The organism is Natronobacterium texcoconense (genome assembly GCF_900104065.1).
Classification (GTDB): domain Archaea; phylum Halobacteriota; class Halobacteria; order Halobacteriales; family Natrialbaceae; genus Natronobacterium; species Natronobacterium texcoconense.
This window is the reverse complement of record NZ_FNLC01000007.1, coordinates 1-55,566: the sequence shown is the minus strand read 5'-3', so window position 1 is coordinate 55,566 and position 55,566 is coordinate 1. Positions and strand designations below refer to the sequence as shown.

At 63.1% G+C, this 55,566-nt stretch carries 59 protein-coding genes (1 of these 59 only partly in view); 34 read left to right on the top strand and 25 right to left on the bottom strand.

All coding sequences use genetic code 11. The annotated features are described in order from the left end of the window. Both BLR35_RS19405 and BLR35_RS19400 read left to right on the top strand, forming a co-directional pair. A protein-coding gene (locus BLR35_RS19405) for a hypothetical protein (RefSeq protein ID WP_090385864.1) crosses the window boundary here: on the top strand, positions 1–173 show its 3' portion. 106 nt of this gene lie to the left of the window's left edge; 173 of the gene's 279 nt are visible here — the last part of the coding sequence; the start codon falls outside the window, past its left edge; it ends in the stop codon at positions 171–173. After that, positions 170–607, top strand: a complete 438-nt coding sequence (locus BLR35_RS19400) for a type II toxin-antitoxin system VapC family toxin (protein ID WP_090385861.1) — start codon at positions 170–172, stop codon at positions 605–607. The genes BLR35_RS19405 and BLR35_RS19400 overlap by 4 nt, the downstream gene beginning before the upstream one ends. Positions 608–1,624: 1,017 nt before the next feature. Here the strand turns inward: BLR35_RS19400 and BLR35_RS19395 are convergent. Then, on the bottom strand, positions 1,625–3,811 hold the full coding sequence (locus tag BLR35_RS19395) for a heterodisulfide reductase-related iron-sulfur binding cluster (RefSeq protein WP_090385858.1): 2,187 nt from the start codon (positions 3,809–3,811) through the stop codon (positions 1,625–1,627). A gap of 176 nt (positions 3,812–3,987) precedes the next feature. On the opposite strand from BLR35_RS19395, the gene BLR35_RS19390 reads away from it, so the two are divergent. The 3 genes from BLR35_RS19390 (at position 3,988) to BLR35_RS19380 (ending at position 5,826) form a co-directional block, all read left to right on the top strand. Then, the gene (locus BLR35_RS19390; protein WP_090385855.1) at positions 3,988–4,578 is read left to right on the top strand and encodes a conditioned medium-induced protein 4; all 591 of its coding nucleotides are present in this window, start codon (positions 3,988–3,990) and stop codon (positions 4,576–4,578) included. 47 nt (positions 4,579–4,625) lie between these two features. After that, entirely contained in the window at positions 4,626–5,309 is a 684-nt protein-coding gene (locus BLR35_RS19385; protein ID WP_090385852.1) for a CRISPR-associated protein Cas4, read from the top strand. A gap of 154 nt (positions 5,310–5,463) precedes the next feature. Next, the gene (locus tag BLR35_RS19380) at positions 5,464–5,826 is read left to right on the top strand and encodes a hypothetical protein (RefSeq protein ID WP_090385849.1); all 363 of its coding nucleotides are present in this window, start codon (positions 5,464–5,466) and stop codon (positions 5,824–5,826) included. Between the two features lie 51 nt (positions 5,827–5,877). Here the strand turns inward: BLR35_RS19380 and BLR35_RS19375 are convergent, their stop codons facing one another. Genes BLR35_RS19375 through BLR35_RS19365 form a run of 3 tightly spaced genes read right to left on the bottom strand, consistent with a single transcriptional unit; the run spans position 5,878 to position 7,322 of the window. Continuing rightward, positions 5,878–6,462: an L-threonylcarbamoyladenylate synthase gene (locus BLR35_RS19375; protein WP_090385846.1), complete on the bottom strand. Its 585-nt coding sequence runs from the start codon at positions 6,460–6,462 to the stop codon at positions 5,878–5,880. 48 nt (positions 6,463–6,510) lie between these two features. Then, a complete protein-coding gene (locus BLR35_RS19370; RefSeq protein WP_090385843.1) occupies positions 6,511–7,023 on the bottom strand; it encodes a redoxin domain-containing protein in 513 nt (170 codons plus the stop codon). Further along, complete coding sequence (locus BLR35_RS19365) at positions 7,023–7,322, bottom strand: glutaredoxin family protein (protein WP_090385840.1); 300 nt, start codon at positions 7,320–7,322, stop codon at positions 7,023–7,025. Before BLR35_RS19365 ends, BLR35_RS19370 begins: the two co-directional genes overlap by 1 nt. A 108-nt stretch (positions 7,323–7,430) precedes the next feature. Between BLR35_RS19365 and BLR35_RS19360 the strand changes: the two genes are divergently transcribed. Continuing rightward, positions 7,431–8,888 (top strand): hemolysin family protein, encoded by a 1,458-nt coding sequence (locus BLR35_RS19360; protein WP_090385837.1) that lies wholly within the window; start codon positions 7,431–7,433, stop codon positions 8,886–8,888. A gap of 3 nt (positions 8,889–8,891) precedes the next feature. Here BLR35_RS19360 and BLR35_RS19355 read toward each other — a convergent pair whose 3' ends face one another. Beyond that, positions 8,892–9,647 (bottom strand): hypothetical protein, encoded by a 756-nt coding sequence (locus BLR35_RS19355; RefSeq protein ID WP_090385834.1) that lies wholly within the window; start codon positions 9,645–9,647, stop codon positions 8,892–8,894. A 546-nt stretch (positions 9,648–10,193) separates the two neighbouring features. Between BLR35_RS19355 and BLR35_RS20430 the strand changes: the two genes are divergently transcribed. Next, on the top strand, positions 10,194–10,541 hold the full coding sequence (locus BLR35_RS20430) for a hypothetical protein (RefSeq protein WP_139169331.1): 348 nt from the start codon (positions 10,194–10,196) through the stop codon (positions 10,539–10,541). A gap of 120 nt (positions 10,542–10,661) precedes the next feature. On the opposite strand, the gene BLR35_RS19345 is transcribed toward BLR35_RS20430, so the two are convergent. After that, entirely contained in the window at positions 10,662–11,852 is a 1,191-nt protein-coding gene (locus BLR35_RS19345; RefSeq protein ID WP_090385831.1) for an inorganic phosphate transporter, read from the bottom strand. Positions 11,853–12,119: 267 nt separating this feature from the next. On the opposite strand from BLR35_RS19345, the gene BLR35_RS19340 reads away from it, so the two are divergent. The 4 genes from BLR35_RS19340 to BLR35_RS19325 are packed head-to-tail and all read left to right on the top strand — an operon-like array spanning position 12,120 to position 15,651. Next, positions 12,120–12,971: a basic amino acid ABC transporter substrate-binding protein gene (locus BLR35_RS19340; protein WP_090385828.1), complete on the top strand. Its 852-nt coding sequence runs from the start codon at positions 12,120–12,122 to the stop codon at positions 12,969–12,971. Positions 12,972–12,982: 11 nt separating this feature from the next. After that, positions 12,983–13,834: an amino acid ABC transporter permease gene (locus BLR35_RS19335; RefSeq protein ID WP_090385825.1), complete on the top strand. Its 852-nt coding sequence runs from the start codon at positions 12,983–12,985 to the stop codon at positions 13,832–13,834. Beyond that, a complete protein-coding gene (locus BLR35_RS19330; RefSeq protein ID WP_090385822.1) occupies positions 13,831–14,610 on the top strand; it encodes an amino acid ABC transporter ATP-binding protein in 780 nt (259 codons plus the stop codon). The genes BLR35_RS19335 and BLR35_RS19330 overlap by 4 nt, the downstream gene beginning before the upstream one ends. A 42-nt stretch (positions 14,611–14,652) precedes the next feature. Further along, positions 14,653–15,651, top strand: coding sequence for an amino acid ABC transporter permease (locus BLR35_RS19325; RefSeq protein WP_090385819.1), 999 nt, complete (start codon positions 14,653–14,655; stop codon positions 15,649–15,651). A 67-nt stretch (positions 15,652–15,718) separates the two neighbouring features. Here BLR35_RS19325 and BLR35_RS19320 read toward each other — a convergent pair whose 3' ends face one another. Further along, the gene (locus BLR35_RS19320; RefSeq protein ID WP_090385817.1) at positions 15,719–16,456 is read right to left on the bottom strand and encodes a DUF5828 family protein; all 738 of its coding nucleotides are present in this window, start codon (positions 16,454–16,456) and stop codon (positions 15,719–15,721) included. Positions 16,457–16,601: 145 nt separating this feature from the next. Here BLR35_RS19320 and upp point away from each other — a divergent pair, with 145 nt between their 5' ends. Then, positions 16,602–17,279: a uracil phosphoribosyltransferase gene (gene upp, locus BLR35_RS19315; protein ID WP_090385813.1), complete on the top strand. Its 678-nt coding sequence runs from the start codon at positions 16,602–16,604 to the stop codon at positions 17,277–17,279. A gap of 61 nt (positions 17,280–17,340) precedes the next feature. Here upp and BLR35_RS19310 read toward each other — a convergent pair whose 3' ends face one another. From BLR35_RS19310 to BLR35_RS19300, 3 genes are all read right to left on the bottom strand, one after another. Then, a complete protein-coding gene (locus BLR35_RS19310) occupies positions 17,341–17,667 on the bottom strand; it encodes a DUF4234 domain-containing protein (RefSeq protein ID WP_090385810.1) in 327 nt (108 codons plus the stop codon). A gap of 115 nt (positions 17,668–17,782) precedes the next feature. Beyond that, positions 17,783–17,983, bottom strand: a complete 201-nt coding sequence (locus tag BLR35_RS19305) for a YgaP family membrane protein (RefSeq protein ID WP_090385807.1) — start codon at positions 17,981–17,983, stop codon at positions 17,783–17,785. Positions 17,984–18,057: 74 nt separating this feature from the next. Further along, positions 18,058–20,205: a S9 family peptidase gene (locus BLR35_RS19300; RefSeq protein ID WP_090385805.1), complete on the bottom strand. Its 2,148-nt coding sequence runs from the start codon at positions 20,203–20,205 to the stop codon at positions 18,058–18,060. Positions 20,206–20,425: 220 nt separating this feature from the next. Between BLR35_RS19300 and BLR35_RS19295 the strand changes: the two genes are divergently transcribed. The 4 genes from BLR35_RS19295 (at position 20,426) to BLR35_RS19280 (ending at position 25,851) form a co-directional block, all read left to right on the top strand. After that, positions 20,426–21,466, top strand: coding sequence for a TAXI family TRAP transporter solute-binding subunit (locus BLR35_RS19295; protein ID WP_090385802.1), 1,041 nt, complete (start codon positions 20,426–20,428; stop codon positions 21,464–21,466). A 202-nt stretch (positions 21,467–21,668) separates the two neighbouring features. After that, a complete protein-coding gene (locus BLR35_RS19290; protein ID WP_090385799.1) occupies positions 21,669–22,193 on the top strand; it encodes a DUF1850 domain-containing protein in 525 nt (174 codons plus the stop codon). A gap of 13 nt (positions 22,194–22,206) precedes the next feature. Beyond that, positions 22,207–24,939 carry a TRAP transporter permease gene (locus BLR35_RS19285; protein WP_090385796.1) on the top strand — a complete coding sequence of 911 codons (2,733 nt, stop codon included), beginning with the start codon at positions 22,207–22,209 and terminating at the stop codon, positions 24,937–24,939. 162 nt (positions 24,940–25,101) lie between these two features. After that, positions 25,102–25,851 carry a PH domain-containing protein gene (locus tag BLR35_RS19280; RefSeq protein ID WP_244510290.1) on the top strand — a complete coding sequence of 250 codons (750 nt, stop codon included), beginning with the start codon at positions 25,102–25,104 and terminating at the stop codon, positions 25,849–25,851. 6 nt (positions 25,852–25,857) lie between these two features. Here BLR35_RS19280 and BLR35_RS19275 read toward each other — a convergent pair whose 3' ends face one another. After that, the gene (locus BLR35_RS19275) at positions 25,858–26,466 is read right to left on the bottom strand and encodes an IMPACT family protein (protein ID WP_090385790.1); all 609 of its coding nucleotides are present in this window, start codon (positions 26,464–26,466) and stop codon (positions 25,858–25,860) included. A 135-nt stretch (positions 26,467–26,601) separates the two neighbouring features. Between BLR35_RS19275 and BLR35_RS19270 the strand changes: the two genes are divergently transcribed. Then, the gene (locus BLR35_RS19270) at positions 26,602–26,979 is read left to right on the top strand and encodes a DUF7522 family protein (RefSeq protein WP_090385787.1); all 378 of its coding nucleotides are present in this window, start codon (positions 26,602–26,604) and stop codon (positions 26,977–26,979) included. A gap of 83 nt (positions 26,980–27,062) precedes the next feature. Here BLR35_RS19270 and BLR35_RS19265 read toward each other — a convergent pair whose 3' ends face one another. Then, positions 27,063–27,566 carry a TrpY family transcription regulator gene (locus BLR35_RS19265; RefSeq protein WP_090385784.1) on the bottom strand — a complete coding sequence of 168 codons (504 nt, stop codon included), beginning with the start codon at positions 27,564–27,566 and terminating at the stop codon, positions 27,063–27,065. 150 nt (positions 27,567–27,716) lie between these two features. Here BLR35_RS19265 and BLR35_RS19260 point away from each other — a divergent pair, with 150 nt between their 5' ends. Next, positions 27,717–28,484, top strand: a complete 768-nt coding sequence (locus BLR35_RS19260; RefSeq protein ID WP_090386034.1) for a hypothetical protein — start codon at positions 27,717–27,719, stop codon at positions 28,482–28,484. Here BLR35_RS19260 and hisB read toward each other — a convergent pair whose 3' ends face one another. Beyond that, positions 28,485–29,072 carry an imidazoleglycerol-phosphate dehydratase HisB gene (gene hisB / locus BLR35_RS19255; RefSeq protein WP_090385781.1) on the bottom strand — a complete coding sequence of 196 codons (588 nt, stop codon included), beginning with the start codon at positions 29,070–29,072 and terminating at the stop codon, positions 28,485–28,487. A gap of 267 nt (positions 29,073–29,339) precedes the next feature. Here hisB and BLR35_RS19250 point away from each other — a divergent pair, with 267 nt between their 5' ends. Continuing rightward, positions 29,340–29,609 (top strand): DUF8028 family protein, encoded by a 270-nt coding sequence (locus BLR35_RS19250; protein WP_090385778.1) that lies wholly within the window; start codon positions 29,340–29,342, stop codon positions 29,607–29,609. A gap of 46 nt (positions 29,610–29,655) precedes the next feature. On the opposite strand, the gene BLR35_RS19245 is transcribed toward BLR35_RS19250, so the two are convergent. Continuing rightward, complete coding sequence (locus BLR35_RS19245) at positions 29,656–30,906, bottom strand: glycosyltransferase family 87 protein (RefSeq protein WP_244510289.1); 1,251 nt, start codon at positions 30,904–30,906, stop codon at positions 29,656–29,658. A 131-nt stretch (positions 30,907–31,037) separates the two neighbouring features. On the opposite strand from BLR35_RS19245, the gene BLR35_RS19240 reads away from it, so the two are divergent. Further along, the gene (locus BLR35_RS19240) at positions 31,038–32,402 is read left to right on the top strand and encodes an O-acetylhomoserine aminocarboxypropyltransferase/cysteine synthase family protein (RefSeq protein WP_090385774.1); all 1,365 of its coding nucleotides are present in this window, start codon (positions 31,038–31,040) and stop codon (positions 32,400–32,402) included. Positions 32,403–32,408: 6 nt separating this feature from the next. After that, the gene (metX, locus tag BLR35_RS19235; protein ID WP_090385771.1) at positions 32,409–33,614 is read left to right on the top strand and encodes a homoserine O-acetyltransferase MetX; all 1,206 of its coding nucleotides are present in this window, start codon (positions 32,409–32,411) and stop codon (positions 33,612–33,614) included. A gap of 80 nt (positions 33,615–33,694) precedes the next feature. On the opposite strand, the gene BLR35_RS19230 is transcribed toward metX, so the two are convergent. The 4 genes from BLR35_RS19230 to serB form a co-directional block, all read right to left on the bottom strand. Continuing rightward, positions 33,695–34,060, bottom strand: coding sequence for a hypothetical protein (locus BLR35_RS19230; RefSeq protein ID WP_090385769.1), 366 nt, complete (start codon positions 34,058–34,060; stop codon positions 33,695–33,697). Positions 34,061–34,156: 96 nt separating this feature from the next. Further along, entirely contained in the window at positions 34,157–35,629 is a 1,473-nt protein-coding gene (locus BLR35_RS19225; protein ID WP_090385766.1) for an amidohydrolase family protein, read from the bottom strand. A 213-nt stretch (positions 35,630–35,842) separates the two neighbouring features. Further along, positions 35,843–36,604 (bottom strand): helix-turn-helix domain-containing protein, encoded by a 762-nt coding sequence (locus BLR35_RS19220; protein ID WP_090385763.1) that lies wholly within the window; start codon positions 36,602–36,604, stop codon positions 35,843–35,845. Between the two features lie 121 nt (positions 36,605–36,725). Further along, positions 36,726–37,418 (bottom strand): phosphoserine phosphatase SerB, encoded by a 693-nt coding sequence (gene serB / locus BLR35_RS19215; protein ID WP_090385760.1) that lies wholly within the window; start codon positions 37,416–37,418, stop codon positions 36,726–36,728. 68 nt (positions 37,419–37,486) lie between these two features. Between serB and BLR35_RS19210 the strand changes: the two genes are divergently transcribed. Beyond that, positions 37,487–38,131 (top strand): cyclase family protein, encoded by a 645-nt coding sequence (locus BLR35_RS19210; RefSeq protein ID WP_090385757.1) that lies wholly within the window; start codon positions 37,487–37,489, stop codon positions 38,129–38,131. Positions 38,132–38,162: 31 nt separating this feature from the next. On the opposite strand, the gene BLR35_RS19205 is transcribed toward BLR35_RS19210, so the two are convergent. Continuing rightward, positions 38,163–38,612: a universal stress protein gene (locus BLR35_RS19205; protein WP_090385755.1), complete on the bottom strand. Its 450-nt coding sequence runs from the start codon at positions 38,610–38,612 to the stop codon at positions 38,163–38,165. Positions 38,613–38,708: 96 nt separating this feature from the next. Next, positions 38,709–39,851, bottom strand: a complete 1,143-nt coding sequence (locus BLR35_RS19200) for a mechanosensitive ion channel family protein (protein ID WP_090385751.1) — start codon at positions 39,849–39,851, stop codon at positions 38,709–38,711. Positions 39,852–40,058: 207 nt separating this feature from the next. Here BLR35_RS19200 and BLR35_RS19195 point away from each other — a divergent pair, with 207 nt between their 5' ends. From BLR35_RS19195 to BLR35_RS19160, 8 genes are all read left to right on the top strand, one after another. Continuing rightward, positions 40,059–40,955: an EamA family transporter gene (locus tag BLR35_RS19195; RefSeq protein WP_090385748.1), complete on the top strand. Its 897-nt coding sequence runs from the start codon at positions 40,059–40,061 to the stop codon at positions 40,953–40,955. Positions 40,956–41,130: 175 nt separating this feature from the next. Beyond that, complete coding sequence (locus tag BLR35_RS19190) at positions 41,131–41,433, top strand: hypothetical protein (RefSeq protein ID WP_090385745.1); 303 nt, start codon at positions 41,131–41,133, stop codon at positions 41,431–41,433. A 316-nt stretch (positions 41,434–41,749) separates the two neighbouring features. Further along, on the top strand, positions 41,750–43,297 hold the full coding sequence (locus BLR35_RS19185) for an ABC transporter substrate-binding protein (RefSeq protein ID WP_090385742.1): 1,548 nt from the start codon (positions 41,750–41,752) through the stop codon (positions 43,295–43,297). A gap of 8 nt (positions 43,298–43,305) precedes the next feature. Continuing rightward, the gene (gene nikB, locus BLR35_RS19180) at positions 43,306–44,256 is read left to right on the top strand and encodes a nickel ABC transporter permease (RefSeq protein ID WP_090385740.1); all 951 of its coding nucleotides are present in this window, start codon (positions 43,306–43,308) and stop codon (positions 44,254–44,256) included. After that, positions 44,253–45,161, top strand: coding sequence for a nickel transporter permease (nikC, locus tag BLR35_RS19175; RefSeq protein WP_090385737.1), 909 nt, complete (start codon positions 44,253–44,255; stop codon positions 45,159–45,161). Before nikB ends, nikC begins: the two co-directional genes overlap by 4 nt. Before the next feature lie 8 nt (positions 45,162–45,169). Beyond that, positions 45,170–47,365: a dipeptide ABC transporter ATP-binding protein gene (locus tag BLR35_RS19170; protein ID WP_090385734.1), complete on the top strand. Its 2,196-nt coding sequence runs from the start codon at positions 45,170–45,172 to the stop codon at positions 47,363–47,365. A gap of 90 nt (positions 47,366–47,455) precedes the next feature. Beyond that, entirely contained in the window at positions 47,456–49,039 is a 1,584-nt protein-coding gene (gene serA / locus BLR35_RS19165; protein WP_090385731.1) for a phosphoglycerate dehydrogenase, read from the top strand. 106 nt (positions 49,040–49,145) lie between these two features. Then, complete coding sequence (locus tag BLR35_RS19160) at positions 49,146–49,931, top strand: CPBP family intramembrane glutamic endopeptidase (protein WP_090385728.1); 786 nt, start codon at positions 49,146–49,148, stop codon at positions 49,929–49,931. Between the two features lie 17 nt (positions 49,932–49,948). Here the strand turns inward: BLR35_RS19160 and BLR35_RS19155 are convergent, their stop codons facing one another. Both BLR35_RS19155 and BLR35_RS19150 read right to left on the bottom strand, forming a co-directional pair. Further along, complete coding sequence (locus BLR35_RS19155; protein ID WP_090385724.1) at positions 49,949–50,815, bottom strand: hypothetical protein; 867 nt, start codon at positions 50,813–50,815, stop codon at positions 49,949–49,951. An 82-nt stretch (positions 50,816–50,897) separates the two neighbouring features. After that, positions 50,898–51,416, bottom strand: a complete 519-nt coding sequence (locus tag BLR35_RS19150; protein ID WP_090386028.1) for a GNAT family N-acetyltransferase — start codon at positions 51,414–51,416, stop codon at positions 50,898–50,900. 84 nt (positions 51,417–51,500) lie between these two features. On the opposite strand from BLR35_RS19150, the gene BLR35_RS19145 reads away from it, so the two are divergent. Continuing rightward, the gene (locus tag BLR35_RS19145) at positions 51,501–51,773 is read left to right on the top strand and encodes an AbrB/MazE/SpoVT family DNA-binding domain-containing protein (protein ID WP_090385721.1); all 273 of its coding nucleotides are present in this window, start codon (positions 51,501–51,503) and stop codon (positions 51,771–51,773) included. Between the two features lie 45 nt (positions 51,774–51,818). Here the strand turns inward: BLR35_RS19145 and BLR35_RS19140 are convergent, their stop codons facing one another. After that, the gene (locus BLR35_RS19140) at positions 51,819–52,049 is read right to left on the bottom strand and encodes a hypothetical protein (protein WP_090385718.1); all 231 of its coding nucleotides are present in this window, start codon (positions 52,047–52,049) and stop codon (positions 51,819–51,821) included. A 158-nt stretch (positions 52,050–52,207) separates the two neighbouring features. Here BLR35_RS19140 and hisI point away from each other — a divergent pair, with 158 nt between their 5' ends. Together hisI and BLR35_RS19130 are read left to right on the top strand one after the other, a co-directional pair. Then, positions 52,208–52,576 carry a phosphoribosyl-AMP cyclohydrolase gene (gene hisI, locus BLR35_RS19135; RefSeq protein ID WP_090385715.1) on the top strand — a complete coding sequence of 123 codons (369 nt, stop codon included), beginning with the start codon at positions 52,208–52,210 and terminating at the stop codon, positions 52,574–52,576. After that, entirely contained in the window at positions 52,573–53,736 is a 1,164-nt protein-coding gene (locus BLR35_RS19130; RefSeq protein WP_090385712.1) for a DUF7118 family protein, read from the top strand. The genes hisI and BLR35_RS19130 overlap by 4 nt, the downstream gene beginning before the upstream one ends. A gap of 36 nt (positions 53,737–53,772) precedes the next feature. Here BLR35_RS19130 and BLR35_RS19125 read toward each other — a convergent pair whose 3' ends face one another. Next, positions 53,773–55,050 carry an RNA-guided endonuclease TnpB family protein gene (locus tag BLR35_RS19125; protein WP_090382829.1) on the bottom strand — a complete coding sequence of 426 codons (1,278 nt, stop codon included), beginning with the start codon at positions 55,048–55,050 and terminating at the stop codon, positions 53,773–53,775. After that, positions 55,047–55,202, bottom strand: a complete 156-nt coding sequence (locus BLR35_RS19120) for a DUF2080 family transposase-associated protein (protein WP_090382832.1) — start codon at positions 55,200–55,202, stop codon at positions 55,047–55,049. The genes BLR35_RS19125 and BLR35_RS19120 overlap by 4 nt, the downstream gene beginning before the upstream one ends. Positions 55,203–55,255: 53 nt before the next feature. On the opposite strand from BLR35_RS19120, the gene tnpA reads away from it, so the two are divergent. Then, a partial coding sequence (gene tnpA, locus BLR35_RS19115) for an IS200/IS605 family transposase (RefSeq protein WP_090385709.1) occupies positions 55,256–55,566 on the top strand: 311 nt, incomplete at its 3' end.

Here is a 55,566-nt window from a genome sequence, read left to right as displayed (position 1 = left end):
TCGAGCGGATCGTAACGGACAGCTACGGGTCGAAAGACGAATTGATCGACTCGTTCCGCGACGAGTTCGAACCGTTGTCGGAGAACGAGATCGAGCGCTGGTTGTCAGGGAGTTCCGACTGGGGAGTCGAAACGAGCGAGGGCGAAATCGACGACGTGCTGTACGGGAAATGAGCGTCCTCATCGATACGGGTGTCTTTGTTGCGGCACAGAACGAACGTGACGAACATCACGGTGCAGCGACTCGAGCGCTAACTGCCGCGTTCGACGGCGAATTCGGAGCACTGTACACGACTGATTACGTGTACGACGAAGCCGTAACGCTCGCACGGATGCGAACCGAGAGCCATCGCGAAGCCCGTCTCATCGGGGACCGTATCGCAGGTCGTGGTTCGTTTCCGGACGGAATCGAACTACTATTCATCACCAGTGACCGATTCGAAAAAATGATCGAGACGTTCGAACGGTACGACGATCACGAACTGAGTTTTACGGATGCGAGTCTCATCACACTCGTCGAGAACGAGGGGATAGACGCAGTCCTCAGTTTCGACGACGACTTCGATGGAGTCGTCGATCGAATCGATCCGAGAACCGTTTCGTCGTAATTGAAGAAGGACTGTTCTTTTATCGGAAGTCGGCCAACGACGGCGATGCACGGTTGACCTCCCGAAGGCGGTCGGATCGTAAGCAAGGCACTCCCCGAGTGCAGCGTGGTTCGCTGCGTCGTCGACCCTGGTCGTCGTGCCGACCGCGTCTGCCAGTTGGCTGCTGATTAGGTCGACGAATACGAACTATCGCTGGTCGAAATCGCACGCAAATTGCGCGACATAGAGAATCGAACCCGTCTATCGCTGCCAGTTGCCGACTGGCTCGAACCCAGAACTAGTATGGTACGAGCGCGTCGTCATTGGTCAGATTAACGGTACTGACTTCGCTGGACGATAGCAATCCAGATAATGAAACCATGTTATCCTGAATCCTCGTCGCGGTGGAGATCAAATTCGACAGCGATCGAATCAGTTACGCCAAAATATACAAATCGATATCGTCCAGGTTGAAGGGCGGGACAAACTTCGAGTTCGGCATTATCATCAACAAGTCCGTTATCAGTTAATTCGAGCGTCCATTCGTATACGTTACCAGGTCTATGACTACGTTCGACATCCGTATAGTCCATATACCCTTCGGTTATACCACGCACTTCCTCCCATCCGGCGTCTGTGTAAACAAGAATATTGTAATGATCTCGAGTCGCGGTGTATTCTGAAGTGAGAGATGTATTTCTGAGAGTTATCTTTGCAGTGTCACCGTATCTAAAAGAGGTATCATTTATGCGTAGTGAAAAGGGTCCAGCATCACCTACCTCTCCTGGCCCTCGGTTTGAGAGTCTATCAAATTCGTTGTCATCACAATTGAGTGGGGAGGGTACCGTTTCCGGTTCACGGCTGGGTGAGATTTCGCCACTGGCCAATATGCTTTGACAGCCACTGAGACAGACAATGGTTGCACTCGCAAGAAATTGCCGTCGGTTCATACATAACAAAATGATCCCAAACGATAAACACCTTATCCTATCTACACTTCGGCCGAATGAAAACGTCTCGTCGTAGAGACAGTCGGATTTAGTCCGCCGCGACCTCGAGGTCGGCTTCTTCTTCCTTGCCGATGGCCTCGACGATCAGTTCGGCGACGTCGACGATTTCGATTTCGTCCTCGTAGCCGCCTGTCTTGCGGCCGTCCTCGTACATCGTCATGCACATCGGACAGGCGACGACGAACTTTTCGATGCCGGCACCGGCGTCGGTGTCCTCGAGTGCCTCTCGAATCCGTTCTTCGCTCGGCTTGGGTTCTTCTTCGAAGTCCATCCAGAGGCCGCCACCGCCGCCACCGCAACAGAAGGAGTTGTCGCGGTTGCGGGGCATCTCGTCGAGTTCACAGCCCGTGGCGCGGATGAGTTCACGCGGGGCCTCGTACTCGTCGTTGTACCGGCCGAGGTGACATGGGTCGTGGTAGGTGACGGTGTAGTCGAGTTCGTCGCCGTTCAGGTCGAGTTTGCCCTCGGTGACGAGTTCCTCGACGGCCTGGGTCCAGTGGAGGACGTCGATCTCGCCGTCTTCGTTCCACTGCTCGTCGTACTCGAACGGCATCATCGGGTCGTCCGCGAATTCGTCGAAGTTGAGTTCCGGATACTCGTTCTCGAACGTGTTGTAGGAGTGGGGGTCCGTACAGACGATCTTGTCGAACTCGCAGTCCTCCCAGGTCTCGACGTGGTGGCCGGCGAGTTCGACGTACAGCAGTTCCTCGCCGACGCGGCGGATGTCGTTGCCGTCGTACTTCTCGTCGTCGAAGAGGATGCCGAAGCTGACGTCGGCCTCCTTCAGGATGGTCGCGAGCGAGCGGGCGACCTGCTTGTTGCGCTCGTCGTAGCTCGGGAAGTCGCCGACGTACCAGAGGTAGTCGACTTCCTCTTCGCGGGCGTCGGGGACGTCGAACTCGAGGTCGTCGGCCCAGTCGCCGCGGTCGCGTGGGGAGTCGCCGAAGGTGTTGCCGTTCTGCATGACGTTCTGGAAGACGTCCTGCATGCTCGGCGGGACGTCGCCCTGGTCGGTCATCTGGCGGTTGAGCCGGGTAAAGGACTGGAGGTGTTCGATCTCGACCGGGCAGGCGTCCATGCAGGCCATACAGGCCATACAGGACTCCATCGTCTCGGTGTTGATCACCGAGGTGCCGCCGTCGGCGATGATCGGCTTCTCCTCGCCGCCGGCGTCGAGTTCCTCGCGGTACTTCTTCAGATCGAGGATGACGTTACGCGGGTCGAGCGGCCGGTCGGATGCTTTCGCGGGACAGACCGACGAACAGCGACCACACTTGGTACAGGCGTCCTGGTCGAGGATTTCCTTCCAGGTGAAGTCGTCGATGGATTCGGCGTTGGTTGCGTCCAGGTCGGAGGGGACGTTCGGCAGACGTGCACCTGCTTTCTCGTCGCGAACGACGACGTTCGCGAACGACGAGAGCATGTGGAACGGCTTGGCGTAGGGGATCCACGCGATGAAGAAGAACGCGATCAGCGAGTGAGACCACCACGCCAGCCAGTGGAGGTTCTCGGCGTTCAGACCGCCGCCGTTGAGTCCGGCCTGCTCCGGTCCGAGGACGGCCAGTCCGGTGGCATCGAAAACCATCGCGAGCCCGTAGCCGACGAAGCTGACGATTTCGTGGTCGGGCATGCCGGCGCTGTAGATACGAAGGCCCTCGAGCAGGAAGCCGCCGACGCCGAGCAGGAACAGCGTCCAGATGAAAATGTCGTCCTCGTTAGACGTGTGGCGATCCCAGAGGCGCTCGTTACGAACCCAGTAGCGCCGGTACATCGCCATCCCGATTCCGACGACGAACAGCAGCCCCATGGCGTCGACCATGAACTGGTAGGAGAGATAGAAGTCTCCGTCCCAGAACTGCAGGCCGAGCAGCATGTCGGTGGCGTACTGTTCGAAGCCGATGATCAGCGTCGCGATAAACAGCGTCAGGAATCCCCAGAGGATGAAAGCGTGCATCAGGCCGCCGTAGAGATCCCTGTTGAACTGTTTCTCGTTCGAGAGGACGATCTTGGCCGCGCTGACGATGCGACTGGGAAGGTCGTTCAGCCGGGCGAACGGGTCGTCATCCCCCTGTGTGTACCGGCTGAATCGCAGGTAAACCCCGTAGGCGAACACGGCGAGCGTGATCACCGTCAGGAGATAGAACACCGCGTATCCGGTGTCGCTAATCCCCCAGTAGGTCTCCCGTGCGATGTCCGACTGGGCTACGACGTTCATGTTCAATCACGGGCGGGGGCGTGACTTAATTCTTGCCCCACCGAGCAGATACGTACCCCAACGCCGTCTTGCGGAAATAATAAACTATTCTTTCGTTTATTCCGATTGTCGACCGGTAACGCGCCCACGTTATCTGGCAACAGGCTTATATAGCCACCCGTCGGGAGTGTCCACCCATGAACGAAAAAACCGAGGAACTCCGGGATATCTTCACGGACGTCACCGACGGCGAAGAGACGGTCACCCAGTCCCAGGAGAACAACCGGGGCTCCCTCGAGCGAGACGAGCGAACCGACGACGAGCGACTCGAGAGCGTCGTAACCCAGATGCGAGAGCGATACGAGTTCGAGACGGAGCTCTCGGACGAACAGCTCGTAGCGGTCGCTAAAGCGTTCTACGAGGACGAAAGCGACGAGGAGATCGCTACGGATCTCGGCGTCGATACGGAGGAAATCTTCGAAGCACGCATGTCGTTGCACCTGATCGGCGACGACGACGCCGACGACGTCGACCTCGCGGCGATCCGCGGTCGTGAGGAAGACGACGAGACGCTGGCCGAAGAGTACGACGTCAGCGCCGACGATATCGGACGGTACAGACGCGTCGCCAAAGCCGAAGACCAGTCCCGGACGGCAAACGACCGCTACCGCGACGAGTTCGACAGCATCCTCGCCGACGCGGAACTCTCCGCCCAGATGACCTCGGACGTCCGCGAGGACGGCCTCGAGGACGCTACCGAGGGGATGGAGACCGACGTCGACTTCTGAACGCGCCTGTCCGCGGGTTTTTGTGGGAAGCCACGGCCAGGAGAGGCGTGTCTCGATCGCACGTTTCGTTCAGCGACCTCCGGACCGCTGCCTACTGTGCACGGAAGTGTTACTACCGGCAGACTCGAGACGACGATCCGGACCCCCCACCGAAAGTCGAGCAGATCAGGGCACTTTCGGCGAGGTACGAGGAACTGCTCGCGTTACCGGCCGGCCATCTGGAGGCGGAACCGATCGCTATCTCGCCCGTCGAGTATCGCGACCGTCTCGAAACGACTCGGGATCGACTCGTCGCGAACGAGCAGTGGGTACGCCTCCGAAATCCTGAGGACAGAAACGTCGTCGCCACGGGCCGTGACTGTCGCGGCGTCGTCCACAAAGTACTCTCGGGGCCGGTCGAACCGGCACTGATCTCGGCCGGCAAGCCACCGGAGCGAGGCGTCTGGGGCTCCCAGTCGGTTCAGGCCGTCGCCGCGGCGAAGGCCCTCTCCTGGGAGCACGAGACGTCGATCGACCGGGTCTGGCTCGAGTACCCGGCCTACGGGGAGATCCGCTCGCTCGAGTTGACGACGCGCCGGAAGGCCCGTTACCGGCGGGCCCTGAGAACGGTACGAGAACTGGACGGGCCGCCGCCTCGCACCGACAACCGTTCGAAGTGTGACTCCTGTGAGTTCGCCGGCGAGTGTGGAGTTCGGACGCGGACGTTGCGATCGTTGCTGGGGCTGGGCTGAGTATTTGTATCGGTCGGCACATCGATCAGACGATGAACTGGTAATAGTTAGATACCGTTATCAGGCCCTGAAAGACAGGAATACGGTCGTTTTGGTGTCGATCCGCCCTGATACCGAGAGACTTTTACTCGGGACTGAGTAAGAAGATCCACTGATGATGTGGCAAGATTTCGTCTTCCTCGCTGGAAGCGTCCTCTCGATCACGTTCCTCGCACCGACGGTCCGGGACACGAACGCACGAGTGCCACTCGGCTCGAGCGTTCCCTCGATGACGATCGGGAGCGTCTACTCGTTTACCTACGCGACGATGGGAATGACGTTCTCGGCGCTGGGGTCGCTCGGCGTAGCGGTGATGTGGTCGCTGATCGCCTTCTACCGGGCGCCGGGACCACAGACCGGTCCGAAGAACATCCTGCAATTCGTCCGTTCCCTGGCGCGGCAGGGCCACGATCTCGTGACGACTGCAATCGACAGTTCGGGACCGTCCACGACGGACCGTGAGCAGGCGGCAGACTGAAAATTTTCGTCGGTAGAGGGTACGTCGTCCGGATGTCGCAATTTCTCGTTCTCAGTGGGCCGCGAGCCACTCCTCGATCTCGTCGGCCATCGCTCCACGGCGGTGGATCGTCTCCGTCGAGACGTCGACGACGGTGCTCTCTGTACCCTCGGTCCGTCCGCCGTCTAGCGCGACTGTGGCTTCCTCGCGGATTTCGGGGTCGACTTCCTCGAGCGTCCGGGCGCTCTCCCGGCCGCTGACGTTCGCGCTGGTCGACGTGATCGGCGTGCCGGCCCGCTCACAGAGTGCCAGCGCGAGGTCGTGATCGGGGACGCGGACGCCAACCCGGTCGTTTCCAGCGGTGAGAACGTCCGGAACGGCATCGCGTCGACGACACAGCACCGTCACGGGACCGGGGAGAAACGTCGCCATGAACTGGCGCTCGCGTTCGGTCGCGCGGACGTGCTGGAGCGCCGAAGGAACCGACGGCACTGCAAAGGAGATCGGGTTCGACCGATCTCGCTCTTTCGCCTCGAACACCCGTTCGACCGCGTCGGCCTCGAGCGCGTCGGCTGCGAGCCCGTAGACGGTCTCGGTTGGGTAGACGACCAGGTCTCCCGATTCGATCGCCGACGCCGCACGGTCTATCTCGCTCATTCGGGTCGAACTCGGCCCAACGCGAGGAAAAAGGTATCGTCTGTACGGTTACGCGAGACCGAGTTCCGACTCCAGGTCGTCGTAGTCGGGAAACTCGGGCCACTCCGCGGCGACCCACGTCGTTTCGACGGTCAGGTCCGCATCGAGTGCGACGAACGCGAGTCGAGGTTCGCTGACGCCGGCCATCCCGTCCAGGTCGTGGGCGAAACCGTACTTCTCTGCGACCTCGTTACCCGGATCCGCGAAGAACTCGAACGGAACGTCGTTGTCCTCGAGGAATCGCTTGACTCCGTAGGGGTTGGCGGCAGTGATACCGACGACGCGGGCGTCGGCCTCGTCCCAGCCGCGTTCGGTGAGTTCGTCCCAGACGTACTTCGCGAGGAACGAGCCCGCCATGGGGGTAAAGACGAGGATCGTTTTCCCGGTGTCAGCGACGAGGTCGGACACAGAGACGTCCTCCCAGTACTCGTCGGTGACCAGCGGACGGGTGAACTCGAGAGCCTCATCGCCAGCTTCGGGATGCTCCGTCGACTCGAGCGAGACGACCTCGAACTCCGGCATCAGGCGTCACCTCCGGCGGCGGCGGTTTCGGCTGCGGGAGCCTCCGAGCCGTACGTCGACTCGAGGTAGTCGACGATATTGGCGCTCTCGGCCATCGTCACGCCAGTGTCGTGGTCGACGATCACCGGCACCGTCCGGACGCCGGCGACGCGTTTGACGACGTTTCGATCCGAGTGCATCGGCTCGACGAACCGCGACTGGTAGTCGAGGTCGTACTCCTGGAGCAGCCGAGCGACGCGTTCGCAGTACGGACAGCCCTGCAGTCGGTAGAACGTGATCTGTTGGTCGTGGTCGCTCATACACGGTGATAGTGAAGACAGCCGGGTAAGCGTGTGGGTCCTCGTCTCGGGCCATACATCGGGAAAATGGTAAACTGTTAACCGGTCGGGCGCCAAGAGCAGACATCGATGTCTCTCTCCCTCGAGTTCGTGCTCGCCGCGTACGAGGTGTCGGCCGTCCTCACGGCCGACCCGTATCAGGTGCCGGTTGTCGACTACATGATCGACCAGTCGACGGTGGCGATCCTCGGAACCCTCGCGGTAGTCGTACTCATCGTGCTCTCCGGTTTCTTCTCTTCCTCGGAGATCGCCATGTTCAACCTGCCGAAACACCGCCTCGAGGGGATGGTCGAGGACGACCTCGAGGGAGCCGAACTCGCGAAGGAGCTGAAAGACGACCCCCACAGATTGCTGGTGACGATCCTCGTCGGGAACAACATCGTCAACATCGCGATGTCTTCGATCGCGACCGCGTTGCTCGGGCTCTACTTCGGCGGACTGGTCGCCGTCTTCCTCGCGACCATCGGGATCACGGCGGTCGTTCTCCTGTTCGGTGAGAGCGTCCCGAAGTCCTACGCGGTCGAGAACACGGAATCGTGGGCGCGCCGAATCGCGAAACCGCTGAAGGCCACGGAGTACTTCCTGTTCCCGCTGATCGTCCTCTTCGACTACCTGACCCGGCAGGTCAACAGACTCACCGGCTCGACCGGTGCGATCGAGTCGCCGTACGTCACCCGCGACGAACTCCAGGAGATGATCGAATCCGGCGAGCGCGAGGGCGTCCTGAAAGAGGAAGAACACGAGATGCTGAAGCGAATCCTCCAGTTCAACAACACGATCGTCAAGGAGGTGATGACGCCACGTCTCGACATGACGGCGATGTCGAAAGAAGCCGACATCGACGAGGCGATCGAGACCTGCATCCAGAGCGGCCACGCCCGACTGCCCGTCTACGAAGGGAGTCTCGACAACGTCCTCGGCACCGTCCACATCCGCGACCTCGTCCGAGATCTCAACTACGGCGAAACCGAAGACGACGAACTTGAACTCGCCGATCTCATCCAGCCGACCCTGCACGTCCCCGAGTCGAAGAACGTCGACGAACTGTTGACCGAGATGCGGGAAAACCGGATGCACATGGCGATCGTCATCGACGAGTTCGGTACCACCGAAGGGTTAGTGACTGTCGAGGACATGATCGAAGAGATCGTCGGCGAGATCCTCAAGTCCGGCGAGGACGAGCCGATCGAAGAGCTCGACGAGCGAACCGTGATGGTCCGTGGCGAGGTCAACATCGAGGAAGTCAACGAGGCACTCGAGATCGAACTCCCCGAGGGCGAGGAGTTCGAGACCATCGCTGGCTTCATCTTCAACCGCGCGGGCCGACTGGTCGAAGAGGGCGAGGAGATCACCTACGACGGCGTCCGGATCACCGTCGAAGACGTCGAGAATACCCGGATCATGAAAGCACGGCTGCGAAAACTGGAAAAAGCGGAGGCGGCCGAAGATACCGACCCCGACGACGAAGGAAACGGAACCGACGAAGAAGCAAACACCGGCAACGTCGCCGACAGGACGTCGGAGTAGCAGTTACGGCCGAGTCTCGAGCAACTGGAGAATTTCGTCGGCCACCGACGGTGGGACGGCGATCCGTCGCGGACCGGCGACGTACTGGCCGTCCGGCTGACGGTAACTGAGTTTCAGAACGGCAGCGTCGCCGACTTCTCGGACCGAGATGTCGTCGATTACCTCGAGGTCGACCCGGTGGTCGGGATCGTAGAGGTAGATCGTGCCGTCGTCTCGATCGACCGCACCGACGGAGCGAAGGAACGAGGCCAGCACGAGCGCGACGAGTGCGATCGGGATCGTCAGTGCGGCCAGACCCGTAAAGAGGCCGACACCGATCCCACCACCGAACTCGATACCGCTCTGGGCGACGAACCGACCGGTCCCCATCAGGATCACGATGACGGCACCCATCACGACCGTTCCCACGGCAGCGTCGATCGCTCGCGACAGCCCACGATCGGACGGCGAACCCACGGGCAGTGGGAGTAACTCGACGAGTCGCTCGAGTCGCCGTTCGGAGTTGCTGGAAACCGCGAGTACGAGGACGGTCACGACGAGGGCGGCGATCGATGCAAGAACGATCGACTCCGCGAGACCGCTGATCTGACCGGCGAAATCGTACAGTCGCCAGAAGACGATGGTGGTGATCGCAGCGAAGAAGGTGCCGACGCCGAGCGACCAGAGGAGACGAACGGTTCGAGACGTCGATGCGTCGCGTCGCCACTGGATCGTTTCGGGGTCGTCGGGATCGACGGGTGGAGCCGCGTCCTCGTCCATACGTAAAATCGCTACCCGTCGAATAAAGTCCGTTCGGTCTCGCACGGTCTGCTGAACGGTTTGGCGGGGTCTCCTCGAGCAGTTCTGTCGGTGCGCCGAAAACGGTCACAGTAGGCCTGGTCCCTCGAGGCTCCACGACCCGTATATACTGCTCAGCGGATTGCTGCCAGTTTCGGGTGATGACCTTGTTAGCAAGCGGATTGAAAAGCGACTGAGTCCCCAAGAGTTGAAGATGCTATGGATAGCCAGTAGTTGTATCTTTATGGACACGGTCGCAGAACTCGTTCTCGTTGTGAGTTCTCTCCTCATTATCGGGGTCCCCGCATGGTACATCTGGAGGTGGAACCTCGAACAGTCTGGCGGAAAAGATGATACATGACGGTCTGATACTGCAGTGGTCACGGAAATTTCCCGGCTGGCCGGTCACTATCGTCGTAAATGAGGATTGTAAAAGTATGTAAAATGTTTATAATATGCTTACCACAATACCTGAATAGCTGGATGAAATTATTACAATTGACATCCATATCAGGCCCGCTCCGTAGGATGAAAAGCGTTCTCAATAATCCTGTGAAAGTGGTCTCAGTAGTCGGCCTTGGAATCGTTCTGTTGTTGCAGGCCCATTCACATTATAGGATTTTCCTTGAGGAAGGTATTGAGGCCGTCGTAGCAACCCCTGCGTTTGCAGTATATATAATAGTCCCAATCGTTATATTAGCTATTGCTACTAATTATTTAGATCAACTGCAACTAGCGAGTGTCCTCTTTGCATCCACAGCAGCTGTGATCGGTGTTGGATACCTATTAGAGCCAACAGGCGTTCAGCTCATTCTAAGTATCTTTTTTGGCCTCAGCGCAGTGTACAGTGGCTTCAAAGCATATGCCGATAATTAGAAGTTGTAAATCCCTTCTCTTCTGGAGTAGGCTCAATCGAGCCGGATCTCGTCCATCGTTCGCGCTCTCTATTCAGTATGCCACCAGAAACCTACATGAGTATAGAGCCAGCAGTCCGGCTCAAAACACGAAGTCGAACGCACTGAAGCCGACGTAGGAGATGACGACCGACCCGACCAGCGACGCAATCCAGGCGAGGACGGTAAACAGCATCTTGCGGCCGCTGACGCCACCGGAACCGGAGGCCGCGGCGTAGCCGCTCCCGATGATCGCGCTGACGATAATTTCGTTGAACGAGACCGGAATGCCGTAGAGGACGGCCGTCTGTGCGATGATGAACGAGGGGATGAGCGCCGCGATCGAGCGGCGCGGACCGAGCGAGGAGTAGTCCTGCGAGATCGCCTTGATCATCCGCGGTGCGCCCGTCCAGGAGCCAAGTAGGAGACCGAAGCCGCCACCGACGAGCAACGCGAGCAGCGGGAGGCCAACGTCACCCGACAGCGGGATCAGCGGGCCGATCGCGAGACCGACCTGACTGCCACCCGCGGAGAAGGCGACGAGTCCGCCGAGCACGAGCAAGAAGTGTCGTTCGCCGTGTTCGATGCCATTTCGCAGGTCGTAGCCGACCACGAGCGCCCAGAGCAGCGCCATCACGATCGTCGCGACGACGACGCCGACGATCTCCGGCCCCGGAATCGGGCCGCTCGAGGCCTGGGCGATCGACGCGCCGTCGGCCTCGCCCTGTCCGAGGACGGCGAACTCGATGTTGGCGACGATGGTGCCGACGAATGCGGCAAGCAGGACGATCAGTGATTCTTCGGCGATCGGTTCGGCACGCAGCAGGCGGGCGATCCCGTACGCGAGGCCGCCGCCGACGAACGGCGTCAGAATCCACAGCGTCGCGATCTCGATGTACTTCGGCCAGGCGGGATCGCCACCCATGGCGAGCCCGACGCCGATGACCGCGCCTGTCACGGTAAACGCCGTCGCGATGGGATACCCCGCGAAGACGCCGATCGCGACCAGTCCGGCAGCGATAATCAGCGCGATCGTCGCGGCGCTCGGCGAAAGGACGACGCCGCCGATCAGTTCGGTACCGACTGCCTCGGAGACGTTCGCACCCTGCAGGACTGCACCGGCGAAACCGAGAATCCCGACGAGGAAGCCGGCACGCATCACCGAAATCGCGTTCGCACCGACGGCAGGTGCAAACGGCGTCGATCCGCTCGAGCCAGCCCCGATCGCCCAGGCCATAAAGAGGCTGGCGAGTGCAGCAATCAGGAACGTCGCGATCGTCGCGATCTCGACCATCTACGAGGGGGCTACTGGCGGGTGGTACAAGTGTGTGCCGGCCTGCGATCGCGGTCAGTCGGGGCCGGTGGCGGTCCAAGCCTGAACTGCTAGGTCGAATCCAGCGGTGTGGGTCGATTCGACTCAGCAGTCGACGCTTGGAACGGTACCAGTTACCATTCGGAAGGAGTCGAACAGTGTACGCGACCGGGCGAGGATGCCTGAAATTGCGCCTCGGTGTAAAACCTTAACATCTAAGCCGGGCCCGGGGTACTACTACGTAGAGCTATGGTGGAGAAACGCGAATCGTTCGATCGGAGATCGTATCTGAAAGCGACGGGCGCGGGGATCGCTGGCATCTCCCTCACTGGATTTGCCGGCTGTCTCGAGGACGCCGACGACGGCGACGATGACGACGAGACCGGAGCCGACGACGATGATGGGGCTGGTGACGACGAAAACGAGATCGTCGCGGGAACGGCACCCGGCTTCGAGCCGTTCGAGATGGTCATCGACGGCGAACTCGTCGGGTTCGACATCGACCTCCTCGAGGCAGTCGTCGACGAGACCGAGTACGAACTCGCCGACTGGCAGGAGATCGAGTTCGACGGCCTGATCCCGTCTCTCGAGAACGAGAACATCGACGTCATCGCTGCGGCGATGACGATCACCGAGGACCGACAGGAGACGATCGCGTTCAGCGATCCCTACTACAGCGCCGACCAGACGGTGCTCGTCCAGGAGGGCGGCGACGTCCAGCCCGACGAACTCGAGGATCTCGAGGGTCACAACGTCGGTGCGCAGTCGGGGACGACTGGCGAGGGGATCGTCGAGGACGAACTGATCGCGGAGGGGCTGATCGACGACGGCGACTACGACTCCTACGACAACTACGTGCTCGCGGTCGAAGAACTCGAGCGCGGCACCCTCGACGCGATCGTCATCGACGAACCGGTCGCCGAGTCGTTCGCGGCCGACCGCGACGTCGAGATCGCGTTCACGTTCGAGACCGGCGAAGAGTACGGCTTCGGCGTCCGACAGGAGGACGACGACCTCCAGCAGGCGCTCAGCGAGGGCATCGAAGCCGTCCAGGAGAGCAGCGAGTACGACGAGATCACCCAGGAGTGGTTCGACGAGTAACCTGAGGCGACATGGTAGGTGAGTTCGTCGCGTCGTCTGTGACCGTCACGGCGGCCGCGCTGTCGACGTCGGTCGATCCGTCGCTGCTCTCGACAGCGGCCGCGCCGCTCCAGATTGGGAGCCCCGAGGACTGGGAGTTCGTCGTTCGAAACGCCGACTACTTGCTGTGGGGAGCAGCGATCACGGTAGCCCTGACGCTGACGAGTATTTTCCTCGGCTTTCTCGCCGGCTTCCCGGCGGGAGCGATCGAGGTCTACGGATCGGGCTACTCGCAGGCGTTCGTCAGGAAGGTCGGCGTCCTGCTGCGTGGGACGCCGATTCTCGTGATCATGATTTACATGTACTTCGTCATCCCGATCGGTCCGCTTCTGACTGGGATAGACTGGACGCTCGGGGGAATCGAGTCGCTGCTCGGTCCGACGCCGTTTACCGTTCCGACGGACGTCCCAGAGGCGTTCATCGCGGCGACGCTCGCACTCGGGCTCCGCAGCGCCGCCTACCAGTCCCAGATCTTCCGTGGCGCGCTCCAGAGCATCGACGACGGACAGATGGAGGCTGCGCGCTCGATCGGGATGAGCCGCCTCGAGGCGATTCGTCACGTGATGGTACCTCAGGCGATGCGCCGGAGCGTTCCCGGGTTTCAAAACGAGTTCACCATCGTGCTGAAAGACACGTCGATTGCGTTCGCGATCGGCCTCGGGGAGTTGCTCAAGCGCAGCCACGACCTGTTCATTCAGGAGACGACGGCCGTACTGGAAGTGATCGTCTTCATCAGCCTGATCTACTTCGTACTGACCTTCGGCACGAATCGACTGCTCGACTATCTGAGCCACAAGTTCGCGATACCAGGTGAGACAGCGTGACAGACACCGAGACGACAGAGCCGACCGACACGGAGCATCGAACCGAGCCACTGTTGCGACTCGAGGACGTCCACAAGTCCTACGGAACCGAGCGCGTTCTCCGGGGTATCTCCCTCGAGATCGAGCGGGGCGACGTCGAGGTGCTCGTCGGGCCGAGCGGCAGCGGCAAGTCGACGCTGTTGCGGTGTCTCAACCGGTTAACGGAGGTCGACGAAGGGGATATCTATCTCGGTGATCTCGAGGTCACCGGCGAGAATAACCCGAACGAGATCCGCCAGCAGATCGGGATGGTGTTCCAGGACATCAACCTCTTCGCCCATCTCACCGCGCGCAAGAACGTCACGCTCGGCCTGCGAAAGGTCCGTGGAATGGATGAAACAGAGGCCCGCGAGCGCGCGGACGCCGAACTCGCACGTGTCGGGCTGGCGGATCAGGCCGACTCCTACCCGGCACAGCTGTCGGGCGGGCAGAAACAGCGCGTCGGCATTGCCCGCGCGCTCGCGATGGACCCCGAGGTCATGCTGTTCGACGAGCCGACGAGCGCGTTAGACCCCGAACTCAGCAACGAGGTGCTCGCGGTTATGCGCGAACTCGTCGAAGACGGGATGACGATGGTCGTCGTCACCCACGAGATGCGCTTCGCTCGTGGAGCGGCCTCGAGCATCTCGTTCCTCGAGAGCGGCGAGATCGTCGAACGCGGGCCGCCGGACCGAATGTTCGACGACCCGAAGGAGGAGCGAACGAAGCGATTCTTCGAGAGCATCCGCCATGATTAGCGCCGACGGCGAGACCAGGGAGACGGAGGTGACCGCGCGAGGATGAGCGTCTCGAAAGGCACCGCCCTCGAGCGCCTTCGTGCCGCGAACGTCAGCCTCGAGCGGCGGCTCCTGCTTGCGGTGCTGGCCGCGTTCTGGGCCTGGCTCCTCTTTCGCTGGCTCTACGACTTCGTGCTCGCGCGCTGGGGCGTCGGTCCCGGAGCTGGCGAGCCGTTCCTCTCGCCGGAGCCCGTCGAGAACGTCGCTGCGACACTCGAGGGGTCTGTGATCGCGCTCGGACCCGTCCGTCTCCCGGTCGACTGGCTCGCCTCGCTCGTCGACGGGGTCGCTCTCGCGATCGAGATCGGTCCTGCACTGGCGACCGGTGCGTGGTACACCGTCGTCCTGACGACTGTCGCCATCGTTTTCGGCTTCTTCATCGCCGTCCCGATGGCGGTGCTCCGGGTCTACGGTGGGCCGTTCCGCTGGATCTCGCTCATTTACACGGAACTGATCCGCGGGACGCCGCTGCTGGCGCAGCTGTTCGTCCTCTTCTACACGCCGTACCTGGCGGTCCCGCTCAACGACATGGCGGTCGTCGGCAGCGGCGCTGTCCCCGACTACGCCTTCTGGATCGCCATCATCGGTTTCACCATCAACGGCTCGGCGTACCAAGCCGAGTACATCCGCGGCGCTCTCGAGAGCGTCGACGAGGGGCAGCTAACCGCCGCGCGCGCTATCGGGCTCTCGAAACTCGAGGGAATCCGCCACGTCGTCTTGCCACAGACGCTACGGTACGCGATTCCGGCGTGGACGAACGAACTGGTCTACCTCATCAAGTACTCCTCGCTGGCCGGATTTATCACGGTGCCCGAACTCTACTACCGGGCCAGCCGGATCGCGTCCTCGACGTTCGAGTACACGCCGATCTTCACGCTGCTCGCGCTCGTCTACCTGGGGATCGTCCTCTCGGCGACGGATCTGATGAGCTACGTCGAACGGCGGGTGGCCGTCCCCGGCATCGGCGGTGCCGAAGGGCGCCAGCAGGGGACGGCGGACTAAATAGACTGTCGGGCAGCGGTCGGTCGTCTCGGGGACAACCGATCTTCGAACAGTTTCGCCGGCGATATCAGTTCGTCGTCGACTTCGGCTCGTCGTCTTCTGGCTCCGGCGGCGGCTCGGCACCCTCGATCGCTTCTGCCGCATCGGTGTCTTTCTCGACTTCGACGTGCCAGCGGTCGACCTCCTCGTCGAGTTCGGCCAGCCGATCCGAGACCTCGTCTTTCAGGTCGTCGTCGTTGACGTTGACCTCGAAGACGAATCGTTCGGCGTCGTCGTTCCCGCGCGCGGACTGCTGGATGTTCGCACTGACGAGCGCGTTGTCGAAATAATAGGGTGCGAGCTGTGTCATCACGTTCTGGTAGACCGTGTCCTCGACCCGTCGCAACGCCTTGCGGCTGGCAGAATCTGCCGCGCGCGCGACGTAATCGATCGACTCCTTCCAGTTGTCGACCGCGGCCTCGGCGTCGTCCTCCTCGAGCTGTTCGTACGACTCCGAGAGCTTCTCGCCGGCGGTCTTGATGTCTTCGTCGGGCTCTTTCCCTGCTTTCTCGCCTTTCCCTTCCTCGACGCTTGCCTGGTCAGCCGTCTTCTCACTGACGTCGGCATCGAGGGTTTCGTGGGCCTTGGGACGCCACTCCTCCCACTCCTCGAGCGCACCCGTGAAGTTCTCGTCGGCGTCGGTGTCGGCGGACTCGTCGCTCGAGCCGACGCCGGCGTCCCGCAGCGCACGGGAGATGCGTTCGCCGTGTTCGACGACGTCGCCCCAGTCACCGCGAACTTTGAACCCCGAGATGCTCTCTTCCATTCGATTGACGCGGTAGTATGGCGTGGACCGTCATAAACTTCTCCGCCGATCGTGCGTGGGTGGGGCCCAGGGCGACTGTCATCACGTCTCGCACGCTCGTGAGCGATCCGATACCGTCAACTACCCGGCGCGAGCCAGTACGAGTATGACGATCGAAGACCGGGACGACGCGTATCTCGTCACGCACGCACTGGCGAAACACACGCTCTCGCAGCTGCGAGACGTCGAAACCGAACAGGTCAGCTTCCGCAAGGGACTCGTGAAGCTCGGGCGCATCTGTGGCTACGAGATTATCGACGGCCGCATGGAGACCGAGTACGTCGAGATCGAGACGCCACTCGAGACCACGATGGGCGAGCAGGTTCGTGGCCTCGACGACGTCGTCATCATCAACGTCCTGCGCGCGGCGACGCCGTTCGTCGAGGGACTGCTGAAGGCGTTCCCTCGCGCGCGACAGGGCGTCATCAGCGCGAGCCGCGACGAGGAGGCCGGCCGCGAGGAAGATGGCTCGTTCCCGATCACGATCGACTACGTGAAACTCCCCGAGATCACCGAAGACGACACCGTCATCGTCGCCGACCCGATGCTCGCGACGGGGTCGACGATGTGTGCAGTCCTGGATCACATCACGGACAACTCGGTCGAACCGGAGAACCTGATCGTCCTCTCCGCGGTTTCGGCACCGGACGGCCTGCTGCGCGTCGACGACGAGTTCCCCGAGGCCGACCTGCTGACGGTGTCGATCGACGACAAACTCGACGACGACGGCTTCATCGTTCCCGGTCTCGGCGACGCTGGCGACCGGGCGTTCCGGACGACGTAATCGAGAGAGTTCATCGGCGCGAAAAACCAGTCGTTTCTGGCCGTTAGGCCGTTCTCTCCGATCAGGCCTGTTCGTTGATCCCGCTCTGGACGAGATACATCATGATCGGGAAGAAGACGATCCAGGTGAGGAAGACAACGACGGAACTGACGTTCGGCAGGAGTTCCTCGGCGTCGGAGCTGGTACGCCACATCACGAGCAGGTTGTAAATCGGGATGAACAGCCCGATCGTTCGAACGATCGGGTTGAACTCCTCGTCTTTGGCAGCGGCGAACTGCTTGTGGACCTGGTGGAGCCAGTACACCAGGTAGAGTCCGAGGGTGACGATCGAGAGGACGATTGCCAGAACGGTGCTTCGCTCTTCGAAGGTTCCTTGGGTCGCTGACATCACTCGACACGAGTGATGCCTATTTTATAATTCTTGCGGGGAAACAGGTGGAAGAGCCACCGGAAGCGGACCAGTATCTGCCAATCGGTCCGAAATAGCCGGCTTCCTCTCGCCATCAAGGGTCCGAACAGGTATCGATACCCACGAGTGCGTTGACCGGACACCGCTGAATCACAGCCGTCGCGAAAATGTCGCTTCCGGCGACGAACGCAAGTGTTCCGAGAGTATCATTTCGATTCCGGTAGCCGAACGCGAGCAGCGCGAACCCGCCGACGATCCGAACGAGGCGGTCGATTCCGCCGACGTTTCGATCCATACCCGTCCTATCGGAGCCACAGCCGTAGACCTGTTCCCTGCAACCCCTTCGTTTCCGGTCGAGAGTCGACCGGTTCACTCCTCGTCTGCGTCCTCCGAACCGGCCGAGAGACCGTCGTCACGGTCGCGCTCGAGCGCCAGCGGATCCTCCGTATACTCGGAGTAGCCGTCGAACCAGCGGACGATGCGCTCGAGGCGGTCGACGACGTGGCCGGGTTCGCCCGAGCGAGAGAGTTCGTGGCCTTCGCGTGGGTAGCGGACGAGTCGGGTGTCGACGCCGTGTTTCTGCAGGCCGAGGTAGAACAGTTCGGCGGTGTTGGCGGGCGTTCGGTAGTCTCGGTCCGAGTGGAGAAGCAGCGTCGGTGTGTCGACCTCGTCGACGTGGGCTGCGGGGGACTGCTCCCAGAGGAATTCGGGTTCGCCCCAGGGTGTGGTGCCGAAGTCGCCCTCGACGAGTTTGAACGCGTCCGTCGAGCCGTAGAAACTCGTGAGGTCGTAGACGCCTCGCTGGGAGACGGCGGCCTCGAAGCGGTCGGTGTGAGAGACCGTCCAGGCGGTCATGAAGCCGCCGAAGCTACCGCCGGTGACGTACTGTTCGGTCTCGTCGACGTAGTCGCGCTCACAGACTTCCTCGACGCCTGCCAGCACATCCGAGAGCGTCACGTCGCCCCAGTCGCGTTCGATCGCCATCGCGTGCTCCTCACCGTAGCCGGTCGAGCCACGCGGGTTACACCAGAAGACGACGTACCCTTCCGCCGCGAGCGTCTGGAACTCGTGCCACATCGTCCCCGCGGTCGTCCACTGGGAGTGGGGGCCGCCGTGGATCTCGACGACCAGCGGGTACTCCTCGTCGGTCGCGTCGGCGTCGAACTCCGGCGGCGTCAGGATCCACCCCTGGATCTCGGTGCCGTCGTTCTCGAACCGGATCTCCTCGGGCTGGCGGACGGGCCGATCCGCGAGCAGATCGGCGTTGACCCGCGTCAGCCGATGGACCTCGTTGCCGCCACGGGTCGAGACGAAGATGTCGCCGGGATGGTCCCACTCGCTCTGGGCGAACGCGATGGTGTCCTCGCCGACCGAGAACGCTTCGACGGTAGCGCCGTCGCCGTGGACTTTCGTGGGGGCGTCGCTCGCGTCGGCCGGCACCGACCAGAGGACCTGCGATCCTTCGTCCGGCGTCGCGAAGTAGAGCGACTCGCCGGCGGGATCGAACTGGAAGCCGCTCCCGGCACCGATGGTCCGATCGAGCGGATCCGTCGGCGTGACCTCCGTCCCGTCCGATCGGTCGTGAACCCGGATCTCGGTCTGGCGCATCGTCATCTTATCCTCGGGCGTGTACGTGAACGCGACGAGGCCGTCCGTCGTCGCCTCGAGCGACGCCACCCAGCCCGTCGTCTCCGTGAACGCCGTGACGTGGTCGCGCTCTCGAGTTTCGCCGTCGTCCGAGGCATCCGACGCGTCGGCTCCCAGGTCGTGTTCGTACAGTTCGTACGTGTCCGAGTCGTCGGGGTGTTCGTCCTCCTCGGTAACCTTGGCGGCGTAGTAGATCGTCTCGTCGTCGCCCCAGGTCGGTCCGACGTAGTCGACGCCGCCGGCGGTCAGCCGCGTGATCGGGTGGGAGTCGCGCTCGAGTTCCTCCCCGTCGTCCCCGAAGAGCGTGCTCTCGTCGGCCTCGAGTGCTTGCTCGACGTCGACGACGTAGACGTGGCTTCGGCGGCCGTCGAAGTACTCCGTCGCGGCGCGGTAGATCATCCGGTCGATGACCCGCGGGTCGGGTTTCTCGGGTTCGTAGTCGGGATCGACGGCGTAATCGCGGTCGTGCTCGCGGTCGTCGGGAGTGACCTGCTGGGTGAAGAGGAGTTTCGAGCCGTCCGGACTCCACTCGAGGTCGGCGATGCCGCCGACGACGCCCGTAATTCGTCGGGCTTCGCCGCCGGTCGTTGGCAGAATCCATAGCTGCTGGCGATCGGTTTCGCCACGAGTACTGGTGAACGCGAGTCTGTCGCCGTCCGGACTCCAGCGAGGCTGGCCGTCGACGCCCTCGCTGACGGTAAACTGGGTCGGCTCGTCGCCGCCGACGGGGACGGCGTGGATCGTCGCGGTGTAAGACTCCTCGTCGTCGGGTTCGCGTCGCACGAACGCGACGCGGTCGTCGCCCGGCGAGAGGCGAGGCTCTTCTGCGTGAGTGATATCGTGGTAATCGGTCGCGTCGATTCCGTTCACGTCCCTCGAGAGGGAGGGATATCTAAAAGATTTTCCGCCGATTTCACGGGGTGGAGCGTCGCCACGGTACGCTGTGGACCACTCGCTGCACTGGTCGTTCGTCCACTGACGTTGTTCTTTACAATCACTTCTCAAAAATGATTTAGAGAAATACCTCCTGAGGTTATACTTCACGGGAAACCGAAGGAGGTATTAGGAGAATGTTCATAGGTGAACAGACATGGTGAAAGACCTCAAACGGCGGCAGGTTATCGCTGCTGCTGGGATTGCTGGACTGAGCGGATTAGCTGGCTGTGTCGGTGAAGACGCCGTCGAGAACGGCGACGATACCGACGACAACGGTGACGAAGACGCCAACGGTGGCGACGAGGACGACGCCGGAGACGCCCAGCCCGACGAGGGAGGCGAAGTGCTCTCGTGGCACGCCGGCGGTACGGGTGGCACCTACTACCCGCTGTCCGGTGACTTCAAGAGCATCGTCGAGGAGCACACGGCCCACGGACTGCAGGTGCAGTCGACCGGTGCGAGCGTCGCGAACGTCGGCAGCCTCCACCGCGAGGAAGCCGAGTTCGCCCTGATCCAGAACGACATCGGGTACTTCGCGGCCAACGGAACCGGCCTCGAGCAGTTCGAGGGCGAGCCGATGGAGAACATCCGCGGCGTCGCAACGCTGTACCCCGAGACGATCCACGTCCTCACGCAGGAAGACTCGGAGATCGAGACGATCACCGACCTCGAGGGCGCGACGGTCGTCACCGGTGACGCCGGCAGTGGTACCCAGGTCAACGCACTGCAGATTCTGGAAGCCGCCGGCATCGAAGAGGACGACTTCGACGAGCAGAACGCCGACTTCGACGCCGCTGCGGACCAGATCCGCGACGGTGACGTCGACGCCGCCTTCGTCGTCGGTGGCTGGCCGGTCGGCGCAGTCGAAGAACTCGCGACGACCGAAGACATCTCGCTCGTCGAGATCGCCGGCGACGTCCGTGACGACGTCATGGACGCCGCAGAGTGGTTCGCCGCGGACACCATCCCGGCAGGCACCTACGACGGTATCGACGAAGACGTCGACACCGTCTCCGTGCAGGCGATGATCGCGACCCACGAGGGCGTCGACGAAGAGATCGTCGAGGACGTCACCGCGGCAATCTTCGACAACACCGACGACGTCACCCAGAAGGTGGACTTCATCGACGTCGACTCGGCCCAGGACGGCATGCCGATCGACCTCCACCCTGGCGCTGACGCCTACTTCAACTAGTACCGTTCCACTCCTCGACTGAGAGGGCGAATCCCGTTGGGCAGTTCAATTCGCCCTCCCAGTTCAGGCCTGGATCGCCACTAGTACCGTTCCAAGCGTCGACTGCAGGGTCGAATCGAACCACATCGCCGGATTCGACCCTGCAGGTCGGGCTTGGATCGCCACTAGCAGAAACGCCTTCGACCAACCGTATTTATCGACCGTGGACAGATCGACCCGCCGGCGCGTTGCGATCGGTATTCTCGCGTTCGTCGTAGCGGCGGCGCTCGCCGTCGTCGTCGCGCCGTCGGGATCGACACTCGTCGTCGAAGACGCCGATACCGGTGAGCGACTGCTCGAGATTCCGGTCGAGGACGGCGACGAAGTGACGCTTTCGTACACGCACAGCGTCGAGAAGACGCCGATCGAGGACGTCTACGTCGTCGACGGAACCGAGCTTCGCATGGATCGGATGGTGTTCCGTTCCTACGGAGCGGGGTTACCAGCGAACAAGCCGATCGAGCGGACCGACGACGGGTTCGTCGTCTACAGCGACGACTCCTACGAGGAACTGGGCGTCGTCCCCGCACCGATCGCCGAACACGAACTCGTCGTCGGTGACGAACGATACGACCTGGTCGAGCAGTCCGACGGCCCAGTCGTTATTACAGTGACAGACGCCACTCGGATAGACACAGTTTCAACCCTCGAGTACGAGGTCTCGGGTAATATCCACGCAGCTATATGACTGATCTTACACTATGAGCGTAGACAATCGAGACACGGACGGGCTTTCGGAAGAAGAGAAAGAGGAGATTCTACAGGAAGTCGAGCGAAGCCGAAGCCATCGCGGGCTGGCAGCACTCGTCGTCACGCTGCTCGGTATCTCGTTTTCGGCGTTCCAGATGTGGATCGCCGCTCGGGGCCGACAGTTTGGCGGCACGTTGCCGGGCATCGGCGAGTTCCAACTCGTGTCGCTGCAGTTGCTGCAGGTCAACGCGATCCACGTCACGTTCGCGCTCGTCCTAGCGTTCCTGTTGTTCCCGGCGAGCAGGGGGGACGGCGCAGTCGCGGGCTTGCTGGGGAGACTCAGGTCCGCGATTCACCGTCGAACCGGACCGGACCACGTACTCGCACGGGTCACCGATCGACTCCGTGATTTCCTCCACTGGGCAATCGTCGATCCCTCGCTGAGCCGGATCACGCCGATCGACGTCGTGTTCGTCGGTCTCGCGCTGCTCCCGGTCCACTACATGATCACCTCGTTCGACGAGATCCTGGATCTCGCCGTCTTCGGCATTCACGGGGGAGAGCCTCTCCACGAGTTCGCCTCGTGGGATATCTACGGCGTCACGCTGTCGCTCGAGCCCCTCGTGATGGCCGTCGCCGCGATCGGCATCCCGCTCGACGAAGTTTCGTACGCGTTCCTGATGGGCGTACTCGGTATCCTGCTGGTACTCGAGGCGACCCGGCGCGCACTCGGCGTCCTGCTCATGTCGCTGGTCGCCTCCTTTATCGTCTATGCCCGCTGGGGCTACCTCGTTCCGCGGGACTCGGTCGTCGGAGCACTCGCCATCCAGCCCGAAACCTGGGGGAACATCATCTACAACCTCTGGTACACCACCGAAGCGGGCGTGATGAGTACGCCCGTGGCCGTCAGCGTCCGTTTCATCTACATCTTCATCCTCTTCGGAGCCTTCCTCGAGATGAGCGGTGCTGGCAAGTGGTTCATCGATCTGGCCTACTCGCTGACCGGCACCCGGAAGGGTGGGCCGGCGAAGGCCAGCGTCGTCTCGAGTGGCTTCATGGGGATGCTCTCGGGGTCGTCGATCGCGAACACGGTCACGACCGGCGCGTTTACGATCCCACTGATGAAGCGATCGGGCTACTCGCCGGAGTTCTCCGGCGCAGTCGAGTCCTCGTCGTCCTCGGGCGGCCAGATGCTCCCGCCGGTGATGGGCGCTGCCGCGTTCCTGATCATGGAGTTCACCGGAACCCCCTACGCGGACGTGATCATCGCCGCGACTCTCCCCGCCATCGCCTTCTTCTTCGGGATGTGGGTTATGGTCCACTTCGAGGCCGTCCGGGGCGGTATCGGTGGGCTTCCGCGGGCCGAGCTGCCAAACGGACTCGAGAAGCTCCGTTCGGGCTGGTTCTACCTGATCCCGATCGTCCTCCTGCTTTACTTCCTCGTCATCGCCCGGTACTCGGTCAACCGGGCCGGTTGGTTTACGATCGTCGCCGTCATCGCGCTGCTCGCGGTCGTCGCGGCCTACAACGAACGGACGCGCGTCCCGCTGCTTGCGACGATCGGCGTTCTCTATTTCGCCCAGGGTGGTGCGTACGCGGCGACCGGCGGCGGACTCGTTCACGCGCTCCAAGTCCTGGCCGGTGCTGACGCTGTCGCGGAGCCGTACGCCATCGGTGAGGCTGCGGTCGCGGCCACGTCCGACCTCGGTATCATTACGATCCTCGTTAGCGTTGCCTTCCTGCTCGTCGACCGGAGTTCGGACGCACCGCTGCTGAACCTCGACGAGGACGTCGACGAGGCGGCCGAAAAGAGCGCGTCGGTGATCGGTCGGCCGTCGCTGTCGTCGAACACGGCCTACCGGTTCAGTACGTTCGTCCTGAAGTCGATGGACTCGGGTGCACGAACCGCGACGACGGTCGTCGTCGCCGTCGCCGCGGCGGGTGTCGTTCCCGGCGTCATCAGCGTCTCCGGACTCGGCCCCAACCTCGCGGCTCTCATCGAGGTCGTCAGCGGGGGCTCCATGCTGTTGCTGTTGATCCTGATGGGTGTCTCCTCGATCATCTTCGGGATGGGGATGCCGACGACCGCGATGTACATCATCCTGATCGCGATGCTCGGCGGCCCGATCCAGGACGCCGGAATTGCGATCCTCGCGGGACACCTCTTCGTGCTCTACTTCGGGCTGATGGCGGACGTCACCCCGCCGGTCGCCGTGGCCGCGTTCGCCGGCGCCGGTGTCGCGAAGGCAGAAGAGTTGAAGACCGCGACGATCGCGTTCCTGCTCTCACTGAACAAGGTCCTGGTACCGTTCGCCTTCGTCTTCTCACCGGGCATCCTGCTCATGCGCGAGGGCGATGAGGGGTGGAACGTCATCGGCTGGGCCGACGTCGCCGACCTCGGCTTCTTCATCCCCGACGTGGTGATCCCGGTCGTCGGGATGTTCCTCGGGGTCTACGCACTCGGCGTGACGATCATCGGCTACCAGTACGCGGAAGTAACCCTGACCAAGCGGGCACTGTACTCGGTTGCGTCGGTCCTGCTGATGGTGCCGGAGATCCCGCTGTTGATCGCCGAAGGCGTGCTCGCGCTGTTCGGCGTTCCCTCCGCGCTGACGATCTTCTCGATCACCGTCTCGCTACGGGCGGTCGGGCTGGTGATGCTCGCGGGCCTCACCTACGGGAACCGCACTCGAGGACTCGAGGACAACCGCGAGTTCTCGACGCCTACTGTCGGCGACAGCTAGCTGTCACACCCACTAGGATTTTGTCGGGCGGTGGCGTATTCAGATGCGATGAACGGGTCGACGCCGCCCTCGAGCGATCCCACACACTCCCGGTCGACGTTTCGATACACTGTCGTCGCTTACGTCGGGGTTCTCTTCGCTTCTACAGGCGCAATCGGCACCATGGCGACAGGTAGGGCGACAACGACAGTTCTCGCTGCGACGCTCGTCGCGTTCGCGGTCGGTTCTGTCGTTGGAGTCGGTCTCTCGAGGATCGATCTCGACGTCGTGGACAGACTCGGTGGCAGTCGCCTCCGATGGGTTGTTCCGATTCTTCCAGTCGTGCCGTTCGCCGTCGTCGGGGTCGCCGCGATATTCGGTTCGACGGGCGAACGCGTCGGTATCGTCGCCGTCGTCGCGGCGTTTTCGATCGCTATCTCGGGACACGTCCTCGCGTGGTCGATAGGGAGCCGCTACGCGGACGTAACTGCCGGAGGGGAACCGATACTGGCGTGTCGGTGGGAGCCGCCGCAGTCACCGAAACTGGACGTGCTCTTGCTCGCTCTCTGGTGGCTAGGAGCGGTCGTCAACGTCGTCGCCGGCGAGTGGCTGTTTGCGATCACCTGGGCAGGAGTCGGAGCCGGCTGGTTCGTCAGCGGCCTCGTCGAGGGACGGTTTCGGCTCGGGTCGACGGGACGGTCGCCCGAGGTTCGGGTCCACGACGACGGACTCGTCAGGCAGTGGCCCTACACCAGATCCTTCGTTCCCTGGAGCGACGTCGACCACGTTCGCCTGCGCGAGGGCGAACTCGTCCTCGACCGCGGCCTGTTCGACGTCCGCCTCGAGAGCGACGACCTCGAGACGCCCGAAAAACTCCTGACGGCGATCGAACGCCAGCACTCGAGCGACGGGACGCGCCCGGCGGCGGCGTAAAACTAGCTAGTCGAGATCGACGCGGCCGCTCGTCGCGCTCCGTAGCCGATCCCGGAACGGCTCGGCCTCCGCTATCGGAACCCGGACGTCGAAGGAGACGTCGGCGTCGTAGTCGGCTTCGAACTCGTAGCCCTCGCTCTCCAGTATCCCGCGAACGGTGCCGGAGTCGTCGTACTCGACGGTGACCGAGACGGATTCGTGTGGCCGTTCCTCGACCACGCCCGCGGCGTCGACGGCGTCCTTCACGGCCTTCGAGTAGGCCCGGACGAGCCCCCCGACGCCGAGGTTCGTCCCGCCGTAGTAGCGGGTGACCACGACTGCACAGTTCTCGAGTTCCTGCTTCTCGAGGACGTTCAGCGCCGGTTTCCCCGCGGAACCGGAGGGTTCGCCGTCGTCGCTCGAGTATTCGCGCAGGAGTTCGCCCTCGGGATCGGCCCGTACCCGGTAGGCGGGGACGTTGTGCGTGGCGTCAGCGTACTCGGCCTCGACGGTTTCGATGAACGATTCGGCGGCGTCGACGGAGTCGACCGGCCGAACGTGGCCGAGAAACTCCGAGCCCTGGACGACGAAGTCGGCGGTCGCAGGTTCGGCGACGGTCCGGTAGGCATCGGTCACGGCCGCTCACCCGCGTCGACCGGCGGTTCGACCATACGAGGAGTATATCGCCCGCCGAAAAGAGACCGTCGGTCCCGTCGAGCACGTCTCGCCTCGTCCCTTTACGTTATTATTGCGGGGGTGATACGGATACACATGGAGAGCGTCGACATCGATCCCAAACTCGCCGACGAACTGGTCTCCGTCTGTCGAACCACGGTCGGAGACGAACTGCGGAGTATTACGTACTTCACCGAGGACGCCGTCTCCCAGCTTTACCTGCGATCCGACCTCGAGCAGACCGCGGACCTCGTCGGCTTCGCGGAACACGAGCGGATGGGCTTTCACTCGCAGTCGGCGTACCGCAACACGCAACTGGGTGAGTACCAGGCGACGATACGGACGTTCGAGAACGGCTACCTGACGCGGATCATCCGGGACGAACACGGCGTCTGGGTGACGACCGACAGCATGTCGATAGAACGGTTCGAAGAACTGACGTCTGGGGTGAAATCCGTCCTCGACAACGCCTGATACGGACCGCTGTAAGTCATTTCCGGCGCGACCGCGCCCCGTCCTGTGGTCGCGCCGGACATCGTTACAGCATTCCGTATGAGCTACTGTAACTCGATTTTCCGGACGAACTCCAGATCCCGAAGTTCGGTGATCACATCGCCAGGGAGGTCCTCGTCAGTGACCAGGTAGAGCCGTGGTTCGTCGGTGAACTCGGGGTCTTCGCTTATCGTCTGCCGGATCGAAACGCCGTTGTCCGCGAGCGTCCCGGTGATGCCGGCGACGATTCCCTCCTGTTCCGGGTCGTCGACGGCGATCGACAGCACTGTCAGATCGAGAACGGGCGCGAGGTCCATCAGGCTCGGCACCTGGGAGATATTCTGGAAGATACGCCGCAGTTCCGGATCCTCGAGGATGACGTCCGTCGTCGAGTCGACGACCCGACGGTCGACGTCGATCTCGCGGGCGATCCCCGTGTTCGGTATCTCGATACCGCCGGAGACGACCCGTCCGTCGTCGTTGACCGAGAATCCTCGCTCGAGCAGGAGTCGGATAACTGCCTGCTGACTCGGGGACCCCTCGAACTTCTCCATGATCTCGTCGAACATTCGTTGGCGAGTGTACGTCCGCAATCGTATAATTGTCGGTGGTTGGCCGCGATCGCGTTCGTTCCTCGAGTTCGACTCGAGCACCGGTCTCTCGAGACGACCCTTCATCTGCCAGACGATTTTAGCTACTCGACTGAGAACCCCACTCGCATGCGTCAACTTCGGAGCTGTGATTTCTGTGCGGACGACGCCGTCGGCACTTTCGAGGTGATCCCACCCGAGTTCGAGCCGACCGACGACGAACAGCGGCGGGTCGCGCTCTGTGCCGACTGTCGAGGGCAACTCCAGACGCTTCTCGAGCCGCTGGTGGCGCGTCTCCGCGCTGAATCCGCGAACGGACGCCGCGGGCGGCGAGAGGACTCCCGCACGGGTCCGCCAACCGAACGAATCGCCGACCGCGGTGCGGAACGGGGTGGCCGAGAAGCGAATCGACGGCGGAGCCGGACGGATCCCACGGCAACTGCTGACAGTACGGCTGCGAGAGGGGACAGCCGAACGGCCGACGACGAGGGGGTGACTGTCGCCGAGACTGCGACGGCGAACGCGGACGCCAGCGAGCGGAAACCGAGAACGGACGAGGAAAGCGCCGCCGTTCACGAAACTGAACCCGAACCGGACGGGGAGAGTGCCGCCAGTCGTGGGACGGAAACAGGGACGAACGAGGGGAAAGGCTCCAATCGTGGGACAGAAGAAGGGACGAACGAGGGGAACGCCGACTCGAGTCGGGACCCAGCACGGGCCTACCGGAAAGTCGTTCAGCTCCTGTACAGCCGCGAGTTCCCGATGAAACGTCGCGAGGCCGAGTCGTTCGTCGCCGACGCGTACGGCGTCGATCGCGACGCCGTCGCGACGCTCATCGATCACGCGGTCGAAAACGGGGAGTTCGAACAGAAGTGGGGAAAGCTCCGAAAGCCGTAACTACAGCGTTCCTTTCGTACTCGGCGTCCCCTCGCGGCGCTCGTCGATCCGCGTCGCGTCATCTAGGGTTCGAGCGAGCGTCTTGAACAGCGCCTCGACCTCGTGGTGGGCGTTCTCGCCAGTGACCTCAAGGTGTAGCGTGAGGCCGGCGTTCATCGCAAGCGATTCGCCGAAGTGACGTGCCATGTCGCTGGTGAACCCGCCGATCGCATCCTGGGAGAACTCCCCGTCGAAGTAGAAACGCGGCCGACCGCTGACGTCGACGACGGCGCTCGCGACGGCCTCGTCCAGCGGCACTCGTCGGTCGGCGTAGCGGACGATCCCCGATCGATCGCCCAGGGCCTCGTCGATCGCCTCCCCGAGGACGATCGCGACGTCCTCGACGGTGTGGTGATCGTCGATCTCGAGGTCGCCGTCGCAGTCGATCTCGAGGTCGAACAGCCCGTGTTTGGCGAACGACTCGAGCATGTGATCGAAGAAGCCGATCCCGGTCTCGACGTCGGCGTCGCCAGTTCCGTCGATCGTCACGCTACACTCGATTGCTGTCTCGGCAGTGTCTCGCGTGACTGTCGCCGTTCGCTCGCTCATGATCCAACGATCGGACCGCCGCTACAAGGGGGTTGCGTTCGGTCCACCGATCGTCCCACGACCAGGCCACGGGTACTCTGACCCAGCAGAACCGACAGAAAAGCGTTACGGCCTCAGATAGTGCTATAAAATTTTAAACGATCTCTCGAGCCTCGATGAAAGATCAGTATACACTGACTACGTCGGTGAAACGAGCAGAAACGACGACAATATTCGTTTCGTTATATGATGTATGGGGTGAATGTCGTAATCGAGACAAGGTAAGCGATGTCGAATCACTCCCCGCTCCCGAACGAATCGATCGGACCGTCCGGCCCCGAGACGGAGCAAGACCGCGACCCATCCAGGTGGTACCTCCGTTCGCTCAGAGGTCCGGCCCAGTTCCTCTCGTTCTGGGTCGCGATCGCCCTCCCGTTCGTCCACGTCCCGCTGCTCGCACAGGGACTCGGCGACTCGAGCGTAACGCTCACGTTCCTCGTACTGCTCGCGATCAACGTCGTCGCGCTCTATCTCGGCCACGGCTACAATCAGGAGTAAGCGCCGTCGCGGATGCCGCCACCGCGACGACGCCTCCTCCCTCCTTTCACTCCACCGAGCGTCGATGCCGATACAGTACACAGCCGGAGAGCATTGCGATCACACCCGCGAGAACCGGCGTCGACAGCGTCAGAAACGGCATCCCGACCGCGAGCAACGGACCGGCGACCGCAGGCGGTGCGACGGCTGCGACGTCCTCGAGCGTCCCGCCAGTGAGCGCCAGGTTCGCGAGCAAGGCGCCGCCGACGAAGAGCAGTCTGACCGAGCGATCCTCGAGCACGTACAGTAGCGGGATCAGCGTTCCGAACGTGATCACGTAGTACAGTGGGAACGACGGGAAGTAGACGAAGACGACGAGGACGGTCGCGTGCGCGCCGACGAGTCGATCCCGCGGCGAGTCGATCCCCGTGTAGACGTACGCGAGCGGGACGAGCAAGACGACGGCAGCGAGAATCGACAGCAGCGTCGGTTCGAGGTCGAACAGCACGGACAGCGGTCGCCTGATCGTGACGTAGGGCTCGGCGGGATCGAGTCCGCCCGCGAACGCGTCGCCGTCGCTGCGCGGAAGCAACGCCTCGAGGAAGAACGTCCGGGTTCGCTCGAGACCGAAGACGAGTGCGCCGAGTGTGAGGCCGCCAACGCCGGTTGCGACGGCAGCCGCGACGGTCCACCAGGCACGCAGGCGAAGCAGCCAGAGACCGATCGCAGCAGGGAAGACCTTCAACAGTGCTGCACCCGCGAGAGCGATACCGGCGAACGTCTCGAGTCGCATCGCAGAATGGGAATCGTCGGCCGTGACCGCTCGCTCGAGCAGGAAGAGGCCAACCGCTATCAGAAGCGCCATCCGGAGGTTGACCTGGCCGTAGACCAGCGAGGGGACGGTGTGGATCGACCCGACGACGAAGCCGGCGATCAGGGCGTAATCGATCGTCTCGAGCGTTCGGTAGCGTTCGATCCAGCGGACGAGCAGCCACGCGAACGCGAGGCCGAGCGCGACCTCGATGAGGGTGTGGGCGAGAAAGCCGGTCCAGAGGCCGACGGCTGTGAAGGGGAGGAACGGGACGATCGTGATCGGCGGATACAGGTAGAAGAAGTTGGGGAACCGGTCGGGAGCGACGGCGTAGAAGTCTCCGCCGGCGAGGGCGGTTTCGGCGGCGACCTGGTAGACCTCGAAGTTCGCCGCGAGCATGTGCGAGCGGTCGGTCAGCAAGACGGCGAGCATGCCGAGACCCAGCAGGAAACCGCTCGCGAGGACGGCTCGAGCACCAGTTTCGGGACTGGAGACGGGACGTGACACGCCCTACGGATCAGACGGCGGGCGTTTGAGTGTAGCGATCCGTCGCCGGAATCGTGTGAACCAAACCCACGATCAGCGGTTTTTGCCGTTACTGAGACGCATATGAACGTAGAGAAGTATGCGTACTAAACATGAGCGACGACGCGAGCGACGGGCCCGACGACGAGGCGGGGTGTCGCGGGCACGGGTTCGAGACACGGAGCGTACACGCCGGACAGTCGCCCGATCCGGCGACCGGTGCGCGGGCACCGCCGATCCACCAGACGACCTCCTACGTCTTCGAGGACGCCGATACCGCCGCCGAGCGGTACGCGCTCGAGGACGAGGGCCACATCTACTCGCGGATCTCGAACCCGACCGTTCGGACCTTGGAGAAACGACTCGCCGCACTCGAGGGCGGGACGGGCGCGGTCGCGACGGGCAGCGGGATGGCCGCGCTCGACTCGGCGACGCTGATCCTCGCGGAGGCCGGCGACAACGTCGTCGTCTCGACCGACACCTACGGCGGGACGACGACCTACTTCTCGAAGACGGCGACCCGCCGAAACATCGAACCGCGATTCGTCCCCACCCTCGAGTACGACGCCTACGAGGAAGCGATCGACGAGGACACCGCGTTCGTCCACGTCGAGACGATCGGCAACCCGTCGCTGGTGACGCCCGACTTCGAGCGCGTCGCCGAAATCGCCCACGAACACGGCGTCCCGCTCGTCGTCGACAACACGTTCGCGACGCCCGCACTCTGTCGGCCGCTCGAGCACGGCGCAGACGTCGTCTGGGAGTCGACGACCAAGTGGCTCCACGGCTCCGGCACGACGGTCGGCGGCGTCCTCGTCGACGGCGGCTCGTTCCCCTGGGGGGAGCACGACTACGACGAAATCGCCGGCGAGAACGACGCCTATCACGACGTCGACTTCTCGCGGGACTTCCCCGAGGCACCGTTCGCCGCCGCGGCGCGATACCGGTCGCTGCGGACGCTTGGCAACCAGCAGACGCCGTTCGACGCCTGGCAGACCCTGCAGGGACTCGAGTCGCTGCCGCTGCGGGTCGAGAGACACTGCGAGAACGCACGGATCGTCGCGGACTACCTCGAGGATCACGAGAACGTCGCCTGGGTTACCCATCCCGGACTCGAGGACCACCCCACTCACGACAACGCCCGGCGCTATCTTGCAGACTTCGGCGGGATGGTTGCGTTCGGCCTCGAGAACGGGTTCGACGGTGGGAAAGCGTTCTGCGAGAACGTCGAACTTGCGTCCTTCCTCGCGAACATCGGCGACGCGAAGACGCTGGTCATCCACCCCGCGAGCACGACCCACGGCCAGCTAACCCCCGAGGAACAGGAGGAAGCGGGCGTCACGCCCGACCTCGTCCGGATGTCCGTGGGGATCGAAGACCCCGAAGATATTCTGGCCGATCTCGAGCAGGCGATTTCGGCGGCCACGGAAGCGAATGCCGGTTCCGAAACGTCGACACGGCCGGACGACCGAGGGTGAACACTCGTGACGTCCAGAGACACGATCGACCTCGGCGAGTTCGAATTCCTCTCCGGCGAGTCGATCCCGTCGCTCGAGGTGGCCTACGAGAGTTACGGCGACTTTACAGGCGATAACGCCGTCCTCGTCTGTCACGCCCTGACCGGCAGTTCCCACGTCGCACGGCGACCCGACGCGGGCGACGACACCGCTGGCCAGGCTCGCGCGTGGTGGGGCGACGTCGTCGGCCCCGGGAAAGCGATCGACACCACGGAGTACTACGTCGTCTGTGCGAACGTCCCGGGATCGTGTTACGGGACGACCGGCCCCTCGAGTACGAATCCCGAGACCGGCGAGCCCTACGGCACCGACTTCCCGCCGGTGACGGTCGGCGACTGGACGCGCGCCCAGCGACGATTGCTCGACGAACTCGGCGTCGGCCGACTTCACGCGGTCGTCGGCGGCAGCGTCGGCGGGATGAACGTGCTGGACTGGCTGCGCCGGTATCCCGACGACGTCGAACGCGCCGCAGCGGTTGCCACCGCCGGACGTCTCGACGCGCAGTGTCTCGCGCTCGATACGGTTGCCCGACGTGCGATCACGTCCGATCCGAACTGGAACGGCGGCCACTACTATGGCGGGCCGGAACCCGAGGACGGGCTCGCCCGCGCGCGACAGATCGGTCACATCATGTACCTCTCGAAGGCGTCGATGGCCCAGAAGTTCGGCCGGCGCTCTGCGGGCCGAGAGACCGTCCGCGAGGAGCCACCGGACCCTGCGGCGTCGTTTTTCCCCTACCGCGAGGTCGAGTCGTATCTGGACTACCAGGCCGAGAAGTTCGTCGATCGGTTCGACGCCAACAGTTACCTCTACCTGACCCGCGCGATGGACGATTTCGACCTGTCGGCGGGCTACGAGAGCGACGCCGACGCACTCGCGGCGTTCGAGGGCGAGTTGCTCTTGCTGTCGTTTACCGGAGACTGGCACTTCACGGTCGAGCAGTCGGAGGCGCTGGCCGACGCCGCTCGTGAGGGTCGCGTCGACGTCGCCCACCACGTCGTCGAGTCCGATCACGGCCACGACGCCTTCCTCGTCGAACCGGAGAAGGTCGGTCCGCCGCTGTCCGCCCTGCTCGAGGCGGGACTCGAGGGCCGAAGCATCACCGATACTGCGCCCGGCGACGACGAATCGTCCTCGTTCGCTCCGGTCCACACCAGCCTCTTTTCGGAGTAGTCGGACGGCGACCGGGAGTTCGAGGGCGAACCGCTACGCTGAAAGCTGAAAACGAGCCGCGAGAACGAACGGAGACGAGATCAGTGGTTTTGCTGGGAGTCGACGCGAACGTACTGGTCGGCCGGTAGCTCGTTCGATCCGAGCCGACTCAGCCAGACGCGCACGTCTCGAGCGATCAGCGCGGGGTCGGAGTTCCGGACGATAGTCGGCGTCACGGGTGATCGGATGAGGGCGATGAGCGCCCACATGCTGCCAGCAGCGAAAGAGCCCGCGGCCGAGAACGTCATCCCGAGCGTGAAGAACGTCGCCGCGTAGACGAGACCGATGGCCATCGACGGGAGGCTCGTTCCGAGGGGAACCCTGGCTGTCGCGTCCCGGAGCGTCGGTGCGAGGAATACGATCGAGAGGCCGCTTCCAACCATGAATACGAAGTCTTGCCACATCAAAACTACTTACTCGCTCCTGAGTTAATAACCCTATCGCCCTGGGGAACGGTTCTACTGCCAGTTATTCAGAGATTCTGGACGATCGAAGCCGGTCGATCAGTCGAGGACGCCGCTTCGCTCGAGGACGCGACGGCCCGACCGAACGAGTCGATGCTGGTGGCGTCTCCCTGCCGGGTTGTAGAGGACGCCGTCGCGCTTGACGACGGTGCCGTCCACGAGAACCGTGTCGACGTTCCCGACGCCCGCCTGGAAGACGACCGTTTCGATCGGATCGTGAACCGGCGTCGTGTTGACGTCGTCCGCCTGGATGAGGGCAACGTCAGCCCGCTTACCGGGCGTCAGCGACCCGACCTCGTCCTCGAGGCCGAGCGCCCGTGCGCCCTCGATGGTCGCGAACTCGAGGGCGTCGCGTGCGGTGAGCGAGAGATCCATGACCTGCTCGCCGGCCTCGACCGTCGGCTGGTTGTCGAGCGCGCGCTGGGTCTGCAGGGCGAACCGCGTCTGCGTGAACATGTCGCCGCTGACGTTCGAGACGATGTCGACGCCGATCGACGGGATCGCACCGCCCTCGATGGTCTCCCGTAGCGGCGGCATCCCCATCCCCATCTGCATCTCGACCTCGGGCGTGATCGAGACCGAACCGCCGGACTCGCCGATCAGTTCGAACTCCTCTTCAGTGAGTCGATTGCCGTGGACGTAGTTGAGGTCGTCCCCAAGCAAGTCGAGTTCCTCGAGCGTCTCGACGCCGCCCGGTCCGAGCGAGCCGATGTGCATCGACGCGGGCACGCCGAGTTCGCGTGCGAGTTCGATGTCGTGTTCGACGACCTCGTCGGTCGAGTAGTCTGGGCCGCGGATCCCCAGCGCCAGCGTGAGCAAGCCGTCGTCGGTCGGGAACCGCTCCTCGGCGAGTCGTCGGACGTCGTCGGGGTGGGGCTCCGTACTCTCCTCCCACCACAGGTCGCTGTCGTCGCCCGGCGTTCCGTGGCCGAAGACGGCCCGAATACCGGCGTCCTCGAGCGCGTCGACCGCCCGGTTCGTGTGGCCCGGCGAATTGGCGACGTGGAACCAGTCCAGGATCGTCGTCGCGCCGGCGTTGAGTTGCTCGAGTGCGCCAAAGAGGTTCCCGAGATAGACGTCGTCGGGCGTGTACTGGGCGCTGACCTGGCCAAGCATCAGATCGAGATACTCCATGAACGACCAGTCGCCCGCGACGCCGCGGACGCCGGCCTGCCAGGTGTGGAGATGGGAGTTGACGAAGCCGGGCGTGACGATCGCGTCGCTGGCGTCGATCGTCGCCGCGGCCGGCGCCTCGAGGTCGTGACCGATCTCCTCGATTCGGCCGTCCTCGACGAGCAGGTCCGCGTTCTCGAGGACGCCGTAGTCGGGGTCGACGGTAACGATCGTTCCGTTCTGGATCAGAATTCGGTCTGCCGTCCCCTCGGTACCGGCTTCGTCCTCGGTTGCGCTGCCGGCCGGCGCAAATGAAAGCGCGGCCAGTGCGCTGCCGCCGAGTCCGAGATAGCTTCGTCGCGATACGCCACTGTCAGTGCGCGGTTCGTCGGAGTGCATGTTCGCTCTCGAGCTATCCTACCGGCCGAGAGCGGTTGGAATTTCGTTCGGCATATTCCAACTCGTGTCCGGAAAGCGAAACGAAACCCGGGATGGGACAGGGAGATGGACCACTCGAGACGGCAGACGCTAGTGGCGTCACGAGCCGGAACTGCTGGGAGAAATCGATGGTGGTCGCCCGATTTCGATTGTCAGTCGACGCTTGGAACGGTACTAGTCGTCGGCCGTCGTCGCCATCGCCTGCACCACTGGATCCCCCGTGTCGGTCGAGACGAACGTCCTGGCGAGCCAGGCCTCCGCGCGGGTGAGTCGGTACTGTAGCGTCGATGTCGGAATCCCTTCTTCGTCCGCGATTTCCTGGATCGACATCCTACGCGGATCGTCGTAGTAGCCGTACTCGACGGCCAGCTCGAGCGCCTCGCGCTGTTTGTACGGCAGGTTGGAACGCTCCGCGAGGTCGTCGGGCCAGTCGGTCGAGTCCCCGACTCGTTCGAACTCGAGGGCGAGCCCGTCACGCAGGTTCGCCCCCAGTTCGTCGTAGATAGAGCGAACCGCGACGTCGTCCTCGGCGAGGAGCCGCCACCGGTACTCGTGGCCGTGCTGTTCGGCCCGGCAGAGAACGCCGTCCTCGAGGTGTTTCGCGGCGAGATACGGCACCGACCGACAGCCGTCACCCTCGGACTGGCGGGAGTAGATGAGTCGACGCGTCGGGCGTTCGGCGATCGTCTCGTAGGTCCAGTCGATCGAGCAGCCGCCCATTCCACGGAGGCTGGAACACCGCGAGAGGTTCGCGAGGCGGTCGTCGTAGACCGCCAGTGCCTCTCGAGGACCGGTTACCTCGTCCAGTCGCCACATCGTCTCGGTGGTCGCCTGACACGAGACGGTCCGCGCGTAGAGACCGGGGTGGTCGATGAAAACGTCCATCAGGTGATCCGCACCCCGGTCGTAGGTGATGGTAAAAGCGAATTCGCGCATAGTAGATGGATCACGGGGCAGATACATGAACACCCGGTTGGCATATCGCAAGGAGAGTCGGAACCGAGACATATCGCCGGCAGTGCCAGTCGAAACCGCAGAAACGTAAGAATGGAACAGGTCAGGCCGACTCGAGGACGGCCTCCTCGTCGAGCACCTCGCGGGCCTCCTCCATCGAGGTCACGACGACGTCACACGCCGGTTCGACGGCCGGTTTCGGGTCGAAACCGATCGAGAGCCCCGCGACCTCGAGCATCGGCAGGTCGTTGGCTCCGTCGCCGACCGCGACGGTTTCCGCGAGCGAGACGCCGACGTCGTCGGCCAGATCCTCGAGGGCGTCGTCTTTGGTCCCCTCGATGAGTGGCCCCTCGACGTCGCCGGTGAGTGCTCGCGGCTGATCGCCGCTCGCAGTATCCGAGGCTGTCGCCTCGCTCTCCCCGTCTTCCATCGGCAGTCGGTTCGAGACGATGTGATCGACCGAGACTCCCTCGCGCTCGAGTGCCGTCGCGACGCCGCGTTCGAAGCCGCCGGTCAGGATCGCCGTCGTGACGCCGGCGTCGTTCAATTCGGCGATCAGGTCGGCTGCACCCTCGCGGAGTTCGACCTCGTCGAAGGCGTCGCGGGCGTCGTCCTCGGAGAGGCCCTCGAGCAGGGCTGCTCGTTCCCGTAGACTCTCGGCATAGCCGATTTCGTCGTTCATCGCGCGTTCGGTGATCTCGGCCATGTCGTCGGCGACGCCACAGCGGTCACCGAGCAACACGGTCATCTCGGAGTCGGAAAGCGTCCCGTCGAAGTCGAAGGCGACGACTGTCATCGGTCGCCGATTGTGCGGCCCCGGATAAACCAGTTCAGGTTTTGCCGAGGCAAACGAACGCTCGAGCGATGTACCGCGACCTCTCGCATCCGATCGAGTCCGGAATGCAGACGTATCCCGGCGACCCTGCGGTGGAACTCGAGGAGTGGGCGACAATACCGGAGGACGGCGCTTCCGTTCGAGAACTGCGCTGTAGCAGTCACGCGGGTACCCACATCGACGCCCCAAGTCACACCGAATCCGACGGGGACACCCTCGAGGATCGCGACGTCGGCGAGTACGTCTTCGACGCGCAGTTCGTCGATCTCGCGCCCTGCGAACCACGGGAACCGATCGAGCCAGCGGAGCTGCCGGCCACGCTCGAGTCCGCAGACCTGCTGGTCGTCCGAACCGGCTACGACGCCCACTGGAACACCGATGCCTACCTCGACCATCCGTACCTTACACCAGAGACTGCGACGGTCCTCCGAAACGCGAACTGTGGCGTCGCGACGGATACGCTCAGCCCGGATCCGACGCCGACGGAACGCGCGAGTGCGAACGAACCAGACGGGATTCCCGCCCACGACGAACTGCTGGGTGCCGACCTGCCGATCCTCGAGAACCTCACGAACCTCGAGGAGCTTCCCGAGCGATTCACGCTGTATGCGTTCCCACTGCCGCTGAAAGACGGCGACGGCTCCCCGGTCAGAGCCGTCGCAGCGCTCGAGTAGCTACCGAACGTCGCTACGAAAGCGCCGGCGACTACTCCTCGACCGGCGTCTTGACGATCGTCACCGGCCGAGAGGCCAGTCGTGCGACGCGGTCGGTGACGCTTCCCAGCAGTCGTCGGTACTCGCCCGAGCGCTCTTTCGACCCCATGACCAGCAGGTCGACGTCCTCGTCGTCGGCGTAGTCGAGAATTTCCTCGTGTGGCGTCCCGTGCCTGACCGCCGTCTCCGGCTCGAGACCTGCCTCACGAGCCGATTCAGCGGCCGCCTCGAGAGCGTCCTCACCTTCCTGTTCGAGGGCAGTCTCGAGCCCCTCGAGTTCGTGGACGTACTCGTCGCCGGTGTAGGAGCCGTAGACGTCGCTGTCGACGACGTACAGCAGGTGGAGGTCGGCGTCGGTGTGGTCGGCGAGTGCGATGGCGTGTTCGGTCGCGAGTTCGGCTCCCTTCTCGGCGTCGGTCGGTAGCAGGATTCGGTCGTACATACGCGATGGTACGCGCCGAATGGAAATAATGGTCGGTGCCAGTTCCCGGCTGGCGAAGATCGATACTCGAGAGATGGGTTTGCACGCCGGCGCGGATCAGTCACGATCCGCCGGCGACTCGTCGGTCACGGTTCGCTCGTCGAACTCGTACCCGACGTCGTCCTCCAAAAAGCTGAGTTCCCGCTGTGGGAACGGGATCGTGATCCCGGCGTCCTCGAAGGCATCGTAGACGCCGCGATTGATCCGGTCGATCGCGCGTTTCTCGACCAGCGGGTGGTTGATGTACACTCTGAGTTCGAACACCAGCGCAGAGTCACCGAACTCCTTGAAGAGCAGTTTCGGCGACGGCGAGTCCAAAACGAGCGGACACTCCTCGCAGACCTCGAGGACGAGTTCCTCGACCAGTTCGTAGTCGGTACCGTAAGCGGCCGTGATCGGGATCCGGAGCCGCATGTGTCGCTGTGGCGCGCTCTCGTTGACCACCTGCGTCGAGTTGAGCATCGCGTTCGGCACCGTCACGAGCAGGTTGTCCTCGGTCAGCACCGTCGTGCTCCGGATGCCGACGTCGGTGACCGTCCCGCGCATGTCGTCTTCGACCCGGATGACGTCCCCGAGTTTGTACGTGTTGTCGAAGTACAGGGCGACGCCGCCGATCAGGTTCCCGATGGCGTCCTGGGCGGCAAAGCCGATCACGATGCCGATGACGCCGGCCGACGCGAGGAAGGGCGTGACCTCGAGATCCCAGATCGAGACCAACAGCAGGACGGAACTGATAGCGACGACGATCGTCCAGAGGTTGCCGAACATCGGCGCGAACTCGTAGGTCGCCTCCCCCTCCTGGAGCATCTCGATCCAGTGTCGGCCGATCCGGATCGACGCTCGCGCCCAAAGAACGACCAGCACCGTGCCGATGAGACCGACGACGACCGACTCGAGGAGGTCCAGTACGGCCAGACTGAAGTAGACGCCAAGCAGTGCGACCGTGATCGCAAGCGGCGTGTGGACCTCGGTGAAGGCCGCCCGGCCGAACGTCTCCTCTTCGCCCCTGCTGCCGAGATATCGACGGCTCGCCCACTGGACGAACCGCGCCAGTAGGACCGAGCCAAGCAAGATAAGCGCGACCGAGAGCCACGCACCGTCTCCGAGCGACCCGGCGAACTCGAGTAGAGAGGATTCCAGCCACTCGAGAGGGGACACCTCGAGCGGCGGGGAAACGGTTTCGGCGGATGGAGACGGCATAGACGTGGGTAACGCGTAGTTAACCGAGAGGTAAATACTGTCTGGTGTCGATCGATAGCGCTCGCGTCGTCCATTTCCACCCGACGACAGTTGCTCGGACGACATCGTCGAACGCGACGGTGGACGAATCGCCGAGAGCACAATATTGACCCGTTGCCCGTCCGCACTTCCGGCGATGGCAATACGGACTGGAACGGAGGATCGTCGATGACCGACGCGACGCTTCAGGTACTGGTGCTCGCCCTGATCCCGGCTCTCTTCTGGGGGTTCGCGCCGATCTTCGACAAGCGTGGGATGGCCGCAGGTGGCGGGTCGGTCCAGGCGTCGCTAGTCGTCGTGATCGTCGACTCGGTGATCTACTGGCTCGTCATCGCCGCCCTCTACGGCCGGTCTGCGTTCTCAGGACTTACGCTCGAGGTGCTCGCCGTTTTCGCCTTCGCGGGCGTGATCGGCACCGCACTCGGCCGGATCACGATCTTCGTCGGCGTCGACAAGGTCGGCGCGAGCCTCAACAGTACGATCCTCAGTACGCGACCGCTGTTCGCGACGCTGATCGCGCTGGTCTTTCTCGGCGAACCACTCGGGCCGGTGACGGGCCTGGGCATCGTGATTCTCGTCGCCGGACTCTCGGTGCTGACTGCCTCCCAGGGCGGCGACCTCGAGGGCTGGCAGGCCCGCGAGTTGCTGTGGCCGATCGCCGCCGCGATCACCTTCGCGGTCGCGAACGTCGCCCGACGGTACGGCATGCTCGAGACGCCGATCTCCGCGCTCGAGGCGGTCGCCATCAACGAGACGGCCGGGCTGGTCGCGCTCGTCGCGTACGTTGCTGTCGTCGGTGGGCGGGACGTCCTCGAGAAGCCGCGTGCCTCCTACCGGTACTTCGTCGGCAGCGGCCTGGTGACGACCGTCGCGATGCTGTCGCTGATGGCCGCACTCGGCCTCGAGGAAGGCCGGATCGCCATCGTCGATCCGCTCGTCGCGACCGCGCCGCTGTTTACGCTCGTGTTCGCAGCGGTGTTGTTACGGGACCTCGAGCGTGTAACTCGAGGCGTCGTCGCTGGCGCGGCGCTGGTGGTCGTGGGGGCGGTGTTGATCACGATCTGATCGCGTCCTATCAAACGCCTTATTAGACGGTGGAAAGAAACCGCTCACGAAATCGTTCCTTCCCCGTTCCCGTCCGAACGAGCCGGCGACCGGGCGGCGCTCCTGCCGATCTTCCTGGCGAACCTACGTTCCACTCGTCGGCGTCGTCGCCCTCGAGTGGGAGCCAGCGACGCTCGTGTTCGTCTACGGCGCCGAGGTATTGCTGTCGCTGCTGCTAGCCAGTGGAAAGGCACTGTTCGCCCAGCAGCAGCCCACAGAAGATCGGGACGGCGGCGTCCTGACGGTATCGAACGGGCTGTTGACGGAAAAGCGCGGTCGCGTCCAAGTCGTCGACTGGCTGCCGCCGATCTACCTCCGGAACGTCTCGTTCTCGCTCGTCGTTCTCTACGTGACCCCGGTCTACGCCTTCTTCTTCGCCGCGTACCTGTACGCCGCCTTCGAGGTCGGCTGGGAACTGCTCAGTAGCGAGGTGCTTTGAGCGTCGGCACTCTGGACTCGGGCCATTCTCGGCGAATGACTCGCTGTCGAGTAGTCCGTTAGACTATCGAACGCCGACGAGTCGCCAGTTTCCAGTTCTCAGCCACGACCGAGCCGACGACTCGGGTACATCGAAATCATTAACAAGTAGATTTTCAATACAGCAAGTGAGGTTGTTCAATGACAGCAACACGTCGCCCCAACCGGAGTCATCGTCGACGAACGCCACGCTGCAACCGTAAGCAGCCGAATTCGACGGTGACGCCTGTCGTTTCGGTCCTCACAACGACCATTTGCTCCTCTCGAGTGATCCGATAATGACGCTCGAATCCTCTCGTCGACGCGTTCTCGCCGGCATCGCCGGCGGCGGAGTCGCCGGTCTCGCAGGCTGTGCGGAATCCTCCTCCCGGGACAACGACACGGGATTCACGATCGGACTGTCCTCCGACCCGACCTCGACTGACTCCTACGACACGTGGGGTGGAATGGCACCCTACTGGACGCGCGTCGTCGAACCGCTGGTCTGGGGAACCGACGACATGCAGCCGAAACCGTGGCTGGCAACCGACTGGACCGCAACCGACGACACGACGTGGGTGTTCGAACTCCGGGAAGGTGTTCAGTTCCACAACGGCGACGAACTCACCGCCGACGACGTCGTCCACTCCTTCGAGGAGGACATCCTCACCGACCGCGGTGACTTCGTCCACGGCTGGCTACATCTGGAACCCGGCAGCGTCACGAAAATCGACGACTACACGGTCGAGTTCGAAAACCGGGATCCGTTCCCCGGCTTTCCGGGAACGATCGCCCACAACATGATCGACATCCAGCCGCCCGAAGCCGACCGACGGGCGGGCGAGATCATCGGCACCGGGCCATTCACGCTCGAGGAGATCGAACGCGGCCAGTACGTTCGCGTCGAACGCTTCGACGACTACTGGGGTGACGAACCGAATCCCAGCGAACTCACGTTCCGAGCAGCCGAGGACGCGACGACCCGCACGGATCTACTCGTCAGCGGCGACGCCGACGTGATCTACGACCCGGCGAAGAGTCGCGTCTCGTCGCTCCGGGAGCACGACGACGTTCGACTCGAAACCCAACAGTCGTCGGGTGCGACGTCCGTCTGGATCAATATCCATCGAACGCCGACGGACGACACCGACCTCCGCCGAGCACTCAACTACGCCATCTCACAGGAAGAGATCGTCGAAACGGTGCTCGAAGGCATCGGGAAGCCCGCAGATGGCCCGATATCGACCGTCGTCGACTGGGCCGTCGACTCGGAACTACCGACCTACGAGCGCGACCGGACGACCGCCCGCGACCTCGTCGACCAATCGTCCTACGACGGGGAGGAACTGACCTGTCTCGTGGACAACGACATGGACAACGGACGGGACCTTGCCCAGATCCTCCAGGCCGAGTTCGACGAAATCGGCGTCACCGTCGATGTCGAAATCCTCGAGCGAGCGTCGCTCCAGGACCGAACGGACAGCGGCGAGTTCCACCTCGAACTCGGCAGTACCGGTTCGAACAGCCCCGCGGCGGACTACCTCATGTGGGAGAACTTCCACACGAGAGGGATCGAGAACAACGACCTCCACGAGGCCGACGGAACCGGACTGTACAACCTCGGCGGCGACGTCGACGACCTGATCGAGAGGGGGTATCAGACGCGCGACCCGGACGAGAAACGCGAGGCGTACGTCGAGGCGCAGCGAAAGATCGTGGACGCCGCCGTCGTCGTCCCACTGTATTACCAGGAGGACGCCGTCGCGTTCGACGCCACCCTCGAGGGAATCGACCTCCATCCGATCGCCGCCCTCGTCGAGTGGCACGATCTTGCGAGAACGACCTAACGTGACGGATGAGACGCATTACGTACCTCGCTTACCGGCTGTTGACGGCGCTTGGCGTGACGTTCGGCGTTTCGGTCGTTACCTACGGCCTGATCTTTCTCACGCCCGGCGACCCAGCGAAAGTGATCCTCAGACAGCAACTCGATCGACAGCCGTCCGCAGCCGAAATCGAAGCGTTTCGCGCAGAGAACGGTCTCGACGATCCAGTTCCAATCCAGTACGTGAACTGGCTCACCGACGTCGTTCAGGGAGATCTCGGCACTTCCTACTACAGCGACACGCCGGTCTCGACGCTCATTCTCGAGGCGTTACCGTTTACTCTCGAGTTGGCCGTTGCCGCAATGATCGTCGCACTCGCAATCGCGATTCCGACCGGCGTCCTCAGTGCCGTTCATCGGGGGACGTCGATCGATTACGCGAGTCAGCTCGGCGCGTTGCTCGGCGTTTCGATGCCGAACTTCTGGCTCGGCTACCTGCTGATTCTGGTATTCGCGCTCACGCTCGGCGTCGCACCGGTTTCCGGGGCCGGGAGTTACGACCGGCTGATCCTGCCGGCGATCACGCTCGGAACCGGGATGGCGGCCGTCCTGACCCGCCTCGTCAGAGCCTCGATGCTCGAGGTGCTCGAGGCGGGATACGTCGATGCCGCCCGGACCAGGGGGTTACGGGAGCGAATCGTCGTCTACAAACACGCCCTCCGGAACGCGCTCGTCCCCGTCGTGACGGTTCTCGGCCTGCAGTTGGGGACGTTGTTGAACGGCGCAGTCGTCGTCGAAATCGTCTTCCAGCGGCCGGGGCTCGGAACGGTGCTCGTCGATGCGGTGTTCGAACGCAACTACCCGGTCGTTCAGGGTATCGCCCTCGTTACGGCGGTCGTGTTCGTCGTCACGAACCTGGTCGTCGACCTCACGTACCAGTACCTCGATCCGCGGGTCGCGCTCGGGGGTGAGGCGAGATGATCGACGGCTTCGTCTCGGCTGGGCGAAGCCTTCGCCGACGGTATCGTGTGCTGTGTCGCTCACGTAAATCGGCCGTATTTTTCGCGAATCCGCTCAACGTTGCGGGTCTTTTGATCGTCGCGACGATTACGGTCGTCGCCGTCGTCGGACCTCTCGTTGCGCCGCACGATCCGACGAGCCAGGAGTTGGCGAACCGATTGCAGGGGCCGTCGATGGCCCATCCACTGGGAACGGATCAACTGGGGCGAGACGTGTTTTCCCGGCTGCTCTACGGTGCTCGCCTGTCGCTCGGAATCGCCGTCGCCGTCACTACGATCAGGCTCGTTCTGGGCTCGACGGTCGGTCTCGTCGCCGGATTCGTCGGCGGCTGGGTCGACGAATTTCTGATGCGGCTGGTCGACGTACAGCTCGCGTTTCCGGGACTCGTGCTCGCGCTCGTAATCGCGGGAATACTCGGCCCCAGCCTACGAAACGTGATGGTTGCACTCGCAGTCGTCGGCTGGGGATCGTACGCCCGGATCGTCCGCGGGAGCGTGCTCTCGATGAGAGAACGCGAGTTTATCGACGCAGCACAGCTCATGGGTGTCTCCCGGCCTCGAATCGCAGTCCGACACCTCCTCCCCAACGTCGTCAGTCCGGTCGTCGTCCTCGCCACGATGAATCTGGGCACGGTCATCCTGGGAACCGCGGGTCTCTCGTTTATCGGCCTCGGCGCACAGCCGCCGACCCCGGAGTGGGGGACGATGCTGTCGGCCGGCCGCCACCACCTCCGTGATGCCTGGTGGATCGCGAACGCGCCGGGCGCAGCGATCATGCTGACTGTCCTCGGGTTCAACCTGCTCGGGGACGGGCTTCGGGACGTACTCGATCCGAAACACGACGCGACCCTCGAGAAACCGACCTGAGTACAACTATGCGTTCGATACACACAGATTCGTCTTTCGACGTCGATTCGTCCAGTAGCGACAGCAGTGACAGAGACACCGACGCCGATCAACCGTTGCTCGCAGTCGACGACCTCCACACGCAGTTTCGAACGCCGGACGGCGTCGTCCGCGCGGTCGACGGCGCATCGTTGACCGTCGGTGACGGCGAAATCGTCGGTCTCGTCGGCGAAAGTGGCTTCGGGAAGTCGGTGACGGCCCGGTCGATCGTCGGCTTACAGGAACCGGGCGAGATCACCGACGGAACGATCCAGCTCGACGGGATCGACGTGACCGAAGCAACCGGCAGAGAGCTTCGCAGGCTCCGCGGAACGACCGTTTCGATGGTGTTCCAGAACCCCACCGAGACGCTCAATCCCGTCTTCGACGTCGGCGAACAGATCGCCGAATCGTTCAAAGTCCACGACCGACCTGACTCGCAGCGCCTGCTCGACTACCTGCACGTGCCGCCGTTCAGTCGCCGGTCGGAGTGGCGCGATTACCGCGACCAGGCCGTCGACCTCATGGAACAGGTCGGAATCGCGAGTCCCGAAGACCGCGTCGACGCCTATCCGCACGAACTCTCCGGCGGGATGTGCCAGCGAGCCAGTATCGCCATCGCACTCGCGACCGATCCAGCGTTACTGATCGCCGACGAACCCACGACCGCGCTCGACGCAACGACCCAGGCGCAGTTGCTGGATCGGTTCCGGCAGCTCAACGAGGAACGTGACACGGCAATCCTCCTGATCACGCACGACCTCGGCGTCGTCGCCGAACTCTGCGATCGCGTCGTCGTGATGTACGACGGCGACGTGGTCGAAACCGGCCCGACCGAACGGATTCTCGAGTCTCCCCGTCACCCCTACACCCGATCGCTGCTCGAGTGTCTGCCCCAGCGCGTTCCACGCGGCGCTCGCTTGCCGACGATCGAGGGAACGGTCCCGGAACCCACCGAGGAGCGGACCGGCTGTTCGTTCGCCCCGAGATGCGATCACGCGACCGACGCCTGTCGAGACGGCGAAATTCCGACGGTCGAGTTCGGAGACGATCTGGGTAGCGCGACCTGTGGGGAGCCGAGCGCCCTCGAAGACTTCGGGCGGACGGACCACCCATCGAAGCCCTCGGCCGCGACGACGACCGGTAGGGACGTTCTGGGCGAAGGTGACGCCGGCTCGAGTGAAAACCGATCGGAACGACGGGCCGAGACGCGCGATTCCGATCCGCCGCTCGTCGAACTCGAGGGCGTTTCGAAACGGTACTCGCTCGCCGACGGGATGCTCGAGCGACTGCTTGGAACCGAGGATTCGCTTCGAGCAGTCACCGACGTCGATCTCACGGTTTTGTCGGGGGAAACAGTCGCGCTCGTCGGCGAAAGCGGCTGTGGCAAGTCGACGCTCGCGAACCTCGTGACTGGTCTCGAGACGCCGACAGAGGGGACGATTCGGTTCGGCGGGCGAACGGTCGGCCGAGCGACCGAACGCGCCCACGACGACCTCGCCGACGTCGGCGTCGTCTTTCAGGATCCGCGCTCGAGTCTCAATCCGCGGCTGACGGTCGAGAAAGCGGTCGCCGAACCGCTGCACAGCCACGGGTGGGACCGGGAGCGCAGAGAAGCACGCGTCCAGGAGCTACTCGAGCAGGTCGGCGTTCCGGAACGGCACGCGACGAGTTATCCACACGAACTCTCGGGTGGGCAGGTACAACGCGTCGCCATCGCTCGAGCGATCGCACTCGATCCACGGCTCGTCGTCCTCGACGAACCCGTCTCCGCGCTCGACGTGTCGGTACAGGCACGCATTCTCAATCTCCTGGCCGACCTCCAGGCGGAACTCGACCTGACGTATCTCTGTATCTCCCACGACCTCGGCGTCGTCGAACACGTCGCGGATCGCGTCGCGGTCATGTACCTCGGCGAACTGATGGAAGTCGGTCCCGTCGATTACGTGTTCGATCGGCCGAGTCACCCCTACACGAAGGCGCTACTCGAGGCGATTCCATCGGTCGACGCCAACGGAGAGCCGTCCGGTCGACCACTCTCCGGATCGGTTCCGAGCCCGATCGATCCGCCGGACGGCTGTGCCTTCCGGACGCGGTGTCCGCGAGCCGAACCCGACTGTGCGAACCGCGACCCCGACCAGCAGCGACTCGGACCGGTTCGGTCGAAGTGTCACTTCCCGGAGTGACCGCATCGGGCCACTGTCGTCCCGGCGGTAGTTTTTGCCACCCACTGCGACAACGGAAGGGTTTACCTCTTGCGCCCGATTGTCTCGCGCATGAAAGTGCTCGTCACGGACCCCATCGCGGACGCGGGTCTGGACGTACTCAGAGACGCCGGCCACGAAGTCGAAACGGGCTACGAACTCGAGGGCGAGGACCTCCTCGAGGCAGTATCCGACGCAGGCGGGCTGATCGTCCGCTCCGGAACCGAAGTCACCGAGGAGGTGCTCGAGGCAGCCGAAGAGCTGGCCATCGTCGGCCGTGCGGGGATCGGCGTCGACAACATCGACATCGACGCCGCGACCGACGAGGGCGTCATCGTCGCCAACGCGCCGGAGGGCAACGTCCGCGCCGCGGCCGAACACACCGTCGCGATGACGTTCGCGACCGCACGCTCGATCCCACAGGCACACATCCGCCTGAAAGACGGCGAGTGGGCGAAAAGCGACTACCTCGGCGCCGAACTGAACGGAAAGACGCTCGGCGTCGTCGGCCTCGGTCGCGTCGGCCAGGAGGTCGCCAAGAAACTCGACTCGCTTGGAATGGACATCGTCGCCTTCGACCCCTACATCTCCGAGGACCGCGCCGACCGACTCGGTGCCGAACTCGTCGAGTTCGAGCCGTGTCTCGAGCGCGCCGACTTCCTGACGATCCACACGCCGCTGACCCCCGAGACCGAGGGGATGATCGGTGAGGAAGAACTCGATCTGCTCGAGGGCGGCCACCTCGTCAACGTCGGCCGTGGCGGTATCGTTCAGGAAGACGCGCTCGCCGCGAAAGTCGAAGACGGAACGCTCGCAGGTGCTGCACTCGACGTCTTCGCCGAGGAGCCACTGGCCGAGGACTCGCCGCTACTCGAGCAGGACGACGTTATCGTCACGCCACACCTCGGGGCCTCGACGGAAGCCGCCCAGGAGAACGTCGCGACCTCGACTGCCGAACAGGTCGTCGCCGCTCTCGCGGGCGAACCCGTCGCGAACGCGCTCAACGCCCCGTCGATCGACGAGAGTGCGTTCCCACGCGTCGAACCCTACATCGAGATCGCAGAGACCGCCGGCAAGGTCGCCGCGCAGTTGCTCGACGGCCGCATCGAAAGCGTCGAGATCACCTACGAAGGCGACATCGCCGAAGAAGACGTCGAGTTCGTCACCGCCTCTGCACTGAAAGGCGTCTTCGAACCGCTCGAGTGGCAGGTCAACGCGGTCAACGCACCGCAGATCGCCGACGACCGCGGCGTCGACGTCACCGAGTCCAAGACCCGCCAGGCCGCAGACTTCCAGAGCCTGATCTCGGTACAGGTCGGCAACGGCGACGAAGAGGTCGCGGTCGACGGAACGCTGTTCGCTGGCGACGATCCACGGATCGTCCGGGTCGACGGCTACCGCGTCGACGCGATCCCCCACGGGAAGATGGTCGTCACCCGAAACACCGACGAACCCGGTGTCATCGGCCTCATCGGGAGCGTAATGGGCAAACACGACGTCAACATCGCAGGGATGTTCAACGCCCGCGAGACGATCGGCGGCGAGGCACTGACCGTCTACAACGTCGACAGCCAGGTCCCCGACGAAGCCAAAGCGGAGTTGAACGAGGACGAACGGATCATCGGCGTCGACTACATCACCCTGAACGGGCAGTAACTCGAGCGGTTACCGGGTTCTCGACGGTACCTCTTCTGGCCACCGTTCGATCTGCAGTCTCGAGCGTATCGTCACACTGATCGTATCTGACAATCTATCGGAACGTATGTCGTCCCCGCAACCACCAGAGGGTGAATCCGAAGGGCTGCCGGAGCGATCACCGCTGATCGCTGCCGCCGGTGCGATCGGTTACGTCGTCGGCGTGTTCGCGTTCGTCATCGCCGCCAGCATCGTCCTGACCGCCGGTCTCGCGATAGCGTTCTTTCTCGCGGATACGCCCGAGACGTTCGAGTGGCTGTTGACCGGCGACGGGAGTATCTACCTCGTCGTCGCGGAGGCGCTCTTGCTCGGATTCGGAACGGTCGCCGCCGCGTTGCTCTCGTTCTCACTGGGCTGGATACCGAAGCGTGTCGTCGGGTTCGCGGTTCCCACCGGGCGACAACTGCTCGTCGGCGTCGGTGCCACCGTCGGCCTCGTCGTCCTCGCGGCGTTGCTGTCCGCGCTCGTCGAATTCGTGGGTGCTCCCGCGTCGGACCACGCGCTCTTCGACGAGGACGCTCCCGTGAGTTACTACGTCGTCCTCGCCGTGCTCTCGATTCTGGTAATCGGCCCCGTCGAAGAACTGCTGTTTCGCGGGCTAATACAGAACTACCTGCGCTCCGCAGTCACGCCCGTATGGGCGGTCGTCTGGACGTCAGTCCTCTTCGCCGTCGTTCACCTGCCGGCGTATCTCACGGGCGCGTTCTCGACCGCCGTGGCCTCACTCGCCGTAATCTTCGTCCTCTCGCTGGTACTGGGAGCAATCTACGAACGGTATCGAAACGTCGTCCTCGTCATGTTGATCCACGGCTTCTACAACGCCGTGCTGTTCGGGTTCGAAATCGTCGCCTGAGCGACTTTCCGTCCGAACTACGCCTCCGGCGGCGCTCCAACGACCGTCGCCGTCCTGCCTTCCATCGACGACTCCGTAACCGAACTCGAGATCTCCTCGAGTCCCGACAGCGTCTCCTCGGTCAGGTCTTCTTCGCGGGCGAAGACGAACACCCAGGTCAGTTCGTCGGCCGTCGGCGACTCGCTCGAGACGCCCCAGAGGTAGATCCCGTCGACGTCGACGCTGTCTCCCATCGGCGAACCGTAGTGGGCGGTGACCGTCTCCTCGTGTGGAAGCTGTCTGAACAGGTGGGTGAACTCGGGGTCGGCCTCCTCGAGGCGTTCGTACTCGCCGCGGTGGGCGTCGATCCGGCGTTCGTAGTCCCCGCCGACGACGATCGCGTCCTCGCCGACGGCGACCGTCCGGACGTCGCCGTCGAACGGTTCCTCGACGACGACGTAGCCTGCGTATTCGTCGACCTGCTCGAGGTCGTCGTCGGCAGCGACCTCCTCGTGAACCGAGTCGGGGTCGAAGTCGCCGAAGAAGACCTGCGTGAACGACTGGATGAGGTGGGCGTCGACCGTTTCGGTCGAGATGCCGAAGGCGTCGGGGAAGCCGGCTCCGAGGTCGGTATCCTCGGGGAACACTTCGGTGTAGTCGAACCGTCGGTTCCCTTCCATGGCGGTATCCGAGAGTAGCCAGGTCCGGTACTCCTGGGCTGTGTTCCAGTCGGGTTCGATGTCACGTTCGGGAGGTTCGGGCGGTCTCGAGTCGCCACCGCCGTCGACGTCGGTGTCGTCCGAATCGTCGTCCTCGTGACCGTCACTGTCGTCGCTACTGAGACAGCCGGCGAGTCCGACCGCCGCGAGCGCGACGACGCCGCGACGCGTAACGGTGTGATCCATACGAATCGCCACCACGAACGGAGTAATAACGTCTCGTGACTGTCCGCTGAGTGAGAACGTCCACAAGTCGTGATGACGTGGGCTACAGAACCAACGTATAGATCGACGTCTCGTACGATCCGTCTCCGATCTCAATCTCCCTGTCGTCGGTGTGTTCGAATCCCCGGCGCTCGTAGAACTGCCGGGCGTCGTCGTTCGCCGCGAACACCTCGAGTCGGACGGTATCGACGGAGTCGGGGAGTAGCTCGAGTCCGCTCTCGAGTAGGGCGGTGCCGACGCCTTCGTTCCAGCAGTCGGGATGGACGTAGATCGCCTTCAGTTCCACCTCGTCGTCGGCCACGAACTCCTTCGTCTCCGCGTCGCCCCATCGCAGGTCGACGAATCCCTGGACTTCACCCTCGTCGACGGCGATCAGGACGCCCTCTTCGTTTTCCGCGAGGCCGTCGACCCAGGGCTCGAGTTCCTCCGCGGTCGGATCGACCGGCTGGGACTCGAGGGCGTCCTCGGGGAGTATCCCGTCGTAGCCCTCGCGCCACGCCAGTCCGTGGGCCCTGACGACGCCACGGACGTCTTCTCGACCCTCGACGTGTCGGATTTCCATGTAGTAGTGCTCGAGTGCGTTCGGTAAAAATGCTCCCGGGTAGCCTTCCGACAGCATCAAAGTATGAACGTGGTAGAAAGGCGTATGAACGAGGGAGAACGGCGAAAAATCGGCGAGCGTGGACAAATAACGATCCCCAAACAGCTCCGGGAGGCGTTGGATCTCCGAGGTGGCGACGAAGTGCTCGTTCGTGAGGAGGGAGAGAAAATCGTCATCGAACGACCGATTTCACGCGAGGACCTCGCCGAGGGATATCAGAAACGAACCCGACAACAGCAGGAGATAGTCGACGAGATGCGTGGAACCGCACAGGAAGCGAACGATCACCTCGGCGACGTTCCCGGGTGGGAGAAATAAGGCGATGGCGTGCGTCGGATCCGTTACTCGGTCGGTCCGGGACTGTTACTTCATGTTCATCGACACCCAGTCCGGTATCCGTTTCGTGTTTTCGCCGAGAACCGACAGCAGATAGATGGCTATCGGGAGAACGAAGCCGACAGAAACGAGATAGACGATATCGAGTTCACTGGGGTTTTCGAAGAGAATACCGGCATACTGCAAAACGGCGAGCGTGGCCAGAACGACTGCGATCGTTTTGACGTGCTCCGTCGGATCGGGCGTCGGAAACTCCACGTGACAAATATACACTAGGAACCGATATAAGTGTTAACACGACTCGAGAACACCAGCGATTTCGTGAGGCGAACCGACCGAACACGGCTCCGGCCGTTATTTACCGCGCCGAGAAACGCGGCAAAAGACCTATCGCCCCGACGACCATCCTCTCGAGTATGGACGACGGCATTGCGGTCGACTTCGGCGAGGACGGACTCGTCCCCGCCGTCGCACAGGACGCCGAGACGGGCGAGATACTCATGCTCGCCTACGTCTCCCCCGAGGCCCTCGAGCGAACCCGCGAGACCGGTCGTGCCCACTACTACTCCCGGAGCCGCGACGAACTCTGGGAGAAAGGCGCGACGAGCGGCCACGTGCAGTCGGTCGAGGAGATTCGGGTCGACTGCGACGCCGATACCCTCCTCTATCTGGTCGACCAGGAAGGTGGCGCGTGTCACACCGGACATCGGTCGTGTTTCTACCGAACGATAGAGGGCGAGAACGTCGGCGAACAGGTGTTCGACCCCGACGAAGTGTACGAATGAGCGAACGAATCCAGACCAGCGACGCACCCGTGCCGAACGACGAACCGACCCCGCTCGAGTCCCTCGAGGCTGCACGCAATCGCTACGAGAAGGCACGACGTCGAATCGAGGAGGAAGGCGGCGAGGCGGTCGAAGACGCCGCCGACGCCTACCGATCGGCGACAGACCTCCTCGACTCCTACGTCGACCGGGCGACCGGAACCGGCCGGGAGAACTTCAAGGCCTACGTCGAACTCGAGGGGAAGTTCGCCAGTCTGGTCGAGAACCTGCCCGAGGACCTGCAGAGCCGCGCCGCCTTCGAGGACGCGCTCGATTCGATCGACAAACGACGGCTCAGCGAGTCCGACTTCGAGAAGGCCCACGCCGCACTCGAGCCGGCCGAACGGTACGACGAGTTGCTTCGGGAGCGAGAGGATGCCCGCGAACAGGTAGCGGAGGCCCGGAAAGACGCGTCCCGTCGACTCGGGGCGATCGACGACGAACTCGACGAGCGCGAGCGGTTGCTCGAACTCGCGAACGCGGACCTGGACGCGCCGGTCGAACGTCTCCGGGAGCCGATCGAGGCGTACAACGAGGCGATCCGCGAAGCAGTCACCGAGTATCGACTCGAGGCTTCGGCCCGCGAGGTGTTCGCCCTCCTCGAGCGCAGTCGGTGGTATCCCTTCGTCGGGTACGAGCACCCGCCCGAGGACCTCAGAGAGTACGTCGAGACCAGTTCCGACGGTGAGTACACGATTCCGGAACTGCTCGAGTACGCCGATTACTCGCGGTCGAAACTCGAGCACTACGTCGAGGACGCGGACGTCCTCAAACGGCGGGTGGCGACCCAGCGGACCTTCCTCGACAACGTCGACGCCGAACCATTGACGATCGAGTGGCCGCCCGGACCGGCGGGCGAACTCCGTCGGCGCACCCGCGAATACCGGCCGTTCGTCGAGCGCGTCGGCGGCGGGGAACTCGTCGAACGCCTGCGGGACGTCCGTACCCTGACCTACGACGACGAGTACGACCGGCTCCAGACCGCAGCCCAGGCGGTCGCTCAACTCACCCCCGAGGAACGCGAGCGGCTGACCGACGGCCGCGTCGCCGACGAACTCGAGGCGCTGCGGGAAGAACGGGAACGACTCGAGGAGGCGCTCGAGGTCGACGACCCGGTGTGAACCGCCTCGGGGTCAAGCCCCGAGGCTTCCCGTGGTTTAGTCGGACACTCCCACCTGACCATCGGCCTGATAGCCTCGAACGGTCGGGTGGGTCACGGTCGGGGCGTCCACGGCCCCCGATGCCTGCCGTCGCACCTTCCGAACAACGGGAAGGCTGTTGAGAGCAGGCACATTCCAGTCCTGATGCTTCTCGATGCCTTTCACGGCAATATTCACGCTTGCACCCCGGTCGCTGTGGTCTTGATGCCCACAGTCCCGACACTTGAACCGCTTCTTGTTACGATTCGCACGCTCCGTATGCCCACACATCGGACACCGCTGGCTGGTGTACTCGGGGTTAATCCACGCAGTCGGAATCTCCTCGAATGACGCCTTGTACGACGTGTAGTATTGGAGAGCGCGGAACGGGAGGTGGTGCAAGCGTCGGTTCATCCGCGTGCCGTAATCGATACTGTCGCGCATCTCTTTGAGGTCTTCAAAGACGATGCACGGCCTCTCGAACTGACGGCTCCACTCCACGATGTGCCGAGATACCTTGTGGAGTCGGTCGCGGACAAACCGTTCCTCACGCCCTTCGAGCGCATCGTGGATACTGTCCTTCCCCGCGCTCTGGACACGTTTCCGCATCGTGAAATAGCGGTGCCGCTCGAACTTAATTTCGGGAAAGTCAATGACTAACGTGTCCTCAACCCCATCCTCGGAGAGCGCAGCCAGAGCCACGTTGTCCTCGTTCACGTCCACGCCGACGACTGTCCGCGAGTCCTGTTTGTCTCGAACGGTCTGCTCGGTGTTGGTGACGTTGACGTGCAACTCGGCGTTCCCGTTGTGGAACAGGGCTTCTGCTGTGCCAATATTCCACTCGTCGCTTTCGAGCGCGGTCTTGAGAATTTCGAAGTGGGCGTCGTCGCCTTCAAGGACGCCTTTGATGTGCTTGTACGGCTTCGCGCTGATGCGGAACGCCACGTCGCCGTCGTCAGTAAGCGATAGGTTGTACCCTTCCTCGTAGTTCGCACGAAGCGGGTACGTGCCGTCCTTGGTATGGCTCGGTTGGCCGAAGTCGTCGTACTCGTAGTAGTTCTCCATCGCACCAAGAGCCTTCGCAACGACGCGCTGTGTCGTGTTCTTCACGAGATCGGCGTCGTCGGCCACGCGGTCGGGAATGGCGTTCCAGTCTACGCCCTCTTTGGCGAGACGGATGGTTTCGTTGTACGCCGACCGTGCTTCGAGGCAGGCGTCGTACAGCAGGCTCTCGTTGTCACTCTGTATGTTGAGTTGGAAGTCCAGCGTCTTGGTGAGAGCCTGTGCGTCGGTCATTCGTCGTCTTGTTCGGTGGGTTCTGAGGTTCGGACGACTTTCACGTCGGCTCCACGCCAGCGTTTGGGGACGGTGACGTGGGCGCTGTTCCCGAACGGCTTGACCTCGCCGTCGAGGACTTCCTCGCCGTCGATTTCAAAGCGATTCGCCATACTTTCGTATATCCTTTGGATATACTTAATTGTGTTGGTGGAGTGGGTTCGATATGGGCGAGGAACGGTCGAATCACACGGTGTACAACGTCAACTACCACTTCGTGTGGTGCTCGAAGTATCGCCATGCGATTCTCGAACCAATCGAGGAATCACTGGAAGCGAGTTTCCGCGATGTGTGCGACGAGTACGGCTACGAGATACTAGCACTCCACATTTCTCCCGACCACGTACACCTGTTTCTGTCAGCCCATCCGAAGCACTCACCGAGCGAAATCGTGCGGACGGTTAAGAGCATCACGGCACGGGAGATGTGGGAACAGCACGAACCGTTCTTGGAGGAATACCTGTGGGGTGGCGGATT

Excerpts from the sequence above, each read along its gene's own strand:
- BLR35_RS19400 (WP_090385861.1), top strand. The coding sequence starts at position 170 with ATGAGCGTCCTCATCGATACGGGTGTCTTTGTTGCGGCACAGAACGAA.
- BLR35_RS19395 (WP_090385858.1), bottom strand. The coding sequence starts at position 3,811 with ATGAACGTCGTAGCCCAGTCGGACATCGCACGGGAGACCTACTGGGGG.
- BLR35_RS19390 (WP_090385855.1), top strand. The coding sequence starts at position 3,988 with ATGAACGAAAAAACCGAGGAACTCCGGGATATCTTCACGGACGTCACC.
- BLR35_RS19380 (WP_090385849.1), top strand. The coding sequence starts at position 5,464 with ATGATGTGGCAAGATTTCGTCTTCCTCGCTGGAAGCGTCCTCTCGATC.
- BLR35_RS19375 (WP_090385846.1), bottom strand. The coding sequence starts at position 6,462 with ATGAGCGAGATAGACCGTGCGGCGTCGGCGATCGAATCGGGAGACCTG.
- BLR35_RS19370 (WP_090385843.1), bottom strand. The coding sequence starts at position 7,023 with ATGCCGGAGTTCGAGGTCGTCTCGCTCGAGTCGACGGAGCATCCCGAA.
- BLR35_RS19365 (WP_090385840.1), bottom strand. The coding sequence starts at position 7,322 with ATGAGCGACCACGACCAACAGATCACGTTCTACCGACTGCAGGGCTGT.
- BLR35_RS19360 (WP_090385837.1), top strand. The coding sequence starts at position 7,431 with ATGTCTCTCTCCCTCGAGTTCGTGCTCGCCGCGTACGAGGTGTCGGCC.
- BLR35_RS19355 (WP_090385834.1), bottom strand. The coding sequence starts at position 9,647 with ATGGACGAGGACGCGGCTCCACCCGTCGATCCCGACGACCCCGAAACG.
- BLR35_RS20430 (WP_139169331.1), top strand. The coding sequence starts at position 10,194 with ATGAAAAGCGTTCTCAATAATCCTGTGAAAGTGGTCTCAGTAGTCGGC.
- BLR35_RS19345 (WP_090385831.1), bottom strand. The coding sequence starts at position 11,852 with ATGGTCGAGATCGCGACGATCGCGACGTTCCTGATTGCTGCACTCGCC.
- BLR35_RS19340 (WP_090385828.1), top strand. The coding sequence starts at position 12,120 with ATGGTGGAGAAACGCGAATCGTTCGATCGGAGATCGTATCTGAAAGCG.
- BLR35_RS19335 (WP_090385825.1), top strand. The coding sequence starts at position 12,983 with ATGGTAGGTGAGTTCGTCGCGTCGTCTGTGACCGTCACGGCGGCCGCG.
- BLR35_RS19325 (WP_090385819.1), top strand. The coding sequence starts at position 14,653 with ATGAGCGTCTCGAAAGGCACCGCCCTCGAGCGCCTTCGTGCCGCGAAC.
- BLR35_RS19320 (WP_090385817.1), bottom strand. The coding sequence starts at position 16,456 with ATGGAAGAGAGCATCTCGGGGTTCAAAGTTCGCGGTGACTGGGGCGAC.
- upp (WP_090385813.1), top strand. The coding sequence starts at position 16,602 with ATGACGATCGAAGACCGGGACGACGCGTATCTCGTCACGCACGCACTG.
- BLR35_RS19310 (WP_090385810.1), bottom strand. The coding sequence starts at position 17,667 with ATGTCAGCGACCCAAGGAACCTTCGAAGAGCGAAGCACCGTTCTGGCA.
- BLR35_RS19305 (WP_090385807.1), bottom strand. The coding sequence starts at position 17,983 with ATGGATCGAAACGTCGGCGGAATCGACCGCCTCGTTCGGATCGTCGGC.
- BLR35_RS19295 (WP_090385802.1), top strand. The coding sequence starts at position 20,426 with ATGGTGAAAGACCTCAAACGGCGGCAGGTTATCGCTGCTGCTGGGATT.
- BLR35_RS19285 (WP_090385796.1), top strand. The coding sequence starts at position 22,207 with ATGAGCGTAGACAATCGAGACACGGACGGGCTTTCGGAAGAAGAGAAA.
- BLR35_RS19280 (WP_244510290.1), top strand. The coding sequence starts at position 25,102 with ATGGCGACAGGTAGGGCGACAACGACAGTTCTCGCTGCGACGCTCGTC.
- BLR35_RS19270 (WP_090385787.1), top strand. The coding sequence starts at position 26,602 with ATGGAGAGCGTCGACATCGATCCCAAACTCGCCGACGAACTGGTCTCC.
- BLR35_RS19265 (WP_090385784.1), bottom strand. The coding sequence starts at position 27,566 with ATGTTCGACGAGATCATGGAGAAGTTCGAGGGGTCCCCGAGTCAGCAG.
- BLR35_RS19260 (WP_090386034.1), top strand. The coding sequence starts at position 27,717 with ATGCGTCAACTTCGGAGCTGTGATTTCTGTGCGGACGACGCCGTCGGC.
- hisB (WP_090385781.1), bottom strand. The coding sequence starts at position 29,072 with ATGAGCGAGCGAACGGCGACAGTCACGCGAGACACTGCCGAGACAGCA.
- BLR35_RS19250 (WP_090385778.1), top strand. The coding sequence starts at position 29,340 with ATGTCGAATCACTCCCCGCTCCCGAACGAATCGATCGGACCGTCCGGC.
- BLR35_RS19240 (WP_090385774.1), top strand. The coding sequence starts at position 31,038 with ATGAGCGACGACGCGAGCGACGGGCCCGACGACGAGGCGGGGTGTCGC.
- BLR35_RS19225 (WP_090385766.1), bottom strand. The coding sequence starts at position 35,629 with ATGCACTCCGACGAACCGCGCACTGACAGTGGCGTATCGCGACGAAGC.
- BLR35_RS19220 (WP_090385763.1), bottom strand. The coding sequence starts at position 36,604 with ATGCGCGAATTCGCTTTTACCATCACCTACGACCGGGGTGCGGATCAC.
- serB (WP_090385760.1), bottom strand. The coding sequence starts at position 37,418 with ATGACAGTCGTCGCCTTCGACTTCGACGGGACGCTTTCCGACTCCGAG.
- BLR35_RS19210 (WP_090385757.1), top strand. The coding sequence starts at position 37,487 with ATGTACCGCGACCTCTCGCATCCGATCGAGTCCGGAATGCAGACGTAT.
- BLR35_RS19205 (WP_090385755.1), bottom strand. The coding sequence starts at position 38,612 with ATGTACGACCGAATCCTGCTACCGACCGACGCCGAGAAGGGAGCCGAA.
- BLR35_RS19200 (WP_090385751.1), bottom strand. The coding sequence starts at position 39,851 with ATGCCGTCTCCATCCGCCGAAACCGTTTCCCCGCCGCTCGAGGTGTCC.
- BLR35_RS19195 (WP_090385748.1), top strand. The coding sequence starts at position 40,059 with ATGACCGACGCGACGCTTCAGGTACTGGTGCTCGCCCTGATCCCGGCT.
- BLR35_RS19185 (WP_090385742.1), top strand. The coding sequence starts at position 41,750 with ATGACGCTCGAATCCTCTCGTCGACGCGTTCTCGCCGGCATCGCCGGC.
- nikB (WP_090385740.1), top strand. The coding sequence starts at position 43,306 with ATGAGACGCATTACGTACCTCGCTTACCGGCTGTTGACGGCGCTTGGC.
- nikC (WP_090385737.1), top strand. The coding sequence starts at position 44,253 with ATGATCGACGGCTTCGTCTCGGCTGGGCGAAGCCTTCGCCGACGGTAT.
- BLR35_RS19170 (WP_090385734.1), top strand. The coding sequence starts at position 45,170 with ATGCGTTCGATACACACAGATTCGTCTTTCGACGTCGATTCGTCCAGT.
- serA (WP_090385731.1), top strand. The coding sequence starts at position 47,456 with ATGAAAGTGCTCGTCACGGACCCCATCGCGGACGCGGGTCTGGACGTA.
- BLR35_RS19160 (WP_090385728.1), top strand. The coding sequence starts at position 49,146 with ATGTCGTCCCCGCAACCACCAGAGGGTGAATCCGAAGGGCTGCCGGAG.
- BLR35_RS19155 (WP_090385724.1), bottom strand. The coding sequence starts at position 50,815 with ATGGATCACACCGTTACGCGTCGCGGCGTCGTCGCGCTCGCGGCGGTC.
- BLR35_RS19150 (WP_090386028.1), bottom strand. The coding sequence starts at position 51,416 with ATGGAAATCCGACACGTCGAGGGTCGAGAAGACGTCCGTGGCGTCGTC.
- BLR35_RS19145 (WP_090385721.1), top strand. The coding sequence starts at position 51,501 with ATGAACGAGGGAGAACGGCGAAAAATCGGCGAGCGTGGACAAATAACG.
- hisI (WP_090385715.1), top strand. The coding sequence starts at position 52,208 with ATGGACGACGGCATTGCGGTCGACTTCGGCGAGGACGGACTCGTCCCC.
- BLR35_RS19130 (WP_090385712.1), top strand. The coding sequence starts at position 52,573 with ATGAGCGAACGAATCCAGACCAGCGACGCACCCGTGCCGAACGACGAA.
- BLR35_RS19125 (WP_090382829.1), bottom strand. The coding sequence starts at position 55,050 with ATGACCGACGCACAGGCTCTCACCAAGACGCTGGACTTCCAACTCAAC.
- BLR35_RS19120 (WP_090382832.1), bottom strand. The coding sequence starts at position 55,202 with ATGGCGAATCGCTTTGAAATCGACGGCGAGGAAGTCCTCGACGGCGAG.